This window comes from Corynebacterium pollutisoli (assembly GCF_900177745.1).
Taxonomy (GTDB): Bacteria; Actinomycetota; Actinomycetes; order Mycobacteriales; family Mycobacteriaceae; genus Corynebacterium; species Corynebacterium pollutisoli.
In genome coordinates this window covers 168,844-226,514 of the sequence record NZ_FXAR01000005.1, presented here as the reverse complement: position 1 = coordinate 226,514, position 57,671 = coordinate 168,844, and the positions used below count along the sequence as shown (strand labels likewise).

The window sequence follows — 57,671 nt, the reverse complement described above, 5'->3', positions numbered from 1 at the left end:
CAGAAGTAGGTCGAAAGTTGGATGATCAGAAATCCACGGACCACCCTAACCAGACCCGGGTGACCTCGTCCATTCGGCACGCCGCCTGCGCCGACACTTTGTCGGTAACCGGGAGGGGGAGGGAGTAGGTGGCGGCCACCACCGCCAGGCGGCGGGCGTACCAGCAGCGGGCCCGCCGATCGTCCGGCATCCAGGCGGCGGGCAGCAGGTCGGACTTGGCCTGGTTCGCGCCGCGGGAGGTGACCACGAGGTTGCGGGGGTCGTTGGCGAAGGCGACGCGCTCGGCGGCCGTCCACCGGTGCGCCCCCAGATCCCAGGCGGCGGACAGGGGCAGGATGTGGTCGATCTCGACGTCCACGGCCAGGTCGAGGACGGACCCCGTGTAGGGGTCCCGCGCCGTGCCGGTGGTGACCTGACAGGAGAGGAGGTCGGCGCCGGCGTCGAGAAGCATCTGTTCGCGGACGGTGCACCCGGCGGACGGGGCCCACCCGGCCCCGAACTCGGCGCGGTCGTAGCCGAGGACGCGGGCGCGTTGCGGGATCTCCGCGACGTGGGGGAGCACGGCGGACAGGGCGGGCAGGTCGGTTTCGTCGAGCGGGGCGCGGGGGAGTGCGGTGGTGGCGGCGAGCAGAGTCGCCGCCGACAACAGGAGCAGATAGATACGGAAGGGCCTCACACCGGTATTGGACTGGTGTGAGGCCCGGAAGGTTCCCGCGGGCGGTGAACTAGTTGTTCTTCACCTCGGCGGCGGCAGCCTCGATGTCGACGTTCTCATCGGACCTGAACACGGTGTTGAGCTTGGCGGCCTCGTCGAACTCGCGCTCGACCTCCGGCTTCGGCGGGGAGGTGAGCAGGGAGACGACGACGAGGACGATGGTGGAGGCGATGAAGCCCGGGACCATCTCGTAGATGATGTCGCCGAAGAAGTTGCCCCAGACGAACACGACCACGGCACCGGTGACCATGCTGGCGATGGCGCCGGCGGTGTTGAGGCGCTTCCAGTAGAGGGAGGCCAGCATGAGCGGGCCGAAGGCGGCACCGAAACCGGCCCAGGCGAAGCCGACGAGGCCGAGGATGGTGTCGGAGGGGTTGATCGCCAGGACGGCACCGATGACGGCGACGACGACCACGGCGGTACGGGACAGGTTGATGAGCACACCCTCGCTCGGCAGCTTCTTGGCGACGATCTTGTACAGGTCCTCGATGAGGGAGGAGGAGACGACCAGCAGCTGGGAGGACATGGTGGACATGATCGCGGCCAGCACGGCGGTGAGCACCAGGCCCGCGATGAGCGGGTGGAACAGGATGCGGCCCATGTCGAGGAAGATGGTCTCGAAGGCGGAGCGGTCGGTGACGGCGATGTCCGGGTTCTGGGAGAAGAAGACGGTGCCGATGAGCGCGGTGAAGGTGGCGCCGAGGATGCACAGCAGCATCCAGCCGACACCGATCCAGCGGCCGACCTTGGCCTGCGCCGGGGAGTTCAGCGCCATGAAGCGGACGACGATGTGCGGCTGGCCGAAGTAGCCGAGGCCCCAGGCGAGGTTACCGATGATGGCGGCGGCGGAGACGCCGGCGATCATGTTGAAGTAGGTCGGGTTGCCCACGCCGTCGGTGTAGGGGCCGTAGTCGTTGGACGCGGCCCAGCTCCAGATGTCGGAGGGGTTGTCCAGGGCGATGAGCGCCATGACCGGGACGATGATGAGCGAGGCGAACATGATCATGCCCTGCACGGCGTCGGTGTAGGACACGGCGAGGAAGCCGCCGATGAAGGTGTAGGCGACGGTGACGGCGGCGACGATGAGCATGCCGTTGAGGTACTCGCCGCCGAAGGTGGCCTCGAAGTAGCGGCCGCCGGAGACCATGCCGGAGGACACGTAGAACGTGAAGAAGAAGATGATGATGATCGAGGAGATGACGCGCAGCGCCCGGGAGCGGTCGTGCACGCGGTTCTCGAAGAAGCTGGGCAGCGTGATGGAGTTGTTGGCCACCTCGGAGTAGGCGCGCAGACGCGGGGCGACCCACATCCAGTTGGCCCAGGCACCGATGAGCAGACCGACGGCGATCCACAGCTCACTCATACCCGTGACGAAGAGGGCGCCGGGCAGGCCCATGAGGAGCCAGCCGGACATGTCGGAGGCGCCGGCGGACATCGCGGCGACAAAGGGGTTGAGCTTGCGGTCCGCGAGGACGTAATCGTCGTATTTGTCTGTCTTGGTGTAACTCCAGTAGCCGATCGCCAGCATCGCCGCCATGTAGATGATGATGGCGATGATGAACCACGTGGTCTCGGTCATCGTCGTTCCTTTCCATTTTGTGGGACGCATCGAACGTAGACAGGTCGGGAGGATGTGCCCAATTGACTACCCCTCAGATTACTGTGACTGAAGTCATATTATTGGGATTCCCGTGGAATGACCTGCGCGGAGCCTGTCGTTAACAAAAGCGTAACGATCGGCCATCGGTGGTAAAAAGGTCTTTATGCCTTCTTTCCTCCTGCACGGTCTGTGGACGACCTCCGGGCTCCACCTGTGGCTCGAGCAGGTGGAGGGGCACCGCGTCGTGCTGCCGTCATCCGTGCCGGAGGAACTGTTCCCGCCCGCCGCCCGTTCGCTTCTCGACGACCGCGCCTACCGGCACCGCCTCGAGGTCGAGCTGCGCACCCCGCGCGGCAAGAAGGTCTCCCTGCGGATCCCCACCGCCGCCTACGCCCCCGAGCACGCGGTGGAGGTGCTCAACCAGCTCTCCTTCCTCCTGCACCCGGGCGCCGCGGCGACGAGGCGGCAGCGGGCGTCGATCGCCCCGGACCTCATGTGGCTCATCCAGATGAACGCCGGCCTGTCGCGATTCGTCCAGGCGGGGCGCGTCGTGCCCAAGCTCGTCTTCGAGGACGGGCAGTGGTGGCCGCACTGGCAGCTGGCCTCCGGGCTGGGGGAGCGCGGCTGGCTGGCGGAGATGATCGCCGCGGCCCCCGGCATCCTCACCGCCAACAACAAGGGCATCGAGGATATCGCCGACCACCTCGTCCACTGGATCGCCGCCGACCTGCTGCAGGACCTGGCGACGTCCACCCGCCCCTACCCGTGGCACGACTTCGCGGACTCGCTCATGAACTCCACCCCGCTGCGCCGCGGTGGGCCGACGCTGCTGCGGGCGATGAACGACTGGAAGGACTCCATCACCGCGGTGGACCTGCAGATGGTCTTCATCGTCGAGGAGCCGCCCCGCGAGGATGAGCTGGCGGAGACCTCCGGCGACCCGGAGGACGCCACCTGGCCGGTGCGCGTGCAGGTGCGCTCGGGGACGGACGCGCCGCTGCCGATCCGGGCGGAGGAGTTGGACCGGGGGAGCGTCGAGAAGCTCCGTCTCGCGCAGCGCCAGGCGATCGCGATCACCGACCTGCTCGACCCGGACAAGCGCACCCGCCACGCCGAGCGGCACGAGGAACGCAACGGCGACTGGGACGTCCACCTCTCCACCTCCGAGATCGTCGACTTCATCGGCGGGGCCGTGCCGAAGCTGCAGGACGCGGGGTACACCGTCATGCTGCCCAAGGCGTGGTCGGCGTACGAGACGAAGGCCCGCCTGGAGACGACGGAGGTCGGCGACCCGGCCACCGGCGCCACCCAGAAGCACTTCGGCCTCGACCAGCTCGTCGAGTACAACTGGCGGATGTCCGTCGGCGACATCGAGCTCACCGACGACGAGATGACCGAGCTCGTGCGCTCCAAGTCGGGTCTGATCAAGCTGCGCGGCGAGTGGGTCATGGCCGACACGTCGGCACTGAACAGGATCACCTCCTACATGGAGGAGCTGGCGGCGACCTCACGGAAGCGGCGTCGTAAGGAACTGGAGAAGGCCGCCGCCCTCGCCGAACGCGCCCGCGTGCTGGAGCAGCCCGGCTGGGAGGCGCTCGTCGCCGACGTCGAACGCCGGCGCGCGGAGTTCAACGCCGAGCACGCCGGTCAGGAGGGCTTCGGCGAGGTCACCCTCGCGGAACTGCGACAGATGGCGCTGGAGTCCATGGCGCAGGACCCGGTGGAGTTCACCGGCTCGACGTGGCACACGGCGCTGCTCGGCGGGCCGGAGGCGCTGACCACGAAGGCCCCGCAGCGGATCGAGATCCCCGACACCGTCCACGCGGACCTGCGCGACTACCAGCGCCGCGGCGTCGACTGGCTGTACTGGATGTCCCGCAACAACCTCGGCGCCGTCCTCGCCGACGACATGGGCCTGGGCAAGACCCTGCAGCTCCTCGCGCTGCTGGCCATCGAGCACGACCGTGGGGAGGCCACCGGCCCCACACTCGTCGTCGCGCCGACCTCCGTGGTGGGCAACTGGGCAAAGGAGGCCGCGCGCTTCGTGCCGGGGCTGCGCGTCATCGTCCAGCACGGCTCCGACCGCCTGCATGGTGAGGAGCTGGCGGCGCGCGTGGCGGAGGCGGATCTCGTGGTCACCAGCTACGGCGTCGTCGGCCGCGACTTCCACGAGCTGGGGCAGATCCCCTGGGACCGCGTCGTCCTCGACGAGGCGCAGGCCATCAAGAACTCCACCACCCGGGCGTCGCGGGCCGTGCGCTCCCTGCCCAGCCGCCACCGCGTCGCGCTGACCGGCACCCCGGTGGAGAACCGCCTCTCGGAGATGCGCTCCATCCTCGACTTCTGCAACCCGGGCGTCCTCGGGTCCACCAGCTTCTTCCGCAACCACTTCGCCAAGGCCATCGAGCGCGAGCACGACGAGCAGATGACCGAGCGCCTCCGCCTGCTCACCGCCCCCTTCATCCTCCGCCGCCTCAAGACGGACCCGACGATCATCGACGATCTGCCGGAGAAGAACGAGGAGATCATCACCGTCGAGATGACCACCGAGCAGGCCGCCCTCTACACCGCGCTGGTGCAGGACGTGCAGGCCCGCCTCGAGGAGCGCCAGGGCATGGCGCGTCGCGGCCTGGTGCTGGCCACCATCACGCGCATCAAGCAGATCTGCAACCACCCCGCGCAGTACCTCGGCGACGGCTCACCGGTGACCATCCGCGGCCGCCACCGCTCCGGCAAGGTCGAGGAGCTCATGCGGCTTCTCGACGAGGCCATCGAGACCGACCAGCGCATGCTCATCTTCACCCAGTACAAGGCCTTCGGCGACATCCTCGTCCCGTACCTGTCCGAGCGCCTCGGCGAGCAGGTGCCCTTCCTCCACGGCGGCGTGACCAAGACGAAGCGCGACCAGATGGTGGCCGCCTTCCAGGAGACGGGCGGCCCGCGGGCGATGATCCTCTCCCTCAAGGCCGGCGGCACGGGCCTCAACCTCACCGCCGCCAGCATGGTCGTGCACATGGACCGCTGGTGGAATCCGGCCGTGGAGAACCAGGCCACCGACCGCGCGTTCCGCATCGGCCAGCAGCGGGACGTGGCGGTGTACAAGATGATCACCGCCGGTACGCTGGAGGAATCCATCCAGGACATCCTGGACGGCAAGACCGAACTGGCCGGTGCCGTCATCGGCGAGGGCGAGGGCTGGATCACCGAGCTCGGCCCCGAGCAGCTGGCCCAGCTCATGAGCTACCGCGGGAGGGAGAAGTAGATGGTCACCCCCAGCGACGACAATGTCATCTACGCCAACTTCGGGCGGAAGGTGCGCGTCGAGAAGCCGGAGCAGACCCGCGACGAGCGGGCCGAGCGGGTTGAGCGACGTCCGGCGATGGCCCCGGCCGCGGAACTCCTCCTCGAGGTGGCCACCTCCCGGGCGGACCGCGGGCGCCTCACCCGCGGGCGGGACTACGCCCGCGCCGGGCATGTGCTGAGCATGGACCTGCGCAACGGTGCCGTCCACGCGCAGGTGGCCGGCTCCCAGAACGAGCCTTTCACCGTCGCGGTCCAGCTGCCCTACCGGAGTCCCGATGACCTGTCGGTCGTCTCCGCCGAGCTGGCGCGTACCCCCAACGGCATGCGCGGCGCGCGGAAGGGTGAGCTGTCCCGGACCGTGGTCGGGGCGCTGCTCGCCGAGGACATCAACGACATACGTGTGCGCTGCGACTGCCCGGACCCCTTCGCCATCTGCAAGCACGCCGTGGCCGTGCTGGAGAAACTGGCCGGCAAGATCGATGCCGATCCGCTGGCCCTGTTCACCCTCCGCGGGATGGACCTCATCTCCCTGGAGAAGGCGGTCATGGTCCAGGCGAAGGACGTCTCCCGGGAGTCGGAGGAGAACCCCGAACTGTTCTGGGCCGGGCGCGAGCTGCCGGCCCTGCCCGAGCCCCGCGTCGCCCCCGCGCTCGACGACTCTGACCTGGATCTTCTGCACAAGGCGATGCGCGCGATCTCGTACACCAACGTCGATCAGCTGCGTGCCGTTTCGGACATCGAAGATCTGTACGATCACTTGTGTCGGGGTGGCATGCTAGACAATGAGTCATGACGGCTCCGCAGTCCATCACCTTCATCCACTCCTCTGACCTGCAGCTGGGCATGACCCGCTGGTTCCTCGAGGGCGAGGCGCAGGCACGTTTCGACGATGCCCGGCTCGACTCCCTCCGCCGCCTCGGTGACCTCGCCACCCGGGAGGGCGCGGCGTTCATCGTCATCGCCGGCGATGTCTTCGACTCCAACTCGCTCAGCCCGCAGACCACCGGCCGCGCGCTCGAGGCGCTGCGCGGCCTGCCCGTCCCCGTCTACCTGCTGCCCGGCAACCATGATCCGTTGGTGGCGGACTCTGTTTTCAAGCTTATCGACGTCGCGGGTGTCCATCTCCTCTCCGATACCTCCGTCGTGCAGGTCGCCGACGGTGTCGAGCTGGTGGGCGCACCCCTGCGGGCGCGCACCGCGGCCTCCGACCTGGTGCGGGACGCGCTGGAGGGCCTGGAGCCGACGGAGGCGGTGCGCATCATGGTGGGTCACGGGCAGGCCGAGGCGCGCGGCAATGACCTGCGCCCGGATCTCATCGATCTGGGGTACGTGGAGTCCCGCCTGGCCGACGGCACCATCGACTACCTCGCCCTCGGCGACACCCACTCCGCCCAGCCCGTGGGTACCAGCGGGCGGGTGTGGTTCTCCGGCTCGCCCGAGGTGACGGACTTCCGTGACCACGCCACCGTCGGCGGCGGGGAAACCAACTCCGGCCGGGCCCTGGTGGTGGAGGTGTCCAAGGGGACGGCCGCCGTCCGGGAGGAACCGGTGGGGCAGTGGACATTCGAGGCCCTTGACCGGGAGCTCATGGGGGAAGGTGATGTGGCGGAGTTCCTCGCCGCGCTCGACGCCTACCCGGACAAGCAGCGCACCGTCATCAAGTACGGGCTTCGCGGCACCCTCGACATGTCCGCCACCCGGGCCCTGGAGGAGGGGCTGGAGGCCCGGCGCCCCGTCTTCGCAGCACTGTTCGAACGCGGACGCCTCACCGACCTGCACCTGGAACCCGGCGTCGAGGAGCTCGACGCGCTCGGGGTGAGCGGCTTCGCCGATGCCGCACTCAAGGAGCTGGTAGCCGCCGCCGGCACCGACCCCACCGCCCGCGACGCCGTCAACCTCTTTTTCCGCCTGGCCCGGGAGGACTAGCCCATGCGCATCCATTCGCTGACCATCGACAACTTCCGCGGCATCGAGCGCCTCACGCTGGAGAATCTGCCGGAGACCGGCGTCATCGTCATCCACGGTGACAACGAACAGGGCAAGTCCACCATCCTCGACGCCCTCCACGCTGTGCTGTATGAAAAGCACAGCGGAAAGTCCCGGGCCGTGAAGTCCTGGCGGCCGGTGGGCCGCGACGTGGCCCCGCGGGTGTCCCTGACCGCCACGGTCGGCCCGGTGACGTTCACCATCACGAAGAACTGGCTCAAGGCAGCCAAGGCGGAGCTGCACATCACCGCACCGCAGCGCGAATCCCTCGCCGGCGGGCCCGCCGAGGAGAAGCTGGAGGAGATCCTCTCCCGCCACCTCGACCGTGACCTCGCCCGCACCCTCTTCCTCCGCCAGGGGGATCTCGGCGCCGCGATCTCCGCCGTCGGCATCTCCTCGGTCACCCGGGCGCTCGACGGGGTGAGCGACGACGGTGACTCCGGCACCGAGGACACCGCCTTGAGTACCGCCGTGGAAAAGGAGTACGAGCGCTACTTCACCCCCAAGGGGGCGCCGACCCGCGAGCTCAAGGAGGCCCGCACCGTACTCGAGCAGGCGCAGGCCGAGCACCAGGCCGCCGCCACCGCGCACGCCGATCTTACCGGGCACGTCGACCGCCACGACCGGATCAGCGCGCGCCGGGCCGCGGCGGAGGCCGATCTTCCCTCAGCGGAGGCCGAGGAACGCGAACTCGCCGAGAAGGCCCGCCTGGCGGAGCAGGCTCAGGAGAAGGCGGCCGGGATGCGCCGCGAACTCCAGCTGGCGACCGAGGCCCTGCACCGTGCCGAAGCCGCCGTCACTCGCCGGGCAGAGCTCAGTGACGCCGTCACCGAGGCAGAGTCCGTGCTGGCCACCCACACTGCTGGCCTCGCGGAGGCCGAGGAACGCCGTGAACTGGAGACACGCCAGCTCGCTGAGCTGGGGGAGCGGCTGGAGCAGGCGCAGCAGGCCGAGAAGGACTCCCTTGAGAGGTTGCGTTCAGCCCGCCGCGTCCACCGCCTGGTCACTGATGCTGCCCGCCGCACCACGCTGCGCACCCAGCTCACCGCCGTGCGGGAACTCAACGAACGGATCACGCAGGTTAGGGCCGCCACCGCCGGACGCCCCGTCAGCGACGCCGATGTCCGCGCCGTCGAGGACGCCACCAACGACCTCACCCTCGCCCGGCGCCTGCGCGCCCAAGCTGCCGCCCGCCTGGAGTTCTCGGGGCCCGCCGGGGCCACGGTCACCGTCGACGGGGAGGCGGTGCCGCTCGATGCCACCGTCGAACTTACCGAGGGAACCGAGCTGGTCATCGGGGAAATCACCGCCCGCTACCGTGCCGGTCATACCGACTCCTCCGGCGGGGATCCGGTGGTCGCCGCCGAAGGGGTGCTGCGCGATCTCCTCGACGGGCTCGACCTTTCCGACCTCGACGCCGTCCGCGCGGCCCGCGACAACCACCGCCGGGCCTCCGAGGACCTGGCCGGGCTGCTCCGCGAACGCACCACCCTCCTGGCCGGGGAGGACGAGGAGTCCCTCGACGCCGAGCTCACCCGCCTCGACTCCGCGCTGGCCGACGAGGAGATCCCGGACCTCGACGCCGTGGCCGCCGCCCGCGCCGTGGAAGAAGCCGAGGAGGCCCGGGAGCAGGCGGCCGCCGAGGTGGGGCGGGTGGACCGCGCACTCACCCCGTGGCGGGAGCGCCGCGCCGAGAACACCCTCACCGCCCTGAGCGTCCGCATCGAGGCGGCGGAGGAACGGCTGCGGCAGGCGACCGCCGCCCGCGACGCCGCTGCGGCCGACGCCGACGACGCGACCCTGGCGCAGGCCGTGGAGTCGGCCACCGCGGCCCGCGACGCGGTGGCCGAACAGTGCCGTGCCGCCGATGCCGAGGTCGCCGCCGCCGACCCGGAACTGGCAGCCGACCTGCACCGGGGTGCCGAGACCCGGCTCACCTCCCTCCACGACACCATCAACCAGTCAAAGCAGGATCTCGCCGAGCTCAAGGGCTACATCCACCAGGCACAGGGCGCGGCCGAACGCCTCGACAAGGCAGCCTCCGCCCTCGCGGCGGCGCAGCACCGCCTGGATTCCGTCAACCGCCGCGCCGAGGCCGTGCAGCTCCTCCGTGACACCCTGCACCGCCACCGTGCGGAGGCACGTGCCCGCTATGCCCGGCCCTTCGCCGAACAGCTCACCCGCCTGGCCCGCCCGGTGTTCGGCCCGGATGTGGAGTTCGGTCTCTCCGACCAGCTCGAGGTCACCCGGCGCAGCATCGGCACGGACACCGTGCCACTCGCGGATCTGTCCGGTGGCGCGAAGGAGCAGCTGGCGATCCTCACCCGTTTCGCCATCGCCCAGCTCACTGCCCTGGACACCGGCGACGGTCAGGTGCCGGTGCCCGTCATCGTCGACGACGCCCTCGGTTCCACCGACCCGTCCCGCCTGCAGCTCATGGCGACACTGTTCTCCCGCCTGGGGGACACCGGACAGGTCATCGTGCTCACCTGCGTGCCGCAGCGCTACGAGCGGGTCGGCGGCCGCACGGAGTACGCGATCGAGGAGCTGAAGTCCGGCCCGGTGGGGTAGCGGTTCCACGAACCAGGACGGGCATCATCCCGCAGGTTGTTTCAATGTCACCACAACGGACCATTTTGCGGTGCGTCCACCGCCGGACTGGGCCACCGGCGTGTGGTTCGGTGATGGTTCAGCTGCAACAGAAGGTATGACCTCGGTGTTCCCACGTACATCCCATCCGCCACAGCGCGCGACCTGGGAAAACGCGGAGAGCGCCGGAAATTGACGTGGGAACACCGAGGCGGCACCACCCTGCGGGGTGCGCACGGGACCCCCTGGGTCATGTGAGGGGGTGTGCCTGATGCAAGTATCTGTGGGCTGTGCCACACTCGCCCCAGGCATCTAGTCATACTTTTCAGGAGTGTCCATGGCCATTTCCCCGCTGCTCGCCATCGAGAAACCGGAGCTGCCGCGCCCCTCCCTCCGGGAGATTCTGCGTGACGCCGGGCCCCAGGAGGTCGGCAACGGACTCGTCGCCCTCATCTTCTCCGCCTCCGGGCCCATCGCCGTTATTCTGGCGGCCGCCGCGGCCGGGAACCTGTCGCCCGATGAGACGTCGTCGTGGATCTTCGGCGCCTTCCTCGGCAACGGCCTTCTCACTCTCTTCCTCACCTGGCTCTACCGGTACCCCCAGGCCTACTTCTGGACCATCCCCGGCACCGTCCTTGCCGGTGACGCCCTCACCCACCTCAGTTTCGCGGAGGTGGTCGGCGCCTACGTGGCCACGGGTGTGCTGGTGTTCCTCCTCGGCTGGACGGGGCTGATCGGGCGGATCATGGCCGCCCTGCCGCCGACGATCGTCATGGCCATGGTGGCCGGCATCTTCCTGCGCTTCGGGCTGGAGCTCGTCACGGCGGTCACCGGTGACCCCTTCATCGCGGTGCCCATGGTGCTGGTGTTCGTGGCGCTCAGTGCCGCACCCCGGATCGCCGCGGTCGCGCCGCCGGTGGCGGTGGCGGCGGTCGTCGGCACCGCGATCGCCATCGCGTCCGGGCGTCTGGGGTCGGGCATCCTCGACGACGGCGTCATCACCACGCCCGTCCTCATCACCCCGGAGTTCTCCTGGGCCGCGATGGTCGAGCTCGTGCTGCCCCTGGCGATCACCGTCGTCATCGTGCAGAACGGGCAGGGGATCGCCGTGCTCCGCGCCGCGGGTCACCGCCCGGGCGTCAACCTCGCGTCGGCGGCCGCGGGACTGGTGTCGATCCCCATGGCGTTCATCGGCAACGTCACCACCTGCCTGACGGGCCCGACCAACGCGCTCATCGTCTCCGGTCCGGACCGGCAGCGTCACTACGCGGCGGCCATGGTCACCGCGCTCGGTGCCGTCGCCGTCGGCCTGTTCGCCCCGGCGTTCGTCGGCTTCATGCTGGCGATGCCCGGTTCCTTCATCGCGGCACTGGCGGGTATCGCCATGCTGGTCCCGCTGAAGAACGCCTTCGTCGCCGGTTTCTCCGGCGCATTCTCGACGGGTGCCCTCGTGTGCTTCCTGATCACCGTCTCCGAGCTGACGTTGTTCGGCATCACTGCCCCGTTCTGGGGCCTGGTCTTCGGTTCCCTCGTCGCGTGGCTCATGGATCCGCGCCCGGAGAAGAAGGAGCCCGCCGCCACGGCCCCGTCCGTTCCGGAGGAGGATCCCGGCACCGAGGCCCGTGAGGCCGAGCGGTGTGAGAGCGTGCGTCGATAAGCGAGAGAACCCCCGCGCCCTGGAAAGGGAGCGGGGGTCAACTGTGTGACGTGGGGCTTAGGCCTGCTTGATGCCGGAGCCGTCGATCTGGATGGTGATCTGCTCGGAGACGAGGACGCCACCGGAGCCCAGCGGGGCCTGGAAGTCGACGCCGAAGTCCTTGCGGTTGATCTTGGTGGAGGCCTCGAAGCCGATGCGGGTGTTGCCGAAGGGGTCCTCTTCGACACCGAAGATCTCGACGTCGAGGGTGACCGGCTTGGTGATGCCCTTGAGGGTGAGGTCACCGGTGACGGTGCCGGAGTTGCCCTGAATGTCGAAGGAGGTGGACTCGAAGGTCATCTCCGGGAACTGCTCGACGGAGAAGAAGTCGTCGCCGCGGACGTGGCCGTCGCGGTCGGCGTTGCCGGTGTTGACGGAGGCGGTCTTGATGACGGCCTTGGCGACGGAGGCGGCCGGGTTCTCCTGGTCGACGACGACGGAGCCCTCGAACTCGTCGAAGGTGCCGCGGACCTTGGTCACCATGGCGTGGCGGGCCACGAAGGCGATGTCGGTGTGAGCGGTGTCGAGGACCCAGGTGCCGTTGTAGTCAGTCATGTTGTTTTCTCCTAGAGACGTTGTTGTGTACGTGTCACACTTTAACACATCTTGGTGATCTGTCAACAAGAAAGGTAGGGTAGATGTCACATATTCGAGAAAAGGCAGGTAGAGCGTGAATACAACATCCCTCACCCGCGTGGCAGAAGTCGCCGACGCCCCGAAAAGGATTATTGCTCCCGCCTATGGGGGGCTATAGTCGAGGGCATGGCAACCGAGGCACGATGGCTCAACGACGACGAGCAGGCGCTGTGGCGACTCCTTCTCGCGGGGATGCGCAAGATCGACCGCGTCATGGACGACACCCTCCAGGCATGCAGCGACCTGTCGAGCTCCGAGTTCTCCGTGCTCGTCTCCCTCTCTGAGGCCGAGGACCAGGCCCTGCGCCTGCGTGACCTGTGCGCCGGCCTCGACTGGGACCGCTCCCGCACCTCCCACCAGATCACCCGCATGGAACGCCGCGGCCTGGTGACCAAGCGCAAAAGCGAGGGGGATGCCCGCGGCGTCATCGTCTCCCTCACCGACGAGGGCATGCGCCGCCTGCGCTCCGCCGCCCCCGAGCACGTCGAGAGCGTACGCCGCGTCGTCTTCGATCACATGACCCCGGAGCAGCACGCCCAGCTCAAGACCTTCATGGAGCAGGTCATCGCCGTCACCAACGTGCCCGGCCACCCCGAGTTCTGCGGCTCGCTTCTCGACGACGACGCCGACTGCTGATCTCAGGGTTTATTGGGGGCTTCACCGGATGCGCTACCCGTGCACCGGAGGAGACAATGAAGGTGACAGCGACAGAGATCAACACCCTCCGAAGGAGCCCCACCATGAACGACTTCAACACCCCGATGCACCAGCGCCGCCTCACCCGCTCGCTCACCGACCGCTACGTGGCCGGTGTCCTGGGCGGCATCGCGGAGACCTACAACTGGAACCCGACGCTCGTCCGCCTCATCTTCATCGCGGTCTCGCTCGTCGGCTCCGGTACCCCGCTGCTGGCCTACATCGTAGCCTGGTTCATCATGCCCCAGGAGTGACACCCCGGACAGGACCGGAAAGGACACCGCCCGTCGCCCACGAACGTGGGGGACGGGCGGTTCGTCGATAAGCGGGGGACTAGAAGAAGTCGCGGGTGGCGTTCGGGTGCTGCGCCAGCGGGGTGACCTTGATGGACATGTACTTGTACATCGGGAACCCGGAGAGCACCTCGTGCAGGTGGTCGTTGTCGCGGACGTCGTAGATGGAGTAGTTCGCGTACTCGCCGACCACACGCCAGATGCCCTTCATGATGCCCTCGGACTGCAGGTTGCCCGAGTACTCCTTCTCGCGGACCTGGAAGTCGGCGACCTGCTCAGGGGTGAGGGACTCGGGGAACGTGACATCCATGCGTGCCAGGAACAGCATTGCGCGGCCTTTCTTGTCGGGGTTTTGGTGATATCTCATCATACCCGCTTATCGACGCCCCCGTCACAGCAGCTGCCGCAGGACGTAGGGCAGGATGCCGCCGTGGCGGTAGTACGCCTCCTCCGCCGGGGTGTCGACACGGACCACCGCCTCGAACTCGGCGTCCCCGGCCCGGACGGTGACGGTCGCCGGCAACTCCTCGGATCCGGCCAGGCCGGTGACGGAGAACTCCTCCTCCCCGGTGAGACCCAGGCTCTCCGCGCTCTCCCCCTCCGGGAACTGCAGCGGCAGCACGCCCATGCCCACCAGGTTGGAACGGTGGATGCGCTCGTAGGACTCCGCGATGACCGCGCGCACGCCCAGCAGAGACGTGCCCTTGGCGGCCCAGTCGCGGGAGGACCCGGAACCGTACTCGGCACCCGCCACGACCACGAGGGGCACGCCCTCCTCCCGGTAGCGCACGGCGGCGTCGTAGATCGACATCTCCTCCCCGTCCGGCAGGTGACGGGTGACGCCACCCTCCGTGCCCGGGGCGAGCTGGTTGCGCAGACGCACGTTGGCGAACGTGCCGCGCACCATGACGTCGTGGTTGCCGCGGCGGGAACCGTAGGAGTTGAAGTCCTCCGGTGCCACCCCCTGCTCCTGCAGCCAGCGGCCCGCCGGGGAGGCCGGGCTGATGGTGCCGGCGGGGGAGATGTGGTCGGTGGTCACCGAATCGCCCAGCAGCGCCAGGACGCGTGCCCCCTCGATGTCCTCCACCGGGGAGGGCTCGACCTCCATGCCGTCGAAGTAGGGGGGCCTGCGGATGTAGGTGGAGTCGGGGGTCCAGTCGTACTTGTCGCCCGCGGGCACGTCCATGCCCTGCCAGTTGGCGTCGCCCTCGAAGACGTCCGCGTAACCGTCGGTGAACATCTCGGCGCGGACGTTGTCCTCCACGACCTCCCGGATCTCCTCCTCGGTGGGCCAGATGTCCCTGAGGAAGACGTCGTTGCCGTCGGCGTCCTCCCCGAGTGGCTCGCTGAGCAGATCCGTGTGCAGGCTGCCCGCCAGCGCATAGGCGATGACCAGCGGCGGGGAGGCGAGGAAGTTCATCTTCACATCCGGGTGGATGCGCCCCTCGAAGTTGCGGTTGCCCGACAGCACGGACGCGACGTTGAGGTTCCGGTCCGTCACCGCCTCGCTCACCTCGGGGATGAGCGGGCCGGAGTTGCCGATGCAGGTGGTGCAGCCGTAGCCGACGTTGTGGAAACCCAGCGCCTCCATGTACTCCGTGAGCCCCGCGCGATCGTAGTAGTCGGTGACCACGCGCGACCCCGGCGCCAGGGTGGTCTTCACCCACGGGCGGGTCCGCATGCCGCGCTCCACGGCCTTCTTCGCCAGCAGCGCCGCACCGAGCATGACCGACGGGTTGGAGGTGTTGGTGCACGAGGTGATCGCCGCGATGACCACGTCACCGTGGTCGAGGATCGCCGGGGTGTCGTTGATGACCACGTCCACCGGGTCCGACGGCCAGCCCAGCTGGGCGTTGGCGGTGAGCTGCTCGCGGGAGAGCCGGCGGGGCGGGGCGTCGCGACGCTGGTCCGAGGGGGTCAGCGACACCGGGTCACTGGCGGGGAAGGAGTCCGCGGACGCGTCGTCGACACCGCCCTCCGCCGGCTCGTAGATGCTGTGCTCATCGGCCAGCAGGCCCAGGACCGTGGCCGGGGCGTCACTCAGATCGATGCGGTCCTGGGGGCGCTTCGGGCCGGCGATCGACGGAGTGACCGTCGCCAGATCCAGCTCGACGACCTCGCTGTACTCCGCCGGGGCGTCCGGGTCATGCCACAGGCCCTGAATCTTGGCGTACTCCTCGACGAGCGCGATCTGCTGCTCCTCACGGCCGGTGAGCCGCAGGTAGTCGAGGGTGACGTCGTCAACGGGGAAGATGGCCACCGTCGCTCCGTACTCCGGACTCATGTTGCCCAGGGTGGCGCGGTTGGCCAGCGGGATGTTCGCCACACCGGGGCCGAAGAACTCGACGAACTTGCCCACCACGCGGGTCTCACGCAGCAGCTCCGTGACGGTGAGGACGAGGTCCGTGGCGGTGGTGCCCGCCGGGAGCTCACCCGTCAGCTTGAGGCCGACGACCTCCGGGATGATGAGGCTGGCCGGCTGGCCGAGCATGGCAGCCTCCGCCTCGATGCCGCCCACACCCCAGCCCAGCACGCCCAGACCGTTGACCATCGGGGTGTGCGAATCGGTGCCGACCAGCGTGTCCGGATACGCCTGCGTCACGCCGTCGCGCTCACGGGTGAACACCACGCGCGACAGGTACTCGAGGTTCACCTGATGGCAGATGCCGGTGTCCGGCGGCACCACCACGAAATCGGAGAAGGACTCCTGGGCCCAGCGCAGCAGCTGGTAGCGCTCCTCGTTGCGCTCGAACTCGAGCTGGTTGTTGATGTCGAGGGCGTCCGGGCGGCCGAACGCGTCGGCGATGACCGAGTGGTCGATGACCAGCTCACCCGGGATGAGCGGGTTGATCTTCTTCGGGTCGCCGCCGAGATCGGTCATCGCGTCACGCATGGCGACGAGATCGACGACACACGGCACGCCCGTGAAATCCTGCATGAGGACGCGGGCGGGGGAGAACTGGATCTCCTCCTCCGCCGCGCTGTCCGGTCTCCATTTCCTTAGCGCGTCGATCTGCTCACGGGTGACCAGCCTGCCGTCCTCGGTGCGCAGCAGATTCTCCAGGAGAACCTTCAGGCTGTACGGCAGGCGGGAAGTGGTGTCGACTCTGTCGAGCCGATGAATCTCATAGTCGACGTCGCCGACGGTGAGGGTGTCGCGGGTGCTGAAACTGTCCATGGTGCTCTTCTCTCGCGGTTGAGGACCGCACCCGGACGGGCACCTTGATCCACCACCAAGGAGGAGGGTGCGGTGGAGGAGTGGATGGGCCCCACTATACGTCAGAGCTTATGTAACCGCCATCACCCTTTGGCGACCCCGCTTATCGACGCCCCCCACCCAGCAACCCGCCGAGCACATCACCCAGCACGCCGCCGAGACCACCCTGCGACGGTGCCTGCGCGTTACCGCCGCCGAGCACCTGGCCCAGGATCGTCTCCAGCAGACCACCCTTGCCCGGGGCCTGCGCCTGCGTGTTGCCCGCCCCGCCCTGCCGCATGCGGCCGGCCAGCCAGGACATCACCAGCGGAGCGAGGATCGGGATGAGCGCGCGCACCAGACCCGAACCGCCCGCGATACCGCCGAGCTGATGGGCCACCTTGTCCTCGTCGGGACCGAACACGTGATGGGCGATCTTCGCGCCGTCCTGGGTGTCGATGTCGTCGACGTTGACATCCCCCTCGACGAGGTTGGGATTGTGCGCGTCGAGGGCATTGGCCAGGGAATCACGGCCCGCCGGGTCCTGGGCGTTGGCGCCCATGCCGGCCAGCAGTGCGGGCAGGACCTGCTCGGCGGCCTGACGGACCTTGGCCGGGTCCTCGCCCAGACGGGAGGCGATCGAATCGACGGGGAGCTTGGACAGGAGGTCGTTGATGCTGTTCGTCATGACACCAGCGTAGAGAAAACGCGGGGTGCACGGTAGGGCAGGTAGATCACCGTGCAGTAGGGCCCGGAAACGGCCTGCAAAAACTGACTGCTGCACGATGATCTACCTGTCGGGGGCGATAGCCGGTACGTTCCCTCGATTTCAGGGGCCGGAAATCGGCTTGCGTACCGGCTATCGCCCCGCGAGCAGAAAAAGTGTCCCCGACAGGATTCGAACCTGCGACCTTTGGTACCGGAAACCAATGCTCTATCCACTGAGCTACGGAGACATCGTGGCCATCCCGGTGGGGATGACAACGGTGAAAGTCTAGCACCCCGGCCGGGGGCCTCCCAATCCGGCTAGCGGTTGAGGCCCGGGACCTCGGTGACGGAGGTGGTGCCGGTGCGCAGGTACTCGACGACGGCGTCGTCGACTGCCTTGTTGCCCAGGCCGACGTGGCCGTGGCCGGCACCGTCGACGGTGAGGACGTGGGCTCCCATCGCATCGGCCAGGACGCGGTGGGTGCCGTAGGGGGTCTGTGGGTCGGTGGTGGCCTGGATGAGCAGGGGGCGGGTCTCGAGCCCGTCGCCGTTGACGGGCGGGAGGGAGGCGATGGGCTCGGCGCCTGCGCAGGCGGCGCCGGAGGTGAACATTGCGTTGGGGGCGGTGAAGATGTCGCCGGTGACGAAGTTGGTCCAGGCAAACGTGGGGTAGTCGGCCGGGTTGGCGGGGTAGGCGTTCTCGTTGCACATGATGAGGCGCTGCATGAGCTGGGAGTTGGCAGTGTCCAGGAGGGTCTGCTCGGGCATGGCCTCGGTCATCTCCTCGGGGCTGGGGACCGGGGCGGTGCCGTTGATCATGTGGGCGAGTCCGTCCCACTGGGAGGTGAAGGGCAGGCCCATGCGGGTCATGGCGAGGAGGGGGGAGTTGGCCTGGTTGCCGCCGGTGACGGCCTGGGAGCTCAGGCCCTGGGAGGATACGACGAAGGGGTTGATGGCGGTGTAGGCCTGTGCGCCGGGTTCGCCGGAGGAGCCGAGTCCCGGGGGCAGGTCGCCGACCCGGGCCGGCGGTGGGACGACGGTGGGGTTGGTGCCGGTCTCGGCGACGATGCGGGCGGACCAGGCCTGGTAGACGGCGAGCGGGGTCTCGCCGAGGCCGTAGGTGTCGTGGCGGTCGGCGACCCAGGTGAGGAACTCGTGGAGGGTGTGCTCGTAGCCGGCCTGCTGGGAGCCCATGATGCCGTTCCAGGCGAGGCCGGGGTCCATGGCGGAGTCGAGGACGACGCGGTCGGTGTGCTGGGGGTAGCGGGTGGCGTAGGCGGAGCCGAGGTAGGTGCCGTAGGACAGGCCCATGATGGAGATCGTCTCGCGGTCGAGGGCCTGGCGGACCCACTCCCAGTCGTCGACGGTGTTGTCGGTGGTGAGGGAGCCGGTGTAGCCGGGGTGGGCCTGCTCGCAGGCTTCGCGGATGAAGCCGCCCTGGCGGGTGAGGGTGTCGGCCAGGCCCATGGAGAAGGCGGCCTCGGCGCAGTTGACGCCGGTGGAGCCGGGCAGGCCGCGGGGCTGGACGGCGACGCGGTCCCATTCGTCGACGATGCCGGCGGGCCAGGCGAAGTTCTGGTTGTCGCCGAAGTAGGAGTAGGCGTCGCCGCCGGGGCCCCCGGGGTTGCCGAACAGGGTGCCGTGGGCGGTGCCGGAGGCGGCGGGCACGCTGACGAAGCCGACGGAGATGGTCTCGCCGGTGGGGTCGGAGTGGTACATGGGGACGTCGATACGCCCGCACTGAGCGCTCGGGTCGGTGACCTGGGCGGGGCAGGTCTCCCAGGTGATGGCGGGGGCGGCGTCGGCAGGCGGCACGGTGAGGGGCAGCAGGCTGAGCGTCGCGACGGCGGCGAGCGAGCGGGGCATGAGGCGCATGAGGACTTCCAGGTATGACGAATAATTGTGGTCGGCCTACATGATAACCGCGGCTATCCGTTCGGGACAGTGCCGCGGCGAAAGCCTCAGTGGGAGGCGGATCATGAGGTGCACTAGACTCATCGCCCATGACACCTGCTGATCTTGCGTCCCTCATCCGGGAGACCGCCGCCGGCGTGCTGGACTCCCGCGACCTCGACACCTCTGTGCTGCCCGACCCGGTCGTCGTCGAGCGTCCCCGCAACCCGGAGCACGGCGACTACGCCACGAACCTGGCCCTGCAGGTGGCCAAGAAGGTCGGGATGAACCCGCGCGAGCTGGCCACGCTGCTTGCCGACGCCCTGTCCGCCGACCCCGCGATCGACGAAGCCGAGATCGCGGGCCCGGGCTTTATCAACATCCGCCTGGCGGCGGCCGCGCAGGGTGAGATCGTGGCGAAGATCCTCGCCGCCGGTGCGGACTACGGTCACCTCGACATCTACGACGGTCAGCGGATCAACCTCGAGTTCGTCTCCGCGAACCCGACCGGCCCGATCCACCTGGGCGGCACCCGCTGGGCGGCCGTCGGCGATTCCCTGGGCCGGGTGCTCACCGCCGCGGGCGCGCAGGTCACCCGCGAGTACTACTTCAACGACCACGGCGGCCAGATCGACCGTTTCGCCCGCTCCCTGGTGGCGGCCGCGAAGGGTGAGCCGACCCCGGAGGACGGTTACGGCGGTGACTACATCCGGGAGATCGCGCAGGCGGTTCTCGACAAGCACCCGGACGCGCTGGAGTCGGCGGACGTCCAGGAGACCTTCCGCGCCGCGGGCGTGGAGATGATGTTCGACCACATCAAGTCCTCGCTGCACGAGTTCGGCACCGATTTCGACGTGTACTTCCACGAGAACTCGCTCTTCGAGTCGGGCGCGGTGGACAAGGCCGTGCAGACCCTCAAGGACAACGGCAACCTCTACGAGTCCGAGGGCGCCTGGTGGCTGCGCTCCACCGACTTCGGCGACGACAAGGACCGTGTCGTCATCAAGTCCGACGGCGACGCCGCCTACATCGCCGGCGACATCGCCTACGTGGCGGACAAGATCGACCGCGGCCACAACCTGTGCATCTACATGCTCGGCGCCGACCACCACGGCTACGTCGCCCGCCTCAAGGCCGCCGCGGCCGCCCTGGGCTACGACGCCGACCAGGTCGAGGTCATGATCGGCCAGATGGTCAACCTCGTCCGTGACGGTGAGGCCGTGCGCATGTCCAAGCGCGCCGGCACCGTCATCACCCTCGACGACCTCGTCGAGGCCATCGGCATCGACGCCGCCCGCTACTCCCTCATCCGCTCCTCCGTCGACTCCTCCCTGGACATCGACCTGGCGCTGTGGGCCTCGCAGTCCTCCGACAACCCCGTCTACTACGTGCAGTACGGCCACGCCCGCCTGTGCTCCATCGCCCGCAAGGCCGCCGAGCTGGGCGTCACCGCCGACAACCCGGACCTCTCCCTGCTCACCCACGAGCGCGAGGGCGACCTCATCCGCACCCTCGGCGAGTTCCCCGCTGTGGTCAAGGCCGCAGCGGAACTGCGTGAGCCGCACCGCATCGCCCGTTACGCTGAGGAACTGGCCGGCGTCTTCCACCGCTTCTACGACAACTGCCAGATCCTGCCGAAGGCGGACGAGGAGGCGGCGCCGATCCACACCGCTCGTCTGGCGCTGGCCGCCGCCACCCGCCAGACCCTGGCCAACGCGCTCGGCCTGGTCGGTGTCACCGCCCCGGAGAGGATGTAAGCGTATGAGTTCTGACTTCAACGACCTGCCCGCTCACGTCTGGCCGCGCAACGCCGTGCGCCAGGAGGACGGCGTGGTCACCGTCGCCGGTGTGCCGCTGCCCGAGATCGCCGAGGAGTACGGCACCCCCGTCTTCGTCGTCGACGAGGATGACTTCCGCTCGCGCTGCCAGGACATGGCCCGCGCCTTCGGCGGCCCGGAGAACGTCCACTACGCGTCGAAGGCGTTCCTCACCCGCACCATCGCGCGCTGGGTGGACGAGGAGGGCCTGTCCCTCGACGTCGCCTCGCTCAATGAGCTGAAGATCGCGCTGGCCGCCGACTTCCCGGCCGCCCGCATGACCGCGCACGGCAACAACAAGGGCCCCGCCTTCCTCCGGGCGTGCGTCACCGAGGGCGTCGGCCACGTGGTGCTGGACTCCGAGTCCGAACTCGAGCTTCTCGACGCCATCGCCGCCGGTCAGGACACCGTGCAGAAGGTCATGATCCGCGTCAAGCCCGGCATCGAGGCTCACACCCACGAGGCGATCGCCACCTCCCACGAGGACCAGAAGTTCGGCTTCTCCCTTGCCTCCGGCTCCGCCTACCGCGCCGCCGAGGCCGCCGTCCGCGCCGAGAACCTCGAGCTCGTCGGGCTGCACTGTCACGTCGGCTCCCAGGTCTTCGACGCCGAGGGCTTCACCATGGCCGCCGACCGCGTCCTCGGCCTGTACTCGCAGATCCACCGCGAGCTGGGCGTGCAGCTGCCGGAGCTCGACCTCGGCGGCGGCTACGGCATCGCCTACACCGAGGACGAGCAACCCCTCAACGTCGACGAGGTCGCCCACGACCTGCTCACGGCCGTCGCGAAGACCGCCGCCGAGCTGGGCATCGAGCCCCCCGTCGTGCTCGTCGAACCGGGCCGCGCCATCGCCGGCCCCGGCACCGTCACCGTCTACGAGGTAGGCACCGTCAAGGACGTCACCGTCTCCGAGGAGGCGAAGCGCCGCTACATCTCCGTCGACGGCGGCATGTCCGACAACATCCGCCCGGCCCTCTACGACGCGCTGTACGACGCCCGCCTCGTCAACCGTTTCACCGAGGGCGAGGCCGTGGAGTCCCGCCTCGTCGGCTCGCACTGCGAGTCCGGCGACATCCTCGTGCGCGACGCCGCGTACCCCTCCGACATCGCCGTCGGCGACCTCGTGGCCGTCGCCGCGACGGGTGCCTACGCCTACGCCATGTCCTCGCGCTACAACGCCTTTGGCCGCCCGCCGGTCGTCGCCGTGCGCGCCGGCAAGGCCAAGCTCATGCTGCGCCGGGAGACCGTCGCGGACATTCTCGCCCTCGAGGTCTAACCGCCGCCGGTGCACGTCCTGCTGCCCGTGGGCGTCGTGCAGCCTATCGACGCCCGCGTAAGCAGGCGAGATGGCAGCCACCCGTGTGGTTTCGTCAGCGAAGCGATTCCGGGAGGCTGCCGACATCCTCCAGCAACGCCATGACGAACGCCGAGTGCACCTTGCCCATCGGCACCCCCAGCAACGGCAGCCGCGTCGCGGGCGGCGGGGTGAGGTCCGACTGGGCGGTCGACCGGTCGACGGAACCGGCGGTACCCGTCGCGCACAGGGCGAGCTCCGCGCGGGAGGCCTCGGACTCGGCCTGCGCTCCGGGGGTGCGTTCCCAGGCGCGGAGCCACGACTCCCCGGCGGCGACGGACAGGCCGTCGCGGGACTCGCTCAGCAAGGTGGGGGTGAGGCGGTCCCGGCTGGCGGCCAGGCGGTCGCGGGCGTCATCCCGGTCGAGGATCTGCCACGGGCGCTGAGATTCCCGCAGGTCATTGCGCTCGACGAGGATCCGCAGCGGGGCCACCGCCTCGTCCTCCGCGTAACCGACGCGGTGGCCGGCGGTGTTGACCCGTTCGATGGCGGCGCGGACGTGCTCCGGCATGGACGGGAGCGCGTCGGAGGTCTTGTCGGCGTGCCAGGTGCGGGCCACCGCCAGGTCGTCGGCGGCCGCGGGGATGTCCCGGAGAATCTCGGCGGACCAGTTCGCCGCGAACACCCCGGACAGGGCGAGCATCTGCTCCCGTTCGGCGGCCGAGTAGAGGAAGGTGCAGGACGGGCCGGTGACGACGACGTCGGAGGCGGCGGCGGGGGAGGGGGCGTCGATAAGCAGCATGGCGGAGACCGCGGCGACGATGAGGCGACGCAGCATGGCACACTCCTTATCCGGACACACTCGGGGCGAGTCCAGGTTAATGCGTGGTGCATGCGTCGTCGAGTGGTCTTACCAATTCGTGGCCGCATTGTGACCCCGGGCGCTGTGGAAAGGCACCGACCCCGGTAGGCTGGTGCACGTTTAGCAGTTTAAGCACGGACACGACCCCAGGAGCACCATGACCGACAACACGCAGCCCAGCTACAACCACGGCAAGGGAGCCGGCGAGCCGGTCGGCATCGCCATTCTCGGCCACGGCACTGTCGGCTCGGAGGTGCTGCGCCTCATGGGTGAGTACTCCGACGCGTTGGCGCACCGCATCGGTGGCCCGCTGGAACTGCGCGGCGTCGCCGTGTCCGACCTGTCGAAGCCGCGCGAGGGGGTCGACAAGGAGCTGCTCACCGACGACGCGATGAGCCTCATCAACCGCGATGACGTCGACATCGTCGTCGAGGTCATCGGCGGCATCGACTACCCGCGCGAGCTCGTCCTGGCCGCCCTGCGCGCCGGGAAGTCCGTCGTCACCGCCAACAAGGCCCTCGTCGCCGCCCACGCCGACGAGCTGGCCGAGGCCGCGGACGCCGCCAACGTCGACCTCTACTTCGAGGCCGCCGTCGCCGCCGCCATCCCGGTCGTCGGCATGCTGCGCCGCTCCCTCGCCGGCGACAACATCCTGCGCATCTCCGGCATCGTCAACGGCACCACCAACTTCATCCTCGACGCCATGGAGTCCACCGGCGCCACCTACGAGGACGCCCTCGCCGAGGCCACCCGCCTGGGCTACGCCGAGGCCGACCCGACCGCCGACGTCGAGGGCCACGACGCCGCCTCCAAGGCCGCCATCCTCGCCTCCCTGGGCTTCCACACCCGCGTCAAGTTCGACGACGTCAGCTGCGAGGGCATCTCCCAGGTCACCGCCGAGGACATCGAGGCCGCCCGCGACGCCGGCTACGTCATCAAGCTGCTGGCCATCTGCGAGCGCATCACCGACCAGAACGGCCGGGAGGCCGTCGCCTCCCGCGTCCACCCGACCCTCGTCCCGGTCGACCACCCGCTGGCCTCCGTCAACGAGTCCTACAACGCCATCTTCGTCGAGGCCGAGGCCGCCGGCCGCCTCATGTTCTACGGCAACGGTGCCGGTGGTGCCCCGACCGCCTCCGCCGTCCTCGGTGACCTCGTCGGCGCCGCCCGCAACAAGGTCCACGGTGGCCGCGCCCCGGGCGAAAACACCTACGCCAACCTGCCCATCGCCTCCCTCGGTGACGTCCGCACCCGCTACCACATCGACATGGAGGTCGAGGACCGCACCGGCGTCCTCGCCGAGCTGTCCGCCATCTTCGCCGCCCGCGACATCTCCCTCAAGACGGTCCGCCAGGAGGAGTCCGGCGACGACGCCCGCCTCATCGTGGTCACCCACTCCGCCCGCGAGTCCGACCTCGCCGCCACCGTCGAGGACCTCAAGAAGGCCCCCGCGGTCAAGGCCGTCGACTCCGTCCTGCGTCTCATCTAGGAGGTTGACGGTTGAGCATTCAGCTTGAGGTCGGCACCAAGGCGACCGTCACCGTCCCGGGCTCCTCTGCCAACCTGGGCCCCGGCTTCGACACCCTCGGCCTGGCCGTCGGCATCTACGACACCGTCGAGGTGGAGGTCATCGAAGCAGGACTCGAGGTGGAGGTCTTCGGCGAGGGCGAGGACGACCTGCCCCGCGACGGCTCCCACCTGGTGGTCAAGGCCATCCGTTCGGGACTCAACGCCGCGAACGCCGAGGCCCCCGGCCTGCGCGTCGTGTGTACCAACAACATCCCGCAGTCCCGCGGCCTGGGCTCCTCCGCCGCGGCGGCCGTGGCCGGTGTCGTCGCAGCCAACGCGCTCGCCGGGTCCCCGCTGGACACCGACCAGCTCGTGCAGCTGTCCTCCGCCTTCGAGGGGCACCCGGACAACGCCGCCGCCTCCGTGCTCGGCTCGGCGGTCGTCTCCTGGACGACCACCCCGGTCGACGGTTCCCAGCCGGGCTACAAGGCCGTCGCCGTGCCCGTCGACGAGCGCATCCGGGCGACGGCCCTGGTGCCGAACTTCCACGCCTCCACCCAGGCCGTGCGCCGCGTCCTGCCGAGCCACGTCACCCACACCGACGCGCGATTCAACGTCTCGCGCACCGCGGTGATGACCGTCGCCCTGCAGAACCACCCCGAACTGCTGTGGGAGGGCACCCGTGACCGTCTGCACCAGCCGTACCGCGCCGACGTCCTGCCGGTGACCGCCGAGTGGGTCAACCGCCTGCGCAACCGCGGTTACGCCGCGTACCTGTCCGGCGCCGGCCCGACCTGCATGGTCCTGTCCGTCGACCCCGTCGACGAGAGCATTCTCGACGAGGCCCGCGCCGGTGGTCTGCGCATCATCGAACTCGAGGTGGCCGGCCCGGTGACCGTGGAGGTCTCCCGGGCGTAGGTCGTTTTTACGAGGCTCGTAATTACGACCACCGGATGCATGAACGACCTGGCATAGCGCCAGGTCGTTTCTCATGTGCGCGGGAGCTTATGGTCGTAAATACGAACGTCGTATTTACGATGCCTCGGGTTCGGACGTCACCGTGCACGTCCCGGCCGGATAGAAGGGCCGCAGGTTGAGCTTCACCGGGGCGGACCCCACCGATTCCTGCAGGAAACCCTCGTGCATCGCGCACACGAACAGCGAGGGGCGGCCTTGTTCGGTGACGAAGGGGCAGGCCTGCAGGTGGATGTCGACGCTGTCGCTGTCGTCGACGGCGAGGAGCGCCGGGTCGAAACCGAGTTCCCGCAGGCGTGCGGTGAGCAGCTCGAGGGCGTCGGGGACGTTGTCGACCTCCGCGCCGGAGTCCGCCATGCGGCGGGCCCAGGCGCGGCCGATCTCACGTGCCTTGTCGAGGGCCTCGGGGGAGGGGGTCTCGTCGCCGACGACCATCTCGGCGAGGACCTCGACGAGGGAGACGTATTCGCGGGCGATGGCCCGGTTGTCGGGCACCCGCACCTGGAAGATGAGGGAGGGGCGGCCGCGGCCCTGGGCGGGGGCGGTGGTGGTGCGCACGGCACCGCGGGCGATGAGTTCGTCGAGATGCCCGCGGACGGTGTTGACGTGCATCCCGAGTTCCTCGGCGAGGTCGGAGGAGCGGGCACCACCGGGGAAGGTCTGCAGCAGGTCGAGGACCTCCCGCTGTTTGGTGCTCAGCTGGAGGGCCTCCGGGAAGAGCTCCGCGGCGGGGCGGGGATGCCGGGGGTCGGTCATCGGTCACTCAACTCCTGTCGGTCCGGTGCAGGGGGTGCACGGAGATGGCGGTCGCCTTGATGACGCAGTCGACGCGTGATCCGGGGCCGAGCCCGAGGTCGAGGATCGAGCGGCGGGTCACCGGGACGCTGAGGGGGACCGGATCGTCTCCGGCGTCCAGTGTCACGGTGAGCACGCTGACCGTGTGGCCGGCCGGCGACTCAAGGGATTCAATTGTTCCCGGCCAGACGTTGCGGGCGGAGTCGTGCCGGTCCTGCGGTGTCCGGGGGAGACGCACGGTGACCGCCTCCGGGGGGAAGGTGGCCACGGCGGCGTCGCCGGGGTGGGGCATCGTCCCCGCGGGGGCGGAAACGATACCGGTTATCTCCAATTGTCCTCGGTGAATTGTCACGGTGTCAATTTCCGTGTGAGCGATCTCTCCCTCGATGCGGTTGAGGCCGGCGAGGGTGGAGACGAACTCGTTCGGCGGCACCCGCAGCAGGGCGGCGGTGGGACCGGCGGCGGTGATCCTCCCGTCGGTGAGGACGAGCATGTGCTGCGACAGCCCGGCCACGTCGAGGGGGTCGTGGGTGACCAGCAGGGTGGTGCGGTCGCCGGCGGCGGCGTGGAGGAGGCCGCGCCAGCGGGCGGCGGAGGCGACGTCGACGGCGGCGAGGGGTTCGTCGAGAAGCAGGACGGCGGGGCGCGCGGCGAGGGCGCGGACGAGGGCGACCTGGGCGGCCTGGCCGCCGGACAGGGCGGGGACGGGGACGTCGTGGAGGGCGGTGAGGCCGGCGGCGTCGAGAAGCGCGCGGGTGCGGTCGGCGGAGCGGGTGGCCATGGTGACGGCCCCGGCGACGGTGGTGGTGCGCGGCAGGCCGGGGCGTTGGGTGAGCAGGACGACGCGGCCGGTCGTGGCGACGCGGAGGGAGGTGCCGCGCAGGCGCCCGGCGATCAGGCCGGTGAGCGTGGATTTGCCGGAGCCGTTGGGGCCGACGATCGCGGTGGTGGCGCGGGTGGGCACGGCCACGGAGTCGAGGGTGACGGTGCCGGCCTCGTCGGGGGCGGTGAGTTCGCGCAGGCGCGCGGCGTCGAGGGGACCGATCGCGCGCGGGCGGGGAACCGGCTCGCGGCGCAGGAGGACGGGCAGCGCGGAGAGCGCCAGCACCGTCACGGCGAGAGCGATGAGCAGTGCGCCGAGGAGGTAGGCGCGGCCGGGGTCGGTCTCCCGGTCGAGGTAGATGCCCAGCGGCATGGTGCGGGTGACTCCCGGCAGGGAGCCGGCGAAGGTGAGGGTGGTGCCGAACTCGCCGAGGGAGCGCGCGAACGCCAGCCCGGCCCCGGTGGCCACGGCCGGGGCGACCGCCGGGAGGGTCACCCGGCGGAGCACCTCGGCGGGGCGCAGGCCGATGCCGGCGGCGGAGGCGGGGATCTCCGGGTCGAGCTGGCGCAGCGCCGCGTCGACGGTGACGACGACGAAGGGGAGGGTGATGAAGACATGCGCGGTGACGACGCCGGGGAAGGCGAAGGCGAGGGGGACGTCGATGAGCGGGGACAGCAGGCCGCGGCGACCGAGCGCGGCCGTGAGCGCCAGGCCGGCGACGACCGGCGGCATGGCCAGCGGCAGGAGGACGAGGAGGCGGACGATCCGGCCGCCGCGTCGCAGGCGGGTGATCCACAGGGCGAGCGGCACGCCGGTGAGGGTGCTCAGGACCGTCGTCCACAGGCCGGCGGCGAGGGTGACGCGCAGCAGATCGCCGGTGGCGGGGTCTCCGAGGACCTCGCCGAGCCGCCCCCACGGGACGCGGACGCCCAACGCCAGGACCGGGCCCAGGATGAACGCCAGCGCCAGCGCCCCGACCGCGACGACCGGCCACGGCAGGCGCGGCGGGGCGGAGGTCAGCGGCGGGGACATCATCGACTCAGCGTAGCGAAACCGTGCCGCGCGAACACCGGCGCCATCTCCGGCGAGGCGAGCTTGTCGACGAACGCCCGTGCCCCCTCCGGGTCACCCGCCGAGGTGCTCACCGCCGCCACCACGGCCGAGGGATGCGCGTCGGCGGTGGGGATGTTGATGATCTCTACCGCGTCCGCGGCGGCGCGCGCATCGGTGGCGTACACCCAGCCGGCGTCGGCCTCACCGGAGACGACCTTGCCCAGCACGTCGGTGACGGAGTGTTCGAGGGAGACGGGGGAGACGCCGAGCCCGGCGTCGTCGATGATGCGGCGGGCGGTGGCCCCGCAGGGGACCTGTTCGTCGCAGAGGACGAGGGCGGCGTCGGCCAGCACGTTGATGCTCACCTGCCCGGGGTTCCCGGCCGGCACGACCATGACGAGCGTGTTGCGGGCGACGACGACGGGGTCGGTGGCGACGCCCGCGGCGACGGCCCGGTCCATGGTCGCCTGATCGGCGGTGAGGAGAATGTCGCCGGGGGCGCCGTCGGCAAGCTGCTGGACGAGGGTGGAGGAGCCGGCGTTGTGGAACTCCAGCCCGCGGTCCCAGGCGGCGGCGAGGTCCTCGTTGAGGACCCGGGTGGAGGCGGCGCCGTGGATGCGCAGGGGCGCGGAATCGCCGGTGCCCGCCACGCATCCCCCGGCCAGCACGGCGGTGAGGGCCAGGGCGGGGATGAGGCGGCGGGGCATCGGGGTCCTTTCGGGGGTGTCAGGCACCGCGGGACGGGGTCTCCTTCCGTTCGTCCAGCTGTCCGGTGTGGGAACGGATCGGCTCCCAGGCGACGTGCTCCTTGACGGGGCCGGTGCGGGTGTCACGGGAACGGTAGACCACGTACGGGCGGGTGGTGTACCCGACCGGGGCGGAGAAGGCGTGCACCAGGCGGGTGAAAGGCCACACGGCGAGGATGGTGAACCCGGCGAGGACGTGGACCTTGAACTGCCACGGTACATCGGCCATGAGCTCCGGGCGGGCCTGGAAGATCATGAGTTCGCGCAGCCACGGGGAGATGGTCTCGCGGTAGTCGTAGCCGTGCGGACCCCCGAAGAGCTGGAGGGAGACGGTGGCGATGAAGCCGGAGAGGATCGCCGCGCCGAGGAAGAGGTACATGACCTTGTCGGAGGCGGAGGTGGCCAGGAACACCGAGCGGTTGACGATGCGCCGGTAGAGCAGGCCGATGAGGCCGAGCACGGCGGCGATGCCGGCGATGACGCCCGGGTAGGTGGCGATGAGGTGGTAGACGTGGTCGGAGATGCCCATCGCCTGCGTCCACGACTTCGGGATCGCCAGGCCCATGACGTGGCCGATGAACACGAAGAGCATGCCGTAGTGGAACAGCGGCGAGGACAGGCGCAGAAGCTTCGACTCGTAGATCTGCGAGGAGTGGGTCGTCCAGCCGAACTGGTCGGTGCGCCAGCGCCAGATCATGCCGATGACGAAGGCGGCGATCGCCAGCCAGGGGAACGCGACCCAGAGGAAGGTGTTGAAGTCAGACATGGTCAGTCCTTGTGGGCGGTGGGGAAGGGCAGCGGGGTTCCGATGCCGACGAGCTCGGCCGGCGGGCCGGAGCGGATGAGGTCGAGGTAGTTGTGGGTGGTCTCGGCGTCGATCTGCGGCAGGGCCATGGCGATCGCCGTGATGAGGTGCGCGTAGGGGGATCCCGTGCCGGCCAGGGCGGTGCGCAGCACCTCGAGGCCGTCGCGGTGGGCGGCGAGCATCTCGACGGTCTGCTCGTGCTGTGCTCCTTCGGAGCGGGCGACCGCCTCGAGGACGACGCACAGGTGGTCGGGGAGTTCGTCGGTGAGCTCCTCGAAGCCGAGCTGTTCCAGGGCCTGCCGGAAGGCGAGGATGGCGGTGCCGCGTTGGCGGGTGTCGCCGACGGAGTAGTAGGACAGGAACAGTGAGCAGCGGCGCTTCTGGTCGAAGGTCTCCACGTAGTGTTCCTGCATGCCGCGCAGGCCGTGGGCCCGGGCGGCGTCCTGGAAGGCCGCCAGCTCCGTCTCGATGGGGAGCGGCAGGTCACCGGCATGCTTATCGACGGCCGCCAGGCGCGCACCGAAGTCCTCGCCCGGGTAGTCGAGGAGCAGGGAGGCGGCCATGGCGAGGGCGCGTCGCTGGTCGGCGCTCACCGCGACGGCGGGGGTCAGCTGCTCGGGGACGCGGCCGGTGGGGAGTCGTTGTCCGTTTCTCACATCTCATCCCTCCGGATGGAGTCACCGGGCGCCTGGGTGCCGTCGGGCGCGCCGATGCGGTCGGGGAACATGGCGTCCGGTCGGTCGCCGTCCCAGCTGAGCAGGGACACCTTGCCGGAGGGGGCCGCTTCCTCGTGACACGCGGAGGGGGCGCCCATGCCGAGGTCGGCGAACGCCTGCGACGGGTCGGTGTCCCCGAAGGGGTCGAGCGAGGTGATGCCGCGGGCGGACTCCGGGGAGGCGGTGGGGATGACGTAGCGGTCGTCGTACTTGGCGATGCCGAGCAGCCTGTACATCTTCTGGATCGCCTTGCCGGTCATGCCGACGGACTCGGCAATCTCCTCCTGCGGTTCGTTGCCCAGGTTGATGTCGCGCATGTAGGAGCGCATGGCGGCCAGGCGGCGCAGGGACTTCTCGACGGGCGCGGTGTCCCCGGCCGTGAACAGCCCGGCCAGGTACTCCAGGGGGATGCGCATCGTCGACAGGGCGGTGAGCAGGACCTTGTGGTCCTCGCCGTCGTTGCCGGAGGCGGTGACGGCATCGACGACGGGGGACAGCGGCGGGATGTACCAGACCATCGGCAGGGTGCGGTACTCCGGGTGCAGCGGCAGGGCCACGCCGTAGGTGAAGATGAGGTCCCAGATGGGGGACTGCTGGGCGGCGTCGATCCACGAGTGCGGGATGCCGGCCCGGACGGCGGCGTCGACGACGCGGGGGTCGTGCGGGTCGAGGAGGATGTCCTTCTGCGCCTCGAACAGGTCCCGGGGGTCCTCGGTGGCGGCGGCCTCGGCGACGCGGTCGGCGTCGTAGAGCAGGACGCCGAGGTAGCGCAGGCGGCCGACACAGGTCTCCGAGCAGACCGTCGGCTGGCCGACCTCGAGGCGCGGGTAGCACAGCGTGCACTTCTCGGCCTTGCCGGACTTGTGGTTGAAGTAGACCTTCTTGTACGGGCAACCGGAGACGCACATGCGCCAGCCGCGGCAGCTGTCCTGGTCGACGAGAACGATGCCGTCCTCGGTGCGCTTGTACATCGCGCCGGAGGGGCAGGAGGACACGCACGTCGGGTTGAGGCAGTGCTCGCAGATGCGCGGCAGCCAGAACATGAAGGAGTCCTCGATCTCCTTCTTCACCGTGAGGTTCATCTGGTGGAGGACCGGATCCTCGTCGAGGGTGGCGGTGGAGCCGCCGAGGTTGTCGTCCCAGTTGGAGGACCAGGAGATCGTGTTGATCTCCCTGCCGTCGATCTGGGACACCGGGCGGGCGGTGGGCTGGGTGTTCTGGTTGGCGGGGGTGGCGAGCAGCTTGTCGTACTCGTAGGTCCAGGGCTCGTAGTAGTCCTGGATGGTCGGCAGCTTCGGGTTGTGGAAGATGGTGGCCAGCTTCTTCAGGCGGCCACCGGCCTTCGGGCGGAGCTTGCCGGAGGAGGTGCGGACCCAGCCGCCCTCCCACTTGTCCTGGTCCTCCCAGCCGCGCGGGTAGCCCACGCCGGGTCGGGTCTCGACGTTGTTGAACCAGATGTACTCGGTGCCTTCGCGGTTGGTCCACGCCTGCTTGCAGGTGACGGAACAGGTGTGACATCCGATGCACTTGTCCAGGTTCATCACCATGGCGATCTGTGCCATGACCTTCATCAGAACTGCACCTCCTGGGAGCGGCGACGGATGCGGGTGACCTCGTCGCGGTTGTTGCCGGTGGGGCCGATGTAGTTGAAGCCGTAGGTCAGGTGGCCGTAGCCACCCGCCACATGCACCGGTTTGATCATGATTCGTGTGAGCGAGTTGTGGGTGCCGCCGCGGCGGCCGGTGTTCTCGTTGAGCGGGGTGCCGACGGTGCGTTCCTGCGCGTGGTTCATGATCGCCGTGCCCTCCGGGATGCGGTGGGAGACGATCGCGCGGGCGGAGACGATGCCGTTGCGGTTGTAGACCTCGATCCACTCGTTGTCGGCGACACCGATCTTGGCCGCGTCCTTGTCCGACATCCACACCACCTGGCCACCGCGGGAGATGGACAGCACGTGCAGGTTGTCGAAGTACTGGGAGTGGATCGACCACTTGTTGTGCGGGGTGAGGTAGCGGACGGTGACCTCGGGGTTGCCGTCCTCGCCGCGCACGAGTTCACCGGGGTTGGTCTCCCCGTTGAGGTGGAGCCGGTCGAGCGGCGGGCGGAAGACGGGCAGGGCCTCGCCGTAGTCGAGGAACCAGTCGTGGTCGAGGTAGTAGTGCATGCGGCCCGACAGGGTGTGGAAGGGCTTGTCGTACTCGAGGTTGATGGAGAACGCCGTGTAGCGGCGCCCGCCCTTCTTCGAGCCGGTCCACTCCGGGGAGGTGATGACCTCGGCGGGGCGTTCCTTGACCATGTCCCAGCCGATGCGGTCGCCCTCGTTGCCGGCGATGAGGTCCATCATGTCGGTGCCCACGCGCGCGCCCTGGTTGCGGAAGCCCTCGGCGGCGACCTCGCCGTTGGACACGCCCGACAGGTGGAGGATCATCTCGATGACCTTGGTGGCGGTGTCGAGGTCGGGGCGCTCGCCACTGGAGGTCTCCGAGGTGCCGTTGAGGAGCGCCAGCTCCTCGACCTGCTTGGCGACGTTGTAGGCGGTGCCGTGGACGCCCGTGCCCTTCTCGGCGGTGAGGGGGCCGAGGTGGGTCCACTTCTCGTACACCTTGCTGTAGTCGCGCTCGACGGGGATGAGCTTGGCCATCGTCTTCCCCGGCACGTAGCCGGTCTCGGCGAGGTCGGGGACGATGCCGTTGGGCATCGACAGCTCGTCGGGGGAGTCGTGGCCCAGCGGGGACGTGATGAGGTCCGTCTGGGTGCCCAGCCAGCGGCCGGCCAGCGCGGAGAAGGACTTCGACAGGTCACGGAAGACCTCGAAGTCGGTGCGGGCCTCCCACGGCGGGTTGATCGCCGCGTTGAAGGAGTGGATGAACGGGTGCATGTCCGTGGTGGACAGATCGTTCTTCTCGTACCAGGTGGCGGCGGGCAGGACGATGTCGGAGACCAGGGTGGTGGACGTGTTGCGGAAGTCCGTGGTCAACATGAGATCGAGCTTGCCGACGGGCGCCTCGTCCCGCCACGCGATCGACTCCGGCCGCTCCTCCGGGCCGAGTTCCACGGCGGTGGCGTCGGAGTCGACGCCGAGCATGTGCCGCAGGAAGAACTCGGTGCCCTTCGCCGAGGAGCCCATGAGGTTGGTGCGCCAGTTGAGCAGAATGCGCGGCCAGTTCTCCGGGGCGTCCGGGTCCTCGGCGGCAAACTGCATGCGCCCGGAGTTGAGCTCCTCGGCGACGTGCTCCTGGACGGAGATCCCCTTGGCGGCGGCCTCGTCGGCCAGCAGGAGGGGGTTGCGGTTGAACTGCGGGTAGGCGGGCATCCAGCCGCGCTTCATCGACTCGATGAGGGTGTCGGAGAGGTGCTTGTCGCCGACGACGCCGCGGTTGGCCAGCGGGGACGCCAGGCGGGAGGCCCTGGAGTTGTCGTAGCGCCACTGGTCGGTGGTGAGGTAGTAGAAGCCGGTGGTGATCATCTGGCGCGCCGGGCGCTGCCAGTCGAGGGCGAAGGCGTACTGCGACCAGCCGTTCATGGGGCGCAGCTTCTCCTGGCCGACGTAGTGGGCCCAGCCGCCGCCGTTGACGCCCTGGGTGCCGCACATCGAGGTCAGGGCCAGGAAGGTGCGGTAGATGTTGTCGGCGTGGAAGTAGTGGTTGACGCCGGCCCCCATGATGATCTGGGAGCGGCCCTCCGACTGTTCGGCGTTGCGGGCGAACTCGCGGCCGATGCGGATGGCGGCGTTGGCGGGGACACCGGTGAGCTCCTCCTGCCAGGCCGGGGTGCCCGGGGTGGAGGCGTCGTGGAAGTCGGTCGGCCATTCGCCGGGCAGCCCGAGCTCGGGGCGGGCCACGCCGTAGTGGGCGAGCATGACGTCGAACACGGTGGTGACCTTGTGGCCGTCGATCTCGCGGTAGGGCACGCCGCGTCGGACGACGCCCGCGCCGATGGGGCCGGTGCCGTCGACGTCGGCGGGGTCGGCGTCGAGGTCGAAGCGCGGGAAGAGCACCTCGGCGGTGCCGTAGTCGCCGGTCTCGGCGACGGACATGACCGGGTCGACGTCGTCGAGACGCAGGTTCCACTTGCCGACGCCCTCCTCGCCCCAGCGGTCCGCGACGGTGCCGCCCGGGTCGACGACGGAGCCGTCGGGCTGCATGACCATGAGGCGGTGGGTGGCGTTGGGGGACTCGCGCAGGGCGGCGTCGGCAAGCTGGCTGGCGGTGAGGAACTTGCCCGGGGTGAGCGTGCCGTCGGCGCGCTCGTCGAGGGAGATGAGGAAGGGCGAGTCCGTGTACTTGCGCATGTAGTTGAGGAAGTACGGGGTCTTTTCGCCGACGTGGAACTCGGAGAGGATGACGTGCCCCATGGCGAAGGCGAGGGCGGCGTCGGTGCCGGGGTTGATGCGCAGCCACTCATCGGCGAAGCGGGTGTTGTCGGCGAAGTCGGGGGAGACGACGACGACCTTGGTGCCCTTGTAGCGGGACTCGACCATGAAGTGGGCGTCGGGGGTGCGGGTGACCGGGATGTTGGAGCCCCACATCATGAGGTAGCTGGAGTTGTACCAGTCGCCGGACTCGGGCACGTCGGTCTGGTCGCCGAAGGTCTGCGGGGAGGCGGGCGGCAGGTCGGCGTACCAGTCGTAGAAGGACAGGGCGACGCCGCCGATCATCTGCAGGAAGCGGGTGCCGGCGCCGTAGGAGACCTGCGACATGGCGGGGATGACGGTGAAGCCGGCGATGCGGTCGGGGCCGTGCTGGCGGATGGTGTAGACGTGGGCGGCGGCGGCGATCTCGACGGCCTCGTCGTAGGGGATGCGGATGAGGCCGCCCTTGCCGCGCTGGGAGACGTAGGCGTGACGCTTCTCGGGCGTCTCGACGATCTCGCGCCAGGCGAGCACCGGGTCCCCGAGGCGTTCCTTCGCCTCGCGGTACATGTCGACGAGCACGCCGCGGGCGTACGGGTATCGGATGCGGGTCGGCGAGTAGGTGTACCAGGAGAAGGAGGCGCCGCGGGGGCAGCCGCGGGGCTCGTAGTCCGGCATGTCGGGGCCGGTGGTGGGGTAGTCGACGGCCTGCGACTCCCAGGTGATCACGCCGTCCTTGACGTAGACCTTCCAGGAGCAGGAGCCGGTGCAGTTGACGCCGTGGGTGGAGCGCACCATCTTGTCGAAGGACCAGCGGTTGCGGTAGAACACGTCGGCCTGGCGGCCGCCCTTGAGGAAGAGCTGCTGGCCGGAGTCGGTGACCTGGCCCTTGCGCAGGTAGCTGCCGAATTTGAACAGGGGGTTCGCTGAGCTTGTGGTGGTCATGGAAGTCCTTTGGTCAGCCCGGGAAGGGGGCGTTGGGGCGGGCGTAGTAGATCCACACGAGGGCGGTGGCGAAGGCGAAGAACACGACGCAGCCCCAGAAGAAGACGTGCGGGGCCATCATCGACAGCAGGACGCCGACGATGAAGGGGCCGAAGGCGGCGATGGCACCGGTCCAGCCGATGACGCCGCCGGCCTGGCGCTTGGGCAGGATCATGGGCATCTGCTTGAAGGTGCTGGCGTTGCCGATGCCGGAGAAGAAGAACAGGAACAGCATCGCGCCGAGGAACCACCAGAACTGGTCCGGGTTGTCCGGGGTGAGGAACAGCGCGGCCACGACGGTGGACAGCGTCATGCCGACACCGGAGACGAAGGTCCAGATGGCGCCGCCGAAGCGGTCGCACAGCGGGCCCCAGGCGGCGCGGACGAGGGAGCCGATGAAGGGGCCGAGGAAGGCGAAGGCGGCGCCCTTGGGCAGGTCCTCGGCGGCGTAGGTGGCGGCGAAGTCGGAGTTGGTGCCGTAGACGTTGTTGATGATGAGTGCCAGCTGGGCGGCGAAGCCGGAGAAGGCACCGAAGGTCATGAGGTAGGCGATCGTGAGGATCCACGTGTTCTTGTTGCCGAAGATGTCGATCTGCTGGCGGAAGTTCGCCTTGACCGGCACGTCCTTGAGGAAGATCCACGCGACGACGGCCATGACGATCGCCCAGGGCACGAGGACGATGGCGGGGTTGTGGACGAACAGCTCGGTGTCCTCGCTGCGCTGCGGGGCGACGAAGCCGATGCCCAGCAGGGTCATACCCATGAGCCACGGGGCGACGAGCAGGATGAAGGAGACGCCGAAGTTGCCCAGGCCGGCCTGCAGGCCGAGGGCCGTGCCGGAGAGGCGCTTGGGGAAGAAGAAGCCGGTGGATGGCATGAAGCCGGAGAAGACGCCGCCGCCGATACCGGTGAGGAAGGCGAGGACGAGCAGCCACCAGAAGGGGGTGTCGGTGTTCTGGACGGCGAAGAACCAGCCCATCATCGGGATGACGAAGAGCAGGGAGGACATGGCGACGAGCTTGCGGGTGCCCATGATGGCGGGCAGGAACATGAAGATCAGTCGCAGCAGACCGCCGGCGAGACCGGGGAGGGAGGTCAGCCAGTAGAGCTGGGAGGTGGACAGATCGAAGCCGATCTGGTTGAGGACGGGGGCGATGGCGGCCACCAGGTACCACGTACAGAAGGCCATGAAGAGGGTGATGGTGGTGATCCACAGGGTCCGCCAGGCGATGGCGGAGTCCCAGGTCTCCTCGTTCTCCGGGTCCCACCCGTGGAGTACCCGGCCGTCGGTGTTGAGAGCTGAGCTCATGCAAACCTCACTTGACAGGGGCCGAATGGTCCCGGTCAGGCTCGCCGGAATGATTCCGCCCGTTTGTTAGTTATCTTCAGGTTTACCCTGACTTATTCGACTGTGCCATACTTTGTACGGAAAATCCCGCACATAATTAAGCAACGTTTGTGTTGCGTAAATGTGCCGTGGGTCACACCCTGCAGGTCTGTCGCCTGCCCGGTGTCTGAACAGGGAGAAAAATGTGATCAATGCAACCGTCATCGTCGCCAGCGACCGCGTCGTCTCCGGCGAGCGCGACAACTCCGCCGGGGAGCTCGCCGCCACCCTGCTTCGGGACGCCGGGCTGGACGTCGCCGACCCCCGCGTCCTCCCCGAGGGTCGACAGGCCGTCTCCGAGGCGCTTGCCGACGCCCGGTCCGCCGGCCACCGCGTCATCGTCACCGTCGGCGGTACGGGCCTCGGCCCCCGCAACCTCACGCCGGAGGCGACGGCTCCGCACATCGCGGTGGAGCTCACCGGCCTCATGACGCAAGTGCTCCTGGCGGGCCTGGCCAACACGGAGCAGGCGGGTCTGTCCCGGGGGATCATCGGGTTGACGGGGCGGGGGTCGGAGGATGCGCTCATCGTCAACGTGCCGTCGTCACGCGGCGGCGTGCGGGACGCCCTCGGGGTGGTGTGCCCGCTGCTGCCGAACATCTTCGAGCGGCTCGACCGCGGCGACTAGCACTTATTCCCTCACCGTCAGCCGCGGAAGGGCGCCCGTGACGTGTCCTCAGTCGGGGCGATAGTGCAGCTATCCGGGGAATCTGCGGAAATCCACCGAGCCGCCTCCGGTCCAGCCGACGTCGGTGGAGATCCCCGACTGCTCGCCGGCGACCACGGCCTCGAGGCGGGCGAGGGCGACGGTCTCGGCGAAGTCCTCCCGCTCGATGCCGATGAACTCCCGGCCCAGCTTGAGGGCCACGGCCGCGGTCGTGCCGGAACCGAGGTGGTAGTCGAGGACCATCTCACCCGGGGCGGTGAACATCTCGATGAGCTGGCGCAGCAGGGCCTCCGGCTTCTTGCCGTTGCGGAAGCTCACCCCGCCCTCGGTGGCCACGCGGTTGAACTCGGCGTGGTAGTCGAGGAAGTTCGGGTACGGCAGGCGGGTGACGGTCGAGGACTGCGGCACGCCCTGGAAGTAGGAGCCGTTGCGGTTGCCCGCCCTGGGGGAGTGGAAGAAGCGGTGGCCGAGGCCGTCGTCGCCGATGTCGGGCACCCGGATGAGGGACAGCGGCGGGAGGTCGAGGGGCTCGAGGTGGGCCACCCAGAAACGTCCGGAGGAGTTCTTCTCGCGCAGGCTGCCCCGGACGGAGTGGGTGCGGAAGGTGCCCTCCCCGGGGGCGACCTCCACCTTTCGCCACTCCTCCGGCGCGTACACGTGGCACCGGCGGTCGCCGAGCAGGCGCGGGGTGCCGGGCCCGTGGATCTCGACCTCCCAGCGGTAGTCGCTCAGGTCGCGCTCGCGCTCGCGGCGGGGCATGCGGAAGTGCGGGTCGGGGGAGTAGATGAGGATCTGCTCCATGACGTCGTTGAACTGCTTGTCGGCGGTGAGGGCCCGGCCCGGGTGGCGGACGAGCACGTGGAAGACCATGACCTTGTGCAGCCAGTCGAGCCCGTCGAGGGTGACCTCGAGGTGGGCGGACTGGTGGAAGGAGCACTGGATGGCGATGACGGCGTCGTCGATAAGCAGGGGACGCGCGGCCTCCAGCCGCTCGACCATGAACCGGAGCCACTGCTCGCGGGGCATGGCGTCGGCGTAGAGGTAGTCGCCGCTGCCGGTGTTGTACGGCGGGTCGATGTAGATGAGGCGTACCTGCCCGGCGTGGGTGGCGGCCAGGCTGCGCAGGACCTCGAGGTTCTCGCCCTGGATGAGCAGGTTGCGCGGTTCATGGCCCATACCTGCCCATCCTAGGGTCAGGCGGTGCGGGTGAAGCGGAGGCGCCAGGTGTCGGGGCCCTCGGTGAGGTACTCGATGTCGAAATCCTCCTCCCGGCGCTCGATCTCCGTGAGCAGCGGGGTCGGGTTGTGCGGGGCGACGAGCACCATGGATTCGCCGACGGCGCGGGTACCCAGGGCGCCGTGGATGGCGCCGTGGCGGATGGCGTGCGGGATGGCCGCGGCGATGAGGGTGGGTTCCGGGGTGGAGTCGTCGGGGGTGAGGGGGAGGTTGATCTCCATGGCGGGTCCTTTCGGTGGTGTTCTGTCTGCCTCCCCAATTTAGTACGATTAAGTCCGTGAAAAAAGATCAGCCGGTGGTGTGGCACCGATTCGTGTTCCTGGCCTTCGCCGGAGCCTCGGTCCTCACCGGCCTGACCGCCGCGCTCGCCCTGCTCGGGTACCTCGGCGGCACCCGCGCAGCGACGCTGGCCGCCGACCACGGGCCGCTCATGATCTTCGGCTTCGTCGGCGGGGCCATCGGCCTGGAACGCACCGTCGCGGTGCGCACCCGGTGGGCGTGGGCGGGCCCGGTGTGCAGCGCCCTCGGTGTCGTCACCCTCCTCGCCGGACTCCCCGTGGCGGTGCCCGCCCTGCTGTTCACCGGCAGCTTCCTGCTGCTCGGCCTCGTGTACGCCACCGTCCACCGGCGCCAGGCGACCGCCGCGGTCATCGCCCAGGCGGCCGGCGTCATCGGCGCCGTCAGCGCCACCCTCCTGTGGGGCTTCGGCGACGGCGGGTTCGCCGCCGCCATGCCGCCCGCCGTCGTCTTCGTCGTGGCCACCATCATCGGCGAACGACTTGAGCTGGCCCGCATCCCCGTGACGGCCGGGAATCCCGAGCCGCTCATCACCGGGCTCGTGCTGGCGCTCGCGGCCGCCGGGATCCTCTTCGTCGCGGCCCCCGAGGTGGGCCACCCCCTCATGGGCCTGCTGCTGGTGGCCGTCGCCGTGGTCACCGCCCGCGTCGACGTCGCCCGCCGCCTCGTCCGCGCGCAGGGCCTGCCCCGCTTCAGCGCGGTGTGCATGCTGGCCGGCTACCTGTGGCTCGGGCTGGCGGGCCTGCTGTGGGTGGCGTTCCCCCGGACCACCACCGGATTCCTCTACGACGCCGCCGTCCACGCCGTCTTCCTCGGTTTCGTCATCTCCATGATCTTCGCGCACGCCCCGATCATCCTCACCGCCGTCATCCGCCGCCCGTTGCCGTACCACCCCGTGATGTACGTGCCCGTGGCGCTCCTCCACGGCGGGCTGGCGCTGCGCCTGCTCGGCGACGCCCGGGAGGCCGTCCCCCTGTGGCAGGCCGGCGGCGTCATCAACGTCCTCGCCGTGCTGACGTTTCTTCTCACCGGCGTCACTCTCAGCGTGCGCGCCTCCCGGAGGAGGGCCCGCCGATGAGCACCCTCGCACTGTCGGACGTCTCCCTACGCTCCCGCGCCCGCTGGCACACCACGGCCGCGGTGGTCATCGGCGCGTGGATGCTCGCCGGCCTCGGGTTCTTCCTCGCCGGGGCGTCGTGGTGGGCCGTCGTCCACCCCTTCACCCTCGGCGCGCTGACCACCGCCGTCCTCGTCTACTCCACCCACTTCACCGAGGCCCTCACCCGCACCCCGGCCGCCTCCCACCTCCCCGTGGCCGGGCGCGTGGCGCTCCTCCAGGGGGCCGTCCTCCTGCTGCTCGTCGGGGACGCCGGACCGGGCTGGTCCGCGCCCGCCGATCTCGGCGCCGCCCTCGTGCTGGTCGTACTCGGGTGGCACGGGGTGGCCCTGTGGTCGCGGCTGCGCCGGTCCCTGGCCGGCTCCGTCGTGGTGACCGTGCCGTTCTACCTGGTGGCCGCCGCGTTCCTCGTCCTGGCTGTCGGGCTCGCCTGGGCGGCGGGCCGCGGCCTCGGCTCCTACGACGACCTCATCGCCGCCCACTCCCGCGCCACGGTGTGGGGCTTCACGTGGCTGACGGTGCTCGGCACCATCATCAGCCTGCTGCCCACCCTCACCGGCGCGCGCATCTCCGCCACCGCGCGGGCCCGCTGCACCCGCGCCCTGGTGGTCCACGCCGCGGGCCTCGTCCTGGCCGTGGGCGCCCTGCTTATCGACGCCCCGTCCGCCGCCCTCCCCCTCCTGGTCACCGTCGCCGCCGCTGTCATGCTCGTGCAGCCGGTCCTCGCCGGGGTCCTGCCCGGCACCCGCTGGCGCACCGCCGGGCTCGGCGTCGCCGCGGGCACGGTGTGGATGGTGGCGCTGGCGACCACCGACGCCGTCCTGCTGGCCCGTGAGGTCGACCCGCGGGAGGGCATCCGCCTGCTCGTCCCGGCCCTCCTCGGCGCGGGCCTGCTGCAGCTGGTCACCTCCGTGCTCCTGCACCTGCTGCCCATCCTCGTCGGCGGCGGACCGGGGAAGGTCATCGCCGCCCGGGAGCGGGCCGACCGCGGCGGGCCGGCCCGGTGGGTCCTCATCAACCTCGGCGGCGTGCTCACCCTCGTGGCCCCCGGGCCCGCCGGGATCATCCTGCTGGCGCTCGGCCTGCTCGGCCACGTCCTCGCGCTGGCGCTCGCCGTCACCCTCCAGTACCGGAAGGACCCCTCATGACCCTGCCCCTCGGCCCCTCCACCCCGGCTGCGTCGGCCCCCTCCCAGCCGTCGGCCGGCTGGGCCTCGTGGATCCTCGTCGGCCTGGCCCTGGCCGCGGCCGTCGTCCTCGGCCTCACCCTGGGTACGACCGCCCCGGAGGAGACCCCCGTCGCGGCGGGCGGGGACACCCGCACCGTCGAGGTGAGCATGCGGGACATGGCCTACCACCCGGACGTCATCGAGGTCCCCGCCGGCACCCACCTCATCATCGAGCTGCACAACGACGACGACATGCGTCACGACCTGCAGATCAACGACCGCCGGGCCGCGCTCGTCGACCCCGGCGACTCCCTCACCTTCGACGCCGGGGTGGTCAGCACCGACACCGAGGGGTGGTGCACCGTGGCCGGGCACAAGGCGATGGGCATGATCCTCACCGTCGTCGTGGTCGACGCCCACCAGCACGGCGCGGCTGACACGGCTGACACGGCGGCCCCGGCGACCCCGGCGACCGCCGAGGTCCACGACGCCGCGCTGCCGCCGGCCCCGGAGGGCACCGTCCACGAGCTGGAGTGGAGCGTCACCGAGGAGATCCGCGAGGTCGCCCCCGGCCACGAGCAGGTGGTGTGGCTCTTCGACGGGCAGCTCCCCGGACCCACCCTGCGGGGGAAGGTCGGGGACACCTTCCGCCTCACCCTGCACAACGACGGCACCATGGGGCACTCCGTCGACTTCCACGCCGGGGAGGTCAGTCCCGACGCCCCGATGCGGACCATCAACCCGGGGGAGTCCCTCGTCTACGAGTTCGTCGCCCGACGCTCGGGAATCTGGATGTACCACTGCGCCACGGCGCCGATGAGCCTGCACATCGCGAACGGCATGTTCGGGGCCGTCATCATCGACCCACCGGACCTGCCGCCCGTCGACGCCGAGTACTCGCTCGTCGCCTCCGCGGTGTGGCTGGGGGAGCGGGACACCGGGGCGGACGCCGCGCGCGTCAGCGACGGGCCCTACGACCACACCGCCTTCAACGGCTACCCGCACCAGTACGTCGACGCACCGCTGCGGGCCGCGGTCGGCGACACCGTCCGCTTCTGGGTCCTCGACGTCGGCCCCGACAACCCGGTGAGCTTCCACCTCGTCGGGGAGATCTTCGACGCCGTCTTCAGCGAGGGACGCCACCTCATCCGCGACGCCACCGACACCGGGGCCCAGGTGCTGCCGCTGCTCCCGGCCCAGGGCGGGTTCGTCGAGGTCACCTTCGACGAACCGGGCACCTACACCTTCGTCAACCACGTCATGACCGACGCCGAGAAGGGGCAGCGCGGGCAGATCGTCGTCGGCTGAGTCAGCCGACCTCGCCGCGCTGAGCGAGCTCGGCGAGGGTGTCGTAGTCGGTGTCCAGGCCCGCGCCGGGCACCTCCACGACCGTCGCGGCGGCCAGGAGCCGTTTCGCGGCGATGTCGCGGGTCGACTCCAGCGTGGCCAACGCCGCGAGGAGAGCGTCCCGACGCCACACCGCGCACAACGGCTGCACCCAGCCGTCGGCGGAGCGGGTGACGGCGACGCCGGCGTCGGGGGCGGCGGTGAGGGCGTCGACAAGTGCGGGCAGGAGGGCGGGGGAGTCGGGCGCGTCGACCGAGAGGACCGCCACCAGGTCCGAGCGGATGAGCGGCGCGGCGGCGGCGATGCCGGCGACGGGACCGCCGTAGGGCGGGTCCTCGGTGACGCGGCGCGCGGCGTCGGGAAGCGGCAGGTCATGGGGGCTGACCACGATGACCGGCCCGGGCAGGGCGGGGAGAAGGTGGTCGATGAGGCGGCGGCCGTTCAGCCGCACGCTCGCCTTGTCCACCCCGCCCATGCGCTCCCCGCGGCCCCCGGCGAGGAGGATCGTCTCGATCAGCGCGACCAGTCCCCGGAGCGACCCCCCGACTTGGCGGTGATCATGCACGAGCGGATGACGGCGGAGCGGTCCACGCCCTTGACCATGTCGACGACCGACAGCGCGGCGACGGTGACGGCGGTGAGGGCCTCCATCTCCACGCCGGTGCGGTCGGCGGTGCGCACGGTGGCCTCGATGAAGACGTGGTCCTCGCGGATGTCCAGCTCCACCGCGCAGCCGTGGACGCCAATGGTGTGGGCGAGCGGCAGCAGGTCCGGGACCTTCTTCGCCGCGGAGATGCCGGCGATGCGGGCGACCGCCAGCACATCACCCTTCGGCACGGTGCCGTCGCGCAGGGCGGCGAGCACCTCGGGGGAGCAGGCGACCTCACCCTGCGCGGTGGCCGTGCGCACGGTGGGATTCTTCTCGGTGACATCGACCATGTACGCCGCACCGGCGTCGTCGAGATGGGTGAACTTCATGTCTTCCTAACCTAGCCGGAGCAGGACGCGGACGGGGTCGCCGGCCACCAGCCGCTCGCCGCCCGGCGGGACGACGGCCAGGCCGTGGGTGTCGGCGAGGGAGGCCACCAGATGCGACCCCACACGTCGGTCGAAGGGGGTGGCCATGACCCCGACCTCGGTGTATGTCACGCGCACCGGGGCGAGCACGGTCCGGTCGGGACGCGCGGGCAGGCCGTCGCCGGTGAGCAGCGCGGTGACCTGCGGGCGCTGCGGGGTACGCCCGGCCAGCGTCTGCAGCAGCGGCGGGACATAGAGGAGGAAGGAGACGAACGCGGCGACGGGGTTACCCGGCAGACACACGAGCGGCACCCCGTTCCACGTGCCCGCGCCCTGGTGCTGGCCGGGGCGCTGGGCGACGGTGCCGAACCACACGCCGGCGGGCTCGGTCACCTCGCGGACGACGTCGAAGGCGCCGACGGAGACCCCGCCGGTGGTGAGCACGAGGTCGTGGTCCGCGGAGAGGGCGTCGATAAGCTCCCGGAACCCGCCCGGGCCGTCGCCGCAGTGGACGTCGGTGACCTGTGTGATGCCGTGCTCAGCGAGGAGCGCGGCGAGCATCACCCGGTTGGAGTCCGGCAGCTGCCCCGGGCCAGGCGTGACACCGGGCTCGAGCAGTTCGTCGCCGGAGGAGATCACCGCCACCCGGGGCCGCGGATGGGCCTCCACCTCCGTGATCCTGCACGAGACGGCCGCCGCGACGCCCCCGGCGTCGAGCACCGTCCCGGCCGCCAGTGCGGGCTCGCCGACGGCGATGTTCTCCCCGGCCCGGCGGATGTGGGTCCGCGCGGGGCGGAGATCACGGATGGTCACCTCCGCCGGCAGCGCGCCCGGGCCCGGTGCGATGTCGGTGTCCTCCACGGGGATGACTCGCAGCAGCTCCGGGTCGCCTGCGACAGGCGCGCCTGTCATGACCCGCAGCGCTGACCCGCGCTCGAGAGGGACGGGGGCGGCCCCGGCGGGGACGTCGGCGACGACCGGCAGCGTCCACGGCGCACCACCCTCCAGGTCGGCGGAGTGCACGAGGAAACCGTCCATCGCGGAGTTGGTGAACGGCGGCACCGGCAGGCGCGCCGGGCTGTCCGCGGCGAGGGTGAGGCCGTGGGCGGCGCGGACGTCGACACGCACCGGGGGCAGGGGAGTGGCCGTCGCGAGGACCGCGGCGAGATGCTCGGGGATGGTGCGCACGTCAGCCGCCGATGGCCGACATGGTGCGGTCGGGCTGGAGGAACCCCGGGTCGTCGATGCCGTGGCCGGGCTTCTTCTCCCGCATGGCCCCGGCCCAGGCGGCGGCGAGGGCGGCGTCGTCGGCGCCGGCGCGCATGAGGTCGCGCAGCGAGGTCTCGGTCCGCGAGAACAGGCACGTGCGCATCGCGCCGTCGGTGGTCAGGCGCGTGCGGTCGCAGTCACCGCAGAAGGGCCGGGTCACCGAGGCGATGACGCCGATGGTGCCCTGCTTGTCGACGCCCCGTGCCGTCCACAGTGCGGCCGGTGCCGCGCCGCGCGGTTCCTCAACCGGGGTGAGCTCGAAGTCGGTGCGCAGCCGGGCGAGGATGTCGTCGGCGGTGACCATGTCGCCGCGCTTCCACTCCTCGCGGGGGCCGAGCGGCATCTGCTCGATGAAGCGCAGCTGGGCTCCGGAGTCCAGCGCGAAGTGGGCCAGAGGGAGGATGTCGTCCTCGTTGACCCCCGGCATGACGACGGTGTTGAGCTTGAGGGGATGCAGCCCGGCGGCGAGCACCGCGTCGATGGCGCGCAGGACATCCGGCAGCCGGTCACGGCGGGTGAGGCGGGCGTAGCGCTCCCGGTCGAGGGAGTCGAGGGAGATGTTGACGCGGGCGAGGCCGGCGTCGACCAGCTCCGGGAGACGCTTGTCCAGGCCCAGCCCGTTGGTGGTCAAGGCGGTGGCCGGGACGCGGCCCTCGTCGGTACGCAGCTGCGTGGTGGCGGCGATGATGTCGGCCAGGGAGCGGCGCAGCAGTGGTTCGCCGCCGGTGAAGCGGACCTGGCGGATGCCCAGGTCGCGGACGGCGATGGTGATGAGGCGGATGACCTCGGCGTCGCTGAGCGTGTCCTGCGTGGGCATCCAGTCGAGGCCCTCGGCGGGCATGCAGTAGGTGCAGCGAAGGTTGCAGCGGTCGGTGAGGCTGACGCGCAGATCGCGGGCCGTGCGACCGTGGCGGTCGGTGAGCGTGAGTGGCCGCCCCGCGGGGGTGTCGTGCCGCGGCGGGGTCTGCAGAATCAGTCTCTCGGCCATTACGTGTCCATGGTAGTGATCGGCCACCCGTATTAGCAACGGAAAGGCCGTGGAAAATCTACCGTTCGTCCGCGGTGGGCACGTCCTTCTCGCCCGGACCCTTGAGCTTGACGATCTCGAAGTCCCCGTCCGCGAGGTGCTTGCGCAGGTCCTTCTTGTCGAACTTGCCGACGGAGGTCTTGTCGATGTCCCGTACGAAGGTCCAGTACTCCGGCAGCATCCAGCCCGGCAGCGAGGAGCGCAGCTGGTCGCGCAGCTCCTCGGCGGTCTGCTTCGTCTGGGCGATGTCCTCGTGGAGGACGGTGACCGCCAGCGGACGCTCGCCCCACTTCTCGTCCGGGTAGCCGATGACGGCACACTCGACGACCTCGGGGGCGTTCATGATGAGGCTCTCCAGCATGGCGGAGTAGATCCACTCGCCGCCCGAACGGATGACGTCGCGCGCGCGGTCGGAGACGGTGAGGAAGCCGTCGGCGGTGACGGAGCCGACGTCGCCGGTGCGCAGCCAGCCGTCCGCGGTGAACAGCTCCTCCGCGTCGTCGACCTCGCGGCCGCGGAACTGGCTGGCGGAGCCGTCGCCGTCCTCGGTGGGCGAGTGGTAGTACTCGCCGGTGACGATGTTGCCGCGCACCTGGATCTCACCCTGGTTGCGGTCGGTGGAGGAGACGACCTGGCCGTCGTTGACCACCCGGTACTCCAGCAGGTTGGAGAAACGACCCTGACTGACGCGGTACGCCCAGCGGGCCTCGCCGGAGGAACCCGACGGCGGCCGCGCGACCGTGCCCACCGAGGACGTCTCCGTCATGCCCCACACGTGGACGACGTCGACGCCGTAGCGTTCCTCCCACAGCTGGATGAGGATCGGCGGGGCCGGGGAACCGCCGACGTAGAGCTCGGTGAGCGACATACGCTCCGGGGGATTGTGCAGGTAGTGGACCATGAGCTGGATCCACACCGTCGGCACGCCGTGCGCCACGCGCGGGTGCACCGCGGCGATGAGGCGGGCCAGCGTCGGGGCGGAGACGTCCGAGTCCGGGAACACCAGGGGGGTGCCGGACATGAACGCCGCGTAGGGCACGCCCCATGACAGGACGTGGTAGATCGGCACACAGCACAGGAAGGACTCGCCGTGGGAGACCGACAGGGAGTCCGTGGCCCGCAGCGACATAGCCTGCAGGTAGACGGAACGGTGCGAGTAGGCCACGCCCTTCGGGGCACCCGAGGTGCCCGTCGAGTAGCAGATCGCGGCGGTGGTGTCCTCGTCGAGGACCGGCCAGTCGAAGACCGTGGACCGGCCGTCGAGCAGTGCCTCGTAGGAGTGGACGGCGAGATGGTCCGGGATGTGCTCCGCCAGCGGCTCCACCGGCTGCAGACCCGTGAAGACGATGGCGCGGACCGTGCGGCAGCCGTCGAGGGCCTTGCCCAGCGCGGCGGCGAGACGCGGATCACACACGATGATCTCGATCTGCGCGTGGTTGATGATGTGCCGCACCTGATCCGTCATCAGCTGCTTGTTGAGCGGCGCGAACACCGCCCCCATGCTCGACACACCGAACTGCACCTCGAGATGCTCCGCGCAGTTGTGCATGAACGAGCCCACCCGCTGGTCACCGGTGATTCCCAGGTCGTCGCGCAGCGCGTTGGCGAAGGCCGCCGCCCGGGCGCGGACCTCCTCGAACGTCGTCTCCTCGGCATGATCGGTGCGCCACGTGGTCACCTTCGTCGACGCGTGGGCCGTCGCGCCGTACTCCAGGATCCGCGAAATCGACAGCGGCACATTCTGCATGGTGGAGAGCATGCACTCACTCTAGCCCGGCGGGTCACTAGGACTGTGGGACCGGCATGCGCTACACTGTCCGGAGATCGACGGGGGTCTGATAATGCTCACGCAGGCCCTGGTTCGTCCGGACCACGCGTCCACCCTTCCCCACTGCCGGCTGGCGCCCCGCGCTGTCGCCCGGGGGAATGCGGTCAACACGGTCCGGCCACGGTCTGATCAACCATGTAGTACGGCTCCATTCCTGACGTATCCACCCGGTCTCCCACGGCCCGGTGCGGGGGATGTCGAGTCGCTCAACTCCACAGAAGGCTTCCAGTCCGATGCCAGACGCATCCACTCAAGACGCATACGAGACTGGTGAAGCAACGAAAGGACATCCGTGACCGATACGGACACCGCCCACGTAGCATCTTCCGACCTCGCGTCGCTGAAGCTCACCGAGCTGCGCAAGATCGCCGCGGAGAAGGGCCTCAAGGGGGTCTCCGGCCTGCGCAAGGGCGACCTGATCACCGCCATCCAGACCGGCACCGTGCCCGCCCGCGCCCGTGCCGAGGCTCCGGCTGAGGTTGTGGCCGAGGCGCCGGCGCAGGCGGAAGCTCCCGCCGAGCCCGCCCGCGAGGAGAAGAAGGACGAGCAGCAGGACGAGCGCCCGCAGCGACGCCGCGCCACCCGCCGCACCCAGGCGACCGACGAGGCACCGGAAGGCAAGCCCGAGCAGGCTGACAAGCCCGCCGAGACCGCCGAGCCCGCCGCGCCCACCGCGCCCACCGAGGCCACCGAGGCCACCGAGGCCGCAGCGAACGCCGATAAGCAGGAGCCGCAGGACAAGTCGGACCAGCAGGACGGCTCCGAGGAGCCGCGCTACGAGTCCCGCTCCGCCGCCCGCCGTGCCCGCCGTAACCGCGCCCGCCACAACCAGCGTGAGCAGGAGCAGGGCCAGCCGGACTCCGGCCAGGACAAGCAGGACCAGCAGGAGCAGTCCTCCGAGCAGCAGGATTTCGGCGACAACCGGGATCAGCAGCGCGGCCAGCAGAACCAGAAGCAGGATCAGAACCAGCGCGGCGGCAACCGTAACCAGCGCGGTGACAACCGTGACAACCGCGACAACCGGGACAACAACGACGGTGAGGGCCGTCGTGGTCGTCGCAGCCGCCGTAACCGTCGGGGTCGTGGGGGCGACCAGCACGACGGCGGTCAGCAGCAGGAGCAGCAGCACGATTCCGCTGATCTGCAGGATGTGGCCGGCATTCTCGACATCGTCGACAACAACGTCGCGTTCGTCCGCACCACCGGCTACCACGCCGGCCCGGCGGACGTGTTCGTGCAGAACCAGCTCATCCGTCGTTCCGGCCTGCGCGCCGGCGACGCCGTCACCGGCAAGGTGAAGATAGGCAACGCCCAGACCCACGGCCAGGGCCGCAACCGCCAGAAGGCGAACCAGCTGGTCAGCGTCGACACGGTCAACGGACTCAGCGTCGAGGACGCCCGCAGCCGTCCGGAGTTCTCCAAGCTCACCCCGCTGTACCCGAACCAGCGTCTGCGCCTGGAGACCGAGGCGAAGGTGCTGACCACCCGCGTCATCGACCTCATCATGCCGATCGGCAAGGGCCAGCGTGCCCTCATCGTGTCCCCGCCGAAGGCCGGTAAGACGACGATCCTGCAGAACATCGCCAACGCGATCTCCACCAACAACCCGGAGTGCCACCTCATGGTCGTCCTCGTGGACGAGCGCCCGGAGGAGGTCACCGACATGCAGCGGTCGGTCAACGGTGAGGTCATCGCCTCCACCTTCGACCGTCCGCCGTCAGAGCACACCGCCGTCGCGGAGCTGGCCATCGAGCGTGCGAAGCGCCTGGTGGAGCAGGGCAAGGACGTCGTCGTCCTGCTCGACTCCATCACCCGCCTGGGTCGCGCCTACAACAACTCCTCGCCGGCGTCGGGACGCATCCTCTCCGGCGGTGTCGACTCCAACGCGCTGTACCCGCCGAAGCGTTTCCTGGGTGCCGCCCGCAACATCGAGAACGGTGGTTCGCTGACCATCATCGCCACCGCGATGGTGGAGACCGGTTCCGCCGGTGACACCGTCATCTTCGAGGAGTTCAAGGGCACCGGTAACGCGGAGCTCAAGCTGGACCGCAAGATCTCCGAGCGTCGCGTCTTCCCGGCCGTCGACGTCAACCCGTCGGGCACCCGTAAGGACGAGTTGCTGCTCGCCCCGGAGGAGGCCCGCATCATGCACAAGCTGCGTCGTATCCTGTCTGCACTGGATCCGCAGCAGGCCATCGATCTGCTCATCAAGCAGCTGAAGAAGACCAAGAGCAACGGCGAGTTCCTCATGCAGGTCGCATCGAGCGCCCCGATGGCCGCCGACAAGGAAGAGGAGGACTACTCCTAGTGAGTTCCCATGTGTCCGCGGTCGACGATGTCGTCTCCGAGTACCAGGGCATCGAGGCCCAGATGGCGGACCCCGAGACCGCCGGTGACCAGGCGTTGTTCCGCAAGCTGTCGAAGCGTTATGCGGAGCTGCAGCCGATCATCAAGGTGAACACCGAGCTGGTGAGCACCCGCGCCGACCTCGCGGACGCCCGCGAGATGGCCCACGAGGACAAGGAGTTCGCCGCCGAGGCCGAGCGCCTCGAGGCCCGGGCCGTCGAGCTCGAGGAGGAGCTCGCCGATCTGCTCGCCCCCCGTGACGAGCACGACGGCGACGACGTCATCCTCGAGATCAAGGCCGGTGCCGGTGGCGAGGAGGCCGCGCTGTTCGCCGGCGACCTGGCCCGCATGTACGAGCGCTACGCCGACAAGCACGGTTTCACCTGGGAGGTCCTCGGCCTGTCCGAGTCCGACCTCGGCGGAGTCAAGGACATGACCTTGTCCATCCGTGCGAAGAAGCCCTCCCGCGACGGCGCGTGGAGTGTGTTCAAGTTCGAGGGTGGCGTCCACCGCGTGCAGCGCATCCCCGTGACCGAGTCGCAGGGCCGCATCCAGACCTCCGCCGCCGGTGTCATGGTCTTCCCGGAGACCGAGGACGCGGGCGAGATCACCATCGACGACAAGGACATCCGCGTCGACGTCTACCGCGCCTCCGGTAAGGGTGGCCAGGGCGTCAACACGACGGATTCCGCCGTGCGTATCACGCACCTGCCGACCGGTCTCATCGTGACCTGTCAGAAGGAGCGCTCGCAGATCCAGAACAAGGCGCGCGCCATGCAGGTCCTGCAGGCCCGCCTCGAGCAGATGGAGCGCGAGAAGGCCGACGCCGAGGCCGCCGAGGGGCGTGCCGCCCAGGTGCGCACCATGGACCGCTCCGAGCGCATCCGCACCTACAACTGGCCGGAGAACCGCATCAGCGACCATCGCATCGGTTTCAAGGCCAACAACCTCGACTCCGTCCTCGACGGCAACCTCGACGACCTGTTCACCGCCCTCAAGGCGGCCGAGCGCGCCGAGCGTCTCGAGGCTGAATAGGATGGCGCTCCGCGCCGCGCTTGCCGACGCCGCGGAGCGCCTCCGCCGCGCCGGCGTCCCGTCCCCGCTTGTCGACGCCCGCCTCATCGCCGCGCACCTGCTCGGCTGCGGGCCCCTCGACGTCGCGTTCCGCGACGAGATCCCCGCGGGCTTCGAGGAGATGGTCGCCCGCCGCGAGCGGCGCGAACCTCTCCAGCACATCCTCGGGGTCGCGCCCTTCGGGGCTCTCGACCTGGCCGTCGGCCCCGGCGTGTTCATCCCCCGCCCCGAGACCGAGGTCCTCGCGGACTGGGGCGTGCGCCAGCTTGTCGACGTCCCCTCGCCCCGGGTCGTCGACCTGTGCACCGGCTCCGGGGCGCTGGCGCTCTACGTCGCCCACGAGGTTCCGGGAGCGGAGGTGGTGGGCGTCGAGTTACACGATGAGGCGCTGAGCTACGCCCGCCGCAATGCGGAGGGCAGCACGGCACGGATGATCCAGGGGGACGTCACCGATCCGACCCTGCTGGGTCAGTGGCACGGCACCGTCGACCTCGTGCTGACGAACCCGCCGTACGTCCCCGAGACCCCCGACCTCGACCGGGAGGTCTACGCCGACCCGCCGCAGGCGGTGTTCGCCGGCGCCACCGGCATGGACGTCATCGACGCCTTCCTGCCGACCATCCACGCCCTGCTCCGCCCGGGCGGGCAGGTCGGCATCGAACACGACGACACGACCTCCCGGGCCGTGCAGGACGTCGTCGCCGCTCACGGCGGTTTCCGCGACATCGCGGTCCTGCGGGACCTGACCGGTCGGGCGCGGTTTGTCACGGCGAGTAAGGTGTAACCCCATGAGCCGCATCTACTCCTGTGCTGACGAGACCTCCCGTGCGGAGGGCATCAGCGCGGCCGTCGACGCCGCGCGCAGCGGCCGCCTGGTCGTGCTGCCCACCGACACGCTCTACGGCCTCGGCTGCGACGCCTTCGACAACCAGGCCGTGGCCACCCTCCTGGCCACCAAGCGCCGCGGGCCGGACATGCCCGTGCCGGTGCTCGTCGGCTCCTGGGACACCATCCGCGGCCTCGTGCGCGAGTACCCGCCGATGACCGAGTCCCTGGTCAAGGCGTTCTGGCCGGGTGGGCTGTCCATCGTCGTCCCGCAGGCTCCCTCGCTGCCGTGGAACCTCGGCGACACCCGCGGCACCGTCATGCTGCGCATGCCGCTGCACCCGGTGGCCATCGAGCTGCTCCGCGAGGTCGGCCCCATGGCCGTGTCCTCCGCCAACATCTCCGGCCACGAGCCGCCGACCACCGCCATCGCCGCCAAGCAGCAGCTCGGCAACGCCGTGTCGGTATACCTCGACGGGGGAGAGACCCCGATCGGCAAGCCCTCGACCATCATCGATCTCTCCGGACCCACCCCCTACCTCCTGCGCGAAGGGGCGCTGAGCGCCGAGCGCATCGGCGAGGTCATCGGCGTGGACCCCGAGGTCCTGCGGACCCGCCCCTAGGCAGGCACGACATGGGAGCCGGCGTCCCGCTGCGCGAACTCGGCCTGGTGATCCTCGTGGCAGCGACGATCACCTACCTCGCCACGGGCATCGTCCGCTCCGTCATGGTGCGCTCCGGCAAGGTCGCCGAGATCCGGCAGCGCGACGTGCACACCCAGCCCACGCCGCGCCTCGGCGGGGTGGCGATGTTCTCCGGGTTCCTCGCCGCCGTCTTCCTGGCCAACCAGCTCCCGGCACTGACCAGGGGGTTCATGCCCATCACGCCGGAGATGAACGCGGTGGTGTGGGCGGCCTTCGCCATCGTGCTCGTCGGAATCCTCGACGACCTCTACGACCTCGACGCCGTGACCAAGCTCATCGGCCAGATCCTGGCGGCCATCATCATGAGCGTGCTGGGCCTGTCGTGGACCCTGCTCTACCTGCCCGTCGGGGACGGCACGACGGTGGTGCTCGACCAGATCCAGGCCACGATCGCCACCACGATCTTCACCGTGGCACTGATGAACGCCATCAACTTCGTCGACGGCCTCGACGGGCTGGCGGCCGGGCTGGGCATGATCGCCGGGGGCGCGATCCTCATCTTCTCCCTCACCGTCCTCCACGACCAGGGCGGCGCCGTCTCCGCCTACCCGCCGGCCATCATGGCCGCGGGCCTGGTGGGCATGTGCCTGGGCTTCCTGCCCCACAACTTCGAACCCTCCCGCATCTTCATGGGCGACTCGGGCTCCCTGCTCATCGGCCTGCTCCTGGCGGCGTCCGCGACGTCCGCCTCGGGCAAGATCAACATGTCCCTCTACGGCACCGCCGACATCGTCGCGCTCATGAGCCCCATCATCGTCGTGGCCGCGGCCATCTTCGTTCCGGTCCTGGACCTTGTCCTGGCGGTCGTGCGCCGCCTGGCGAACGGCCAGTCGCCCTTCGCCGCGGACAAACTCCACCTCCACCACCGCCTGCTGTCGCTGGGCCACACCCACCGCCGCACCGTGCTCGTGCTCTACATGTGGGTCAGCGTCGTCGCCCTGGGTGCGGTGAGCTTCTCCGTCGTTCCCGCCCGCGTGGCCGTCGCCGGCACCCTCATCCTCCTCATCGTCGCGTTCCTGTTCACCCTCGGCCCCGTGCGGGCCGGCAAGCTGGGACGACAGTCCCCGCCGACGCGTGTGGTCGTCCACATCGATCCCACGTCCTGACGCCGGGTGGGGGACAGGTAGTATCCGGGGGCGTGACTACTCCTGACACCACACCCGAACGCTCCGAGTACGACGATCCGCGCCGCCCGCTCCTACGCGCCGTGCGTTTCGGCTCGATCGCCCTGGCCATTCTCACGGTCATCTCGCTGGCAGTGTGGGGCGGCATGCGTGACCTGCCCGGCATCTGGGGTGTCCTCATCGGCGCCGCCATCGGCGGCGGCTTCGTCCTCATGACCGCCGCCAGCGTGCTCTTCACGTCCTCGACGAACCCCGCCACCACCGGCGCGGTCGTCCTGGGCAGCTGGCTGCTCAAGATCGTCGTGCTCATCATCATCCTGGCGATCATCCGGGACATGGAGTTCTACGACCGCATGGCGCTGCTGGTCACCCTCATCCTCGCGCTCATCGTGGTCCTGGCCACCGAGGTGTGGGGGGTCATCACCGCGAAAGTGACCTACGTCAACTGACGCGGCGTCGACAAGCAGTCGACAGAGCACAGCCGGGAGACCGCCATGACACGATGGCACGGCCTCCCTGCCCACAACAGGGGGAGTGGGCAGGGAGGTTGTCGTCATTTCGGGGGTGGGCGAGGGGGGAATCTCCCCCTGCCGGGAACTCGTGTGACCGACCTTACAGCAGGGTCTAAAACTGCCGATACGGGCCATTTTCGGGCCGATGCGGGGGCGTCGTCGGCGGGGTATCGCGCCACGTCAGGAAACATATTGGGGCGCTGCGCGAGAATCCGGGGGGACCCTGATAAGCTGTCCTGCGGGTTACCCCGGCACGGTCAATGTGCCCTCATGTGCGATCCACAGGAGGGTGCTGCGGCAGGTTCGTGGTTCATCCCCTGTCACCGCCCTCGCTGATGTGCGACGGAGTCCGAGGCGGTGCCGGAAAGAGTTTTTCAGACGTCCATCGCACCGTGTGGGACTGCAACGTCCACACACGGCCCGAACACGGGAGAGAACGCTGAGCGTTACAACACTGGCCATGAGGGGCGAATTCCACGCACCCGAACTGGATCCTGAATTTTTCCCGGGGCAATACTACGGCCACATTCTGTTTGCGGACATCGCAAACGGGTGGTTCGCACTGGACCGACTGATGCTCGTCAGAATTCTCATGACGATCCTTCTGGCGGTCCTTTTCCTTGTCGCCTTCCGGAACCCGAAGCTGGTTCCGTCAGGCCTGCAGAACTTCGCAGAACTCGCACTGGATTTCGTCCGGGTGCACATCGCCGAGGACATCCTGGGCAAGAAGGAGGGCCGCCGGTTCCTGCCGGTCATCGCCACCATCTTCTTCGCCGTCCTGGCGTTCAACATCCCGACGATCATCCCGGGTCTGAACATCTCCCCGAACGCGCGTATCGGTTTCCCGATCGTCCTCGCGCTCTTCGGTTATGTCGCCATGATCTACGCCGGCTCCAAGCGTTACGGCTTCGGCAAGTTCATGAAGTCTTCGGTGGTCATTCCCAACCTTCCTCCGGTTCTCCACCTCCTGGTGGTGCCGATCGAGTTCTTCTCGACGTTCATCATGCGGCCGGTCACTCTCGCACTTCGTCTCATGGCGAACTTCCTCGCGGGACACCTCATTCTGGTTCTGCTGTACTCCGCCACGAACTTCTTCTTCTGGCAGCTGAACGGCTGGACCGCGATGTCCGGTGTGACCATCCTCGCCGCTATCGCGTTCACTCTGTACGAGTGCATCATCATCTTCCTGCAGGCGTACATCTTCGCTCTGCTGGTCGCGGTGTACATCGAACTCTCGCTGCACGCGGACTCTCACTGACAAGCTGCGAACCTCACGCGGCCAACTGAATAACCCCACTTCAATCACCACCTGAAGTCCCGGTTGACAGGACCGGGCACCAAGAAAGGGAACGACTTTCATGAACGAGATCATCCTGGCACAGGCTTCCGAGACCACCTTCTCCGGCCTCGGCACCATCGGCTACGGCCTGGCAACCATCGGCCCGGGCCTGGGCATCGGCATCCTCGTCGGCAAGGCACTCGAGGGCATGGCTCGCCAGCCCGAGATGGCCGGCCAGCTGCGTACCACCATGTTCCTGGGCATCGCCTTCGTTGAGGCCCTGGCCCTCATCGGCCTGGTCGCCGGCTTCCTGTTCTAAATTCCGAGCGGAAACCACACCCCTTTAAGACTGGAGACTCATGACGAACGTCATTTACTACCTTGCGCAGGAGGCTGAGACGCTTCCCCTGGAGGGCGGCAACTCCATCCTCCTGCCCAAGGCCTACGACATCGTCTGGTCCATCATTCCGCTCGTCGTTATCCTGCTGATCTTCTGGAAGTTCGTGCTTCCGAAGTTCCAGGAGGTCCTGACCGAGCGTGAGGACCGGATCAAGGGTGGCATTCAGCGCGCCGAGGCCGCACAGGCCGAGGCCAAGGCCGCACTTGAGAAGTACAACGCGCAGCTCGCCGAAGCACGTGCCGAGGCAGCCGAGATCCGTGAGCAGGCCCGCGAGAAGGGCAAGCTGATCGAGGCTGAGATGAAGGCACAGGCCACCGAGGAGAGCAACCGCATCATCGCATCCGGTGAGAAGCAGCTGCTGGCCCAGCGTGAGCAGGTCGTCGCAGAGCTTCGCCAGGAGATGGGACAGAACTCGATCAACCTTGCTGAGCGTCTGCTCGGTGGCGAGCTTTCCGACGCCACCAAGCGCTCCGGCACGATCGACTCCTTCCTGTCCGACCTGGACACCGTGGCACCGGCAGGAAAGTGAGCGCCATGCACGCAGCGAGCCGCGAAGCACTAGCAACGGTCGAGTCCCACCTGGACGGTCTCGTCCACGGTGCGGGTGACGCCGTCGCCACCGCAGCCCAGACCGGAACCGAGCTTTTCGACGTCGTCGACGCCCTCGACCGCGACCGCACCCTGCGCGTCGCCGTCGCGGATCCCGCCTCGACCGCCGAGCGACGCACGGGTGTCATCCGGACCATCTTCGGCGGCAAGGTCTCCGACAGCACCCTCTCGGTGCTCAACGAGGCAGCCGCTCAGCAGTGGTCCACCCCGCGCCAGTTCCGTACCGGACTTGTCGAGCTCGGCCGCCGCGCCCTTCTGCGCGGTGCCGAGAAGCAGGGCCAGCTGGGCCAGGTCGAGGACGAACTGTTCCGACTTTCCCGCGTCCTGGACCGTGAGGGCGAGCTGACCCAGCTCCTCTCCGACAAGGCTGCGGACCCGGCACGCAAGCGTGGCCTGC

The 57,671-nt window shown here is 69.4% G+C and carries 48 protein-coding genes and 1 tRNA gene (1 of these 49 running past the window's edge); 25 read left to right on the top strand and 24 right to left on the bottom strand.

Annotation, left to right across the window (positions count from 1 at the left end; all coding sequences use genetic code 11):
• Window positions 1-25 precede the first annotated feature (25 nt).
• Together B9Y70_RS08595 and putP are read right to left on the bottom strand one after the other, a co-directional pair.
• On the bottom strand, window positions 26-676 hold the full coding sequence (locus B9Y70_RS08595; protein WP_240309187.1) for a GmrSD restriction endonuclease domain-containing protein: 651 nt from the start codon (window positions 674-676) through the stop codon (window positions 26-28).
• 49 nt (window positions 677-725) lie between these two features.
• Complete coding sequence (gene putP, locus B9Y70_RS08590; RefSeq protein WP_085549848.1) at window positions 726-2,294, bottom strand: sodium/proline symporter PutP; 1,569 nt, start codon at window positions 2,292-2,294, stop codon at window positions 726-728.
• Between the two features lie 184 nt (window positions 2,295-2,478).
• On the opposite strand from putP, the gene B9Y70_RS08585 reads away from it, so the two are divergent.
• The 5 genes from B9Y70_RS08585 to B9Y70_RS08565 all read left to right on the top strand — a co-directional run bounded on the left by B9Y70_RS08585 (window position 2,479) and on the right by B9Y70_RS08565 (window position 11,850).
• Entirely contained in the window at window positions 2,479-5,577 is a 3,099-nt protein-coding gene (locus tag B9Y70_RS08585) for a DEAD/DEAH box helicase (protein ID WP_085549847.1), read from the top strand.
• Window positions 5,578-6,411, top strand: coding sequence for an SWIM zinc finger family protein (locus B9Y70_RS08580; RefSeq protein WP_085549846.1), 834 nt, complete (start codon window positions 5,578-5,580; stop codon window positions 6,409-6,411). It abuts the gene before it with no gap.
• On the top strand, window positions 6,408-7,544 hold the full coding sequence (locus B9Y70_RS08575) for a metallophosphoesterase family protein (RefSeq protein WP_085549845.1): 1,137 nt from the start codon (window positions 6,408-6,410) through the stop codon (window positions 7,542-7,544). Before B9Y70_RS08580 ends, B9Y70_RS08575 begins: the two co-directional genes overlap by 4 nt.
• Window positions 7,545-7,547: 3 nt before the next feature.
• Entirely contained in the window at window positions 7,548-10,175 is a 2,628-nt protein-coding gene (locus tag B9Y70_RS08570) for an AAA family ATPase (protein ID WP_085549844.1), read from the top strand.
• Between the two features lie 355 nt (window positions 10,176-10,530).
• A complete protein-coding gene (locus B9Y70_RS08565) occupies window positions 10,531-11,850 on the top strand; it encodes a benzoate/H(+) symporter BenE family transporter (protein WP_085549843.1) in 1,320 nt (439 codons plus the stop codon).
• Between the two features lie 57 nt (window positions 11,851-11,907).
• On the opposite strand, the gene B9Y70_RS08560 is transcribed toward B9Y70_RS08565, so the two are convergent.
• Window positions 11,908-12,444 carry a YceI family protein gene (locus tag B9Y70_RS08560; protein ID WP_085549842.1) on the bottom strand — a complete coding sequence of 179 codons (537 nt, stop codon included), beginning with the start codon at window positions 12,442-12,444 and terminating at the stop codon, window positions 11,908-11,910.
• A gap of 207 nt (window positions 12,445-12,651) precedes the next feature.
• Here B9Y70_RS08560 and B9Y70_RS08555 point away from each other — a divergent pair, with 207 nt between their 5' ends.
• Entirely contained in the window at window positions 12,652-13,161 is a 510-nt protein-coding gene (locus tag B9Y70_RS08555) for a MarR family winged helix-turn-helix transcriptional regulator (RefSeq protein ID WP_085549841.1), read from the top strand.
• 104 nt (window positions 13,162-13,265) lie between these two features.
• A complete protein-coding gene (locus B9Y70_RS08550; RefSeq protein WP_085549840.1) occupies window positions 13,266-13,475 on the top strand; it encodes a PspC domain-containing protein in 210 nt (69 codons plus the stop codon).
• Window positions 13,476-13,554: 79 nt separating this feature from the next.
• Here B9Y70_RS08550 and catC read toward each other — a convergent pair whose 3' ends face one another.
• The 5 genes from catC to B9Y70_RS08525 form a co-directional block, all read right to left on the bottom strand.
• The gene (gene catC / locus B9Y70_RS08545) at window positions 13,555-13,842 is read right to left on the bottom strand and encodes a muconolactone Delta-isomerase (RefSeq protein WP_085549839.1); all 288 of its coding nucleotides are present in this window, start codon (window positions 13,840-13,842) and stop codon (window positions 13,555-13,557) included.
• Window positions 13,843-13,905: 63 nt separating this feature from the next.
• Window positions 13,906-16,692, bottom strand: coding sequence for an aconitate hydratase (acnA, locus tag B9Y70_RS08540; RefSeq protein ID WP_085549838.1), 2,787 nt, complete (start codon window positions 16,690-16,692; stop codon window positions 13,906-13,908).
• A 142-nt stretch (window positions 16,693-16,834) separates the two neighbouring features.
• On the bottom strand, window positions 16,835-17,398 hold the full coding sequence (locus B9Y70_RS08535; RefSeq protein WP_085549837.1) for a DUF937 domain-containing protein: 564 nt from the start codon (window positions 17,396-17,398) through the stop codon (window positions 16,835-16,837).
• 195 nt (window positions 17,399-17,593) lie between these two features.
• Window positions 17,594-17,666, bottom strand: a tRNA-Arg gene (locus B9Y70_RS08530).
• Window positions 17,667-17,736: 70 nt separating this feature from the next.
• The gene (locus tag B9Y70_RS08525) at window positions 17,737-19,284 is read right to left on the bottom strand and encodes an alpha/beta hydrolase (protein WP_143337585.1); all 1,548 of its coding nucleotides are present in this window, start codon (window positions 19,282-19,284) and stop codon (window positions 17,737-17,739) included.
• Between the two features lie 137 nt (window positions 19,285-19,421).
• Here B9Y70_RS08525 and argS point away from each other — a divergent pair, with 137 nt between their 5' ends.
• Window positions 19,422-21,068, top strand: a complete 1,647-nt coding sequence (gene argS, locus B9Y70_RS08520; protein ID WP_085549836.1) for an arginine--tRNA ligase — start codon at window positions 19,422-19,424, stop codon at window positions 21,066-21,068.
• Window positions 21,069-21,072: 4 nt separating this feature from the next.
• Window positions 21,073-22,404, top strand: coding sequence for a diaminopimelate decarboxylase (gene lysA / locus B9Y70_RS08515; RefSeq protein ID WP_085549835.1), 1,332 nt, complete (start codon window positions 21,073-21,075; stop codon window positions 22,402-22,404).
• 94 nt (window positions 22,405-22,498) lie between these two features.
• Here lysA and B9Y70_RS08510 read toward each other — a convergent pair whose 3' ends face one another.
• On the bottom strand, window positions 22,499-23,260 hold the full coding sequence (locus B9Y70_RS08510; RefSeq protein ID WP_085549834.1) for a hypothetical protein: 762 nt from the start codon (window positions 23,258-23,260) through the stop codon (window positions 22,499-22,501).
• Window positions 23,261-23,441: 181 nt separating this feature from the next.
• On the opposite strand from B9Y70_RS08510, the gene B9Y70_RS08505 reads away from it, so the two are divergent.
• Together B9Y70_RS08505 and thrB are read left to right on the top strand one after the other, a co-directional pair.
• Window positions 23,442-24,773 (top strand): homoserine dehydrogenase, encoded by a 1,332-nt coding sequence (locus B9Y70_RS08505; protein ID WP_085549833.1) that lies wholly within the window; start codon window positions 23,442-23,444, stop codon window positions 24,771-24,773.
• An 11-nt stretch (window positions 24,774-24,784) separates the two neighbouring features.
• Window positions 24,785-25,711, top strand: a complete 927-nt coding sequence (thrB, locus tag B9Y70_RS08500) for a homoserine kinase (RefSeq protein WP_085549832.1) — start codon at window positions 24,785-24,787, stop codon at window positions 25,709-25,711.
• Window positions 25,712-25,825: 114 nt separating this feature from the next.
• Here the strand turns inward: thrB and B9Y70_RS08495 are convergent, their stop codons facing one another.
• From B9Y70_RS08495 to B9Y70_RS08460, 8 genes are read right to left on the bottom strand one after another with little or no spacing between them, the layout of a single operon-like run.
• On the bottom strand, window positions 25,826-26,524 hold the full coding sequence (locus B9Y70_RS08495; protein WP_085549831.1) for a helix-turn-helix transcriptional regulator: 699 nt from the start codon (window positions 26,522-26,524) through the stop codon (window positions 25,826-25,828).
• A 7-nt stretch (window positions 26,525-26,531) separates the two neighbouring features.
• The gene (locus tag B9Y70_RS08490) at window positions 26,532-28,421 is read right to left on the bottom strand and encodes an ATP-binding cassette domain-containing protein (RefSeq protein ID WP_143337578.1); all 1,890 of its coding nucleotides are present in this window, start codon (window positions 28,419-28,421) and stop codon (window positions 26,532-26,534) included.
• On the bottom strand, window positions 28,418-29,146 hold the full coding sequence (modA, locus tag B9Y70_RS08485) for a molybdate ABC transporter substrate-binding protein (RefSeq protein WP_085549829.1): 729 nt from the start codon (window positions 29,144-29,146) through the stop codon (window positions 28,418-28,420). Before modA ends, B9Y70_RS08490 begins: the two co-directional genes overlap by 4 nt.
• Window positions 29,147-29,165: 19 nt before the next feature.
• Window positions 29,166-29,951 carry a respiratory nitrate reductase subunit gamma gene (gene narI, locus B9Y70_RS08480; protein ID WP_085549828.1) on the bottom strand — a complete coding sequence of 262 codons (786 nt, stop codon included), beginning with the start codon at window positions 29,949-29,951 and terminating at the stop codon, window positions 29,166-29,168.
• A 2-nt stretch (window positions 29,952-29,953) separates the two neighbouring features.
• Window positions 29,954-30,646, bottom strand: coding sequence for a nitrate reductase molybdenum cofactor assembly chaperone (gene narJ, locus B9Y70_RS08475; protein WP_240309184.1), 693 nt, complete (start codon window positions 30,644-30,646; stop codon window positions 29,954-29,956).
• A complete protein-coding gene (narH, locus tag B9Y70_RS08470) occupies window positions 30,643-32,277 on the bottom strand; it encodes a nitrate reductase subunit beta (protein WP_085549827.1) in 1,635 nt (544 codons plus the stop codon). The genes narJ and narH overlap by 4 nt, the downstream gene beginning before the upstream one ends.
• Window positions 32,277-36,002 carry a nitrate reductase subunit alpha gene (locus B9Y70_RS08465; protein ID WP_085549826.1) on the bottom strand — a complete coding sequence of 1,242 codons (3,726 nt, stop codon included), beginning with the start codon at window positions 36,000-36,002 and terminating at the stop codon, window positions 32,277-32,279. Before B9Y70_RS08465 ends, narH begins: the two co-directional genes overlap by 1 nt.
• 13 nt (window positions 36,003-36,015) lie before the next feature.
• Complete coding sequence (locus B9Y70_RS08460) at window positions 36,016-37,350, bottom strand: nitrate/nitrite transporter (RefSeq protein ID WP_085549825.1); 1,335 nt, start codon at window positions 37,348-37,350, stop codon at window positions 36,016-36,018.
• Window positions 37,351-37,555: 205 nt separating this feature from the next.
• Between B9Y70_RS08460 and B9Y70_RS08455 the strand changes: the two genes are divergently transcribed.
• On the top strand, window positions 37,556-38,056 hold the full coding sequence (locus B9Y70_RS08455) for a MogA/MoaB family molybdenum cofactor biosynthesis protein (RefSeq protein ID WP_420838443.1): 501 nt from the start codon (window positions 37,556-37,558) through the stop codon (window positions 38,054-38,056).
• A gap of 69 nt (window positions 38,057-38,125) precedes the next feature.
• Here the strand turns inward: B9Y70_RS08455 and B9Y70_RS08450 are convergent, their stop codons facing one another.
• Both B9Y70_RS08450 and B9Y70_RS08445 read right to left on the bottom strand, forming a co-directional pair.
• Entirely contained in the window at window positions 38,126-39,271 is a 1,146-nt protein-coding gene (locus B9Y70_RS08450; protein WP_085549823.1) for a DNA methyltransferase, read from the bottom strand.
• Window positions 39,272-39,288: 17 nt separating this feature from the next.
• Complete coding sequence (locus tag B9Y70_RS08445) at window positions 39,289-39,552, bottom strand: DUF2249 domain-containing protein (RefSeq protein ID WP_085549822.1); 264 nt, start codon at window positions 39,550-39,552, stop codon at window positions 39,289-39,291.
• Between the two features lie 56 nt (window positions 39,553-39,608).
• Between B9Y70_RS08445 and B9Y70_RS08440 the strand changes: the two genes are divergently transcribed.
• From B9Y70_RS08440 to B9Y70_RS08430, 3 genes are read left to right on the top strand one after another with little or no spacing between them, the layout of a single operon-like run.
• Window positions 39,609-40,706 carry a hypothetical protein gene (locus B9Y70_RS08440; RefSeq protein ID WP_240309182.1) on the top strand — a complete coding sequence of 366 codons (1,098 nt, stop codon included), beginning with the start codon at window positions 39,609-39,611 and terminating at the stop codon, window positions 40,704-40,706.
• Window positions 40,703-41,893, top strand: coding sequence for a hypothetical protein (locus B9Y70_RS08435; protein ID WP_085549820.1), 1,191 nt, complete (start codon window positions 40,703-40,705; stop codon window positions 41,891-41,893). Before B9Y70_RS08440 ends, B9Y70_RS08435 begins: the two co-directional genes overlap by 4 nt.
• Window positions 41,890-43,221, top strand: a complete 1,332-nt coding sequence (locus B9Y70_RS08430; protein ID WP_085549819.1) for a multicopper oxidase domain-containing protein — start codon at window positions 41,890-41,892, stop codon at window positions 43,219-43,221. Before B9Y70_RS08435 ends, B9Y70_RS08430 begins: the two co-directional genes overlap by 4 nt.
• Before the next feature lies 1 nt (window position 43,222).
• On the opposite strand, the gene mobA is transcribed toward B9Y70_RS08430, so the two are convergent.
• Genes mobA through B9Y70_RS08405 form a run of 5 tightly spaced genes read right to left on the bottom strand, consistent with a single transcriptional unit; the run spans window position 43,223 to window position 48,332 of the window.
• Window positions 43,223-43,825, bottom strand: coding sequence for a molybdenum cofactor guanylyltransferase (mobA, locus tag B9Y70_RS08425; RefSeq protein ID WP_240309181.1), 603 nt, complete (start codon window positions 43,823-43,825; stop codon window positions 43,223-43,225).
• Complete coding sequence (gene moaC / locus B9Y70_RS08420; RefSeq protein WP_085549818.1) at window positions 43,774-44,238, bottom strand: cyclic pyranopterin monophosphate synthase MoaC; 465 nt, start codon at window positions 44,236-44,238, stop codon at window positions 43,774-43,776. The genes mobA and moaC overlap by 52 nt, the downstream gene beginning before the upstream one ends.
• Window positions 44,239-44,244: 6 nt before the next feature.
• On the bottom strand, window positions 44,245-45,465 hold the full coding sequence (locus B9Y70_RS08415; protein ID WP_085549817.1) for a molybdopterin molybdotransferase MoeA: 1,221 nt from the start codon (window positions 45,463-45,465) through the stop codon (window positions 44,245-44,247).
• A 1-nt stretch (window position 45,466) separates the two neighbouring features.
• Window positions 45,467-46,534, bottom strand: a complete 1,068-nt coding sequence (moaA, locus tag B9Y70_RS08410) for a GTP 3',8-cyclase MoaA (protein WP_085549816.1) — start codon at window positions 46,532-46,534, stop codon at window positions 45,467-45,469.
• A gap of 58 nt (window positions 46,535-46,592) precedes the next feature.
• Window positions 46,593-48,332 (bottom strand): long-chain fatty-acid--CoA ligase, encoded by a 1,740-nt coding sequence (locus B9Y70_RS08405; protein ID WP_085549815.1) that lies wholly within the window; start codon window positions 48,330-48,332, stop codon window positions 46,593-46,595.
• A gap of 361 nt (window positions 48,333-48,693) precedes the next feature.
• Here B9Y70_RS08405 and rho point away from each other — a divergent pair, with 361 nt between their 5' ends.
• The 10 genes from rho to B9Y70_RS08355 all read left to right on the top strand — a co-directional run.
• The gene (gene rho, locus B9Y70_RS08400; RefSeq protein ID WP_085549814.1) at window positions 48,694-50,709 is read left to right on the top strand and encodes a transcription termination factor Rho; all 2,016 of its coding nucleotides are present in this window, start codon (window positions 48,694-48,696) and stop codon (window positions 50,707-50,709) included.
• Window positions 50,709-51,782 carry a peptide chain release factor 1 gene (gene prfA, locus B9Y70_RS08395; RefSeq protein WP_085549813.1) on the top strand — a complete coding sequence of 358 codons (1,074 nt, stop codon included), beginning with the start codon at window positions 50,709-50,711 and terminating at the stop codon, window positions 51,780-51,782. The genes rho and prfA overlap by 1 nt, the downstream gene beginning before the upstream one ends.
• A gap of 1 nt (window position 51,783) precedes the next feature.
• Window positions 51,784-52,605, top strand: a complete 822-nt coding sequence (gene prmC, locus B9Y70_RS08390) for a peptide chain release factor N(5)-glutamine methyltransferase (protein ID WP_085549812.1) — start codon at window positions 51,784-51,786, stop codon at window positions 52,603-52,605.
• Window positions 52,606-52,609: 4 nt separating this feature from the next.
• Window positions 52,610-53,269: an L-threonylcarbamoyladenylate synthase gene (locus B9Y70_RS08385; protein ID WP_085549811.1), complete on the top strand. Its 660-nt coding sequence runs from the start codon at window positions 52,610-52,612 to the stop codon at window positions 53,267-53,269.
• A gap of 11 nt (window positions 53,270-53,280) precedes the next feature.
• Window positions 53,281-54,456 (top strand): MraY family glycosyltransferase, encoded by a 1,176-nt coding sequence (locus tag B9Y70_RS08380; protein ID WP_085549810.1) that lies wholly within the window; start codon window positions 53,281-53,283, stop codon window positions 54,454-54,456.
• A gap of 32 nt (window positions 54,457-54,488) precedes the next feature.
• Window positions 54,489-54,923 carry a Cg1360 family ATP-synthase-associated protein gene (locus B9Y70_RS08375; protein ID WP_085549809.1) on the top strand — a complete coding sequence of 145 codons (435 nt, stop codon included), beginning with the start codon at window positions 54,489-54,491 and terminating at the stop codon, window positions 54,921-54,923.
• 523 nt (window positions 54,924-55,446) lie between these two features.
• A complete protein-coding gene (gene atpB, locus B9Y70_RS08370) occupies window positions 55,447-56,244 on the top strand; it encodes a F0F1 ATP synthase subunit A (protein ID WP_085549808.1) in 798 nt (265 codons plus the stop codon).
• Window positions 56,245-56,344: 100 nt separating this feature from the next.
• A complete protein-coding gene (locus B9Y70_RS08365; RefSeq protein ID WP_085549807.1) occupies window positions 56,345-56,584 on the top strand; it encodes an ATP synthase F0 subunit C in 240 nt (79 codons plus the stop codon).
• Between the two features lie 40 nt (window positions 56,585-56,624).
• Window positions 56,625-57,194, top strand: a complete 570-nt coding sequence (locus B9Y70_RS08360) for a F0F1 ATP synthase subunit B (protein WP_085549806.1) — start codon at window positions 56,625-56,627, stop codon at window positions 57,192-57,194.
• Between the two features lie 5 nt (window positions 57,195-57,199).
• Window positions 57,200-57,671, top strand: partial view of a F0F1 ATP synthase subunit delta gene (locus tag B9Y70_RS08355; RefSeq protein ID WP_085549805.1) — the 5' portion only. The gene runs 347 nt beyond the window's last position; 472 of the gene's 819 nt are visible here — the first part of the coding sequence; the start codon lies at window positions 57,200-57,202; its stop codon lies beyond the right edge, outside the window.

Bases quoted from the DNA above. Each gene is read 5' to 3' on its own strand.
- B9Y70_RS08460 (WP_085549825.1), bottom strand. From the start codon at position 37,350: ATGAGCTCAGCTCTCAACACCGACGGCCGGGTACTCCACGGGTGGGAC.
- catC (WP_085549839.1), bottom strand. From the start codon at position 13,842: ATGCTGTTCCTGGCACGCATGGATGTCACGTTCCCCGAGTCCCTCACC.
- modA (WP_085549829.1), bottom strand. From the start codon at position 29,146: ATGCCCCGCCGCCTCATCCCCGCCCTGGCCCTCACCGCCGTGCTGGCC.
- B9Y70_RS08555 (WP_085549841.1), top strand. From the start codon at position 12,652: ATGGCAACCGAGGCACGATGGCTCAACGACGACGAGCAGGCGCTGTGG.
- B9Y70_RS08550 (WP_085549840.1), top strand. From the start codon at position 13,266: ATGAACGACTTCAACACCCCGATGCACCAGCGCCGCCTCACCCGCTCG.
- B9Y70_RS08535 (WP_085549837.1), bottom strand. From the start codon at position 17,398: ATGACGAACAGCATCAACGACCTCCTGTCCAAGCTCCCCGTCGATTCG.
- narH (WP_085549827.1), bottom strand. From the start codon at position 32,277: ATGAAGGTCATGGCACAGATCGCCATGGTGATGAACCTGGACAAGTGC.
- B9Y70_RS08365 (WP_085549807.1), top strand. From the start codon at position 56,345: ATGAACGAGATCATCCTGGCACAGGCTTCCGAGACCACCTTCTCCGGC.
- narI (WP_085549828.1), bottom strand. From the start codon at position 29,951: ATGTCTGACTTCAACACCTTCCTCTGGGTCGCGTTCCCCTGGCTGGCG.
- moaA (WP_085549816.1), bottom strand. From the start codon at position 46,534: ATGGCCGAGAGACTGATTCTGCAGACCCCGCCGCGGCACGACACCCCC.
- B9Y70_RS08450 (WP_085549823.1), bottom strand. From the start codon at position 39,271: ATGGGCCATGAACCGCGCAACCTGCTCATCCAGGGCGAGAACCTCGAG.
- B9Y70_RS08560 (WP_085549842.1), bottom strand. From the start codon at position 12,444: ATGACTGACTACAACGGCACCTGGGTCCTCGACACCGCTCACACCGAC.
- B9Y70_RS08445 (WP_085549822.1), bottom strand. From the start codon at position 39,552: ATGGAGATCAACCTCCCCCTCACCCCCGACGACTCCACCCCGGAACCC.
- B9Y70_RS08525 (WP_143337585.1), bottom strand. From the start codon at position 19,284: ATGCCCCGCTCGCTCGCCGCCGTCGCGACGCTCAGCCTGCTGCCCCTC.
- moaC (WP_085549818.1), bottom strand. From the start codon at position 44,238: ATGAAGTTCACCCATCTCGACGACGCCGGTGCGGCGTACATGGTCGAT.
- B9Y70_RS08575 (WP_085549845.1), top strand. From the start codon at position 6,408: ATGACGGCTCCGCAGTCCATCACCTTCATCCACTCCTCTGACCTGCAG.
- argS (WP_085549836.1), top strand. From the start codon at position 19,422: ATGACACCTGCTGATCTTGCGTCCCTCATCCGGGAGACCGCCGCCGGC.
- B9Y70_RS08405 (WP_085549815.1), bottom strand. From the start codon at position 48,332: ATGCTCTCCACCATGCAGAATGTGCCGCTGTCGATTTCGCGGATCCTG.
- B9Y70_RS08580 (WP_085549846.1), top strand. From the start codon at position 5,578: ATGGTCACCCCCAGCGACGACAATGTCATCTACGCCAACTTCGGGCGG.
- prmC (WP_085549812.1), top strand. From the start codon at position 51,784: ATGGCGCTCCGCGCCGCGCTTGCCGACGCCGCGGAGCGCCTCCGCCGC.
- B9Y70_RS08360 (WP_085549806.1), top strand. From the start codon at position 56,625: ATGACGAACGTCATTTACTACCTTGCGCAGGAGGCTGAGACGCTTCCC.
- B9Y70_RS08510 (WP_085549834.1), bottom strand. From the start codon at position 23,260: ATGCTGCGTCGCCTCATCGTCGCCGCGGTCTCCGCCATGCTGCTTATC.
- B9Y70_RS08385 (WP_085549811.1), top strand. From the start codon at position 52,610: ATGAGCCGCATCTACTCCTGTGCTGACGAGACCTCCCGTGCGGAGGGC.
- atpB (WP_085549808.1), top strand. From the start codon at position 55,447: ATGAGGGGCGAATTCCACGCACCCGAACTGGATCCTGAATTTTTCCCG.
- putP (WP_085549848.1), bottom strand. From the start codon at position 2,294: ATGACCGAGACCACGTGGTTCATCATCGCCATCATCATCTACATGGCG.
- B9Y70_RS08490 (WP_143337578.1), bottom strand. From the start codon at position 28,421: ATGATGTCCCCGCCGCTGACCTCCGCCCCGCCGCGCCTGCCGTGGCCG.
- B9Y70_RS08465 (WP_085549826.1), bottom strand. From the start codon at position 36,002: ATGACCACCACAAGCTCAGCGAACCCCCTGTTCAAATTCGGCAGCTAC.
- B9Y70_RS08570 (WP_085549844.1), top strand. From the start codon at position 7,548: ATGCGCATCCATTCGCTGACCATCGACAACTTCCGCGGCATCGAGCGC.
- B9Y70_RS08435 (WP_085549820.1), top strand. From the start codon at position 40,703: ATGAGCACCCTCGCACTGTCGGACGTCTCCCTACGCTCCCGCGCCCGC.
- B9Y70_RS08380 (WP_085549810.1), top strand. From the start codon at position 53,281: ATGGGAGCCGGCGTCCCGCTGCGCGAACTCGGCCTGGTGATCCTCGTG.
- B9Y70_RS08565 (WP_085549843.1), top strand. From the start codon at position 10,531: ATGGCCATTTCCCCGCTGCTCGCCATCGAGAAACCGGAGCTGCCGCGC.
- acnA (WP_085549838.1), bottom strand. From the start codon at position 16,692: ATGGACAGTTTCAGCACCCGCGACACCCTCACCGTCGGCGACGTCGAC.
- B9Y70_RS08505 (WP_085549833.1), top strand. From the start codon at position 23,442: ATGACCGACAACACGCAGCCCAGCTACAACCACGGCAAGGGAGCCGGC.
- B9Y70_RS08495 (WP_085549831.1), bottom strand. From the start codon at position 26,524: ATGACCGACCCCCGGCATCCCCGCCCCGCCGCGGAGCTCTTCCCGGAG.
- lysA (WP_085549835.1), top strand. From the start codon at position 21,073: ATGAGTTCTGACTTCAACGACCTGCCCGCTCACGTCTGGCCGCGCAAC.
- B9Y70_RS08430 (WP_085549819.1), top strand. From the start codon at position 41,890: ATGACCCTGCCCCTCGGCCCCTCCACCCCGGCTGCGTCGGCCCCCTCC.
- B9Y70_RS08585 (WP_085549847.1), top strand. From the start codon at position 2,479: ATGCCTTCTTTCCTCCTGCACGGTCTGTGGACGACCTCCGGGCTCCAC.